We start from the raw sequence: 57,671 nt of genomic DNA, 5'->3' as shown, positions 1-57,671 counted from the left end.
TTCTTGAGATGGCGGTGGTGTGGCTTGGTGATATGCTGAAGGTATCACTTAAGGGGGGCATGGTATGCGGACGCGTTGCTTAGTGAAGTTAAGCGTTACGGGGCTATCGCTCTGGTTTGTCTCAGCGGCGGCGAATGCGTCGGTTCAGCAGCTAGAGGCAGACCTGCAAGCAAGGCTGGCAGGCGATGGCGCTAGTATGGCCATTGGGCAGCTAGTGGAAGAAGCCAACAGTTACGTGGCGGAAGATGTCGCGATTACCTATGCCAACGGCGATTTACTTTCCATCGCCCGTTACCGTGTGCAAGGCAATTACGCCGCTCCTAATTCGATTACGCTGGATGGCCTCAGTATCAGCGAAGTAGGCATGAACACCCCCGTGCTCAGCGTGGGCGAACTGGTGCTGATGGAACCAGAGGCCGCCGTGCCCGCACTGGAAACCTTCAAGGCAGAGGGCAGCGTACTCAAGGCGTTAAACGCGCGCGATATCACCTTCCGGTTAGAAGGCAGCATGGCCGAAGAACTGGCGGCAGAGCTGGATAGCAAAGCGCTCGCTGGCTACCTCTCTATTGACTCCCTCGATCTAGAAGCAGTGAGCAGCGCCGCCGTGGGCTTGATGGCAATGCAAGGCATCAGCGGTGAACTAAACGACCTAGAAACAGGCATCTCTGCCACCTTAGCCCTGGCGGATATGCGCCTTGAAGCGTTAGAAGGGCTCGACCACCCAGGGGAAGAGCGCCTGGAGCATGGCGAGCTAAACGGCTTCAGCCTGATAGGCGAGGAGTGGAGCGTACTGCTGGAAAACGCCTGGGTAAAAGGCAACAGCTATATAGGAGAGGCTGGTTTCAGTGGTGCCGAGTTTGATCTTGGCGAGTTAATCCACCTCGTTCCGCCCGCCGAGCGTGAAGAGCTGCAGGCCATCAACCGTGTGCTAACAGGTGGCACCGGGCGGCTAAGCGCTGAAGGCCAAAGCCAATCGCAATGGCGTGAAGAGGGTGGCTGCCACCGTCTCACGTCGGAAGGGTTTTTAAATCTAAGCGGGGCGGGTAGCCTTGAGTTTTCAATGGATCTCCCGGTTAGCCTGCCCAAAGGCGCTACGCTCGAACAGGCCACGCAAAACCCCGCACTGTTTGAAGCCGCCACCTTGCACGGTGGTAACGTCGTGGTGGCCTACGCTGATGAAGGCATGTTGCCGCGCATTGCAACGGAAATGGCCGCCCAAGAGGGGATCAGCGAAGAGCAGGCGATATCTGAAGCCTGGGCTCAGGCCCGGCAGCTGGGGCCGCTGCTTGGTCCACAAGTAACGAAGTTAATGGTAGGCATGGTAGATATTATGGCGGGCAAAGCCCAGTCATTGACCGTTAATGTGGCGCTGCCCGATCCGTTTATGCTTAACCAATTCATACTCAACCCCATGAGCAGCAGCGAGCGGCTCACCTTCACCTTTGAGCTGAAATAGCGTGGTTGTCCAGTCGGTCAGGTTTTTGATTCGGCTGGCAACATGAAACATGCTCATGCACCACCTGACGCGGATGCGATGAAAGTCGCGTCAGGCTGCGGTATGATAGCCGCCTCGCTTCTCCATGATGATCCTTTCTAACGAGGTTCCCGCCGATGTTCAGCCGCGATATGACAATTGCCGGATTCGATGATGCGCTCTTTGACGCGATGCAAAAAGAAGTGGCACGCCAAGAAGCCCACATCGAACTGATTGCTTCTGAAAACTACGCCAGCCCCCGCGTACTCGAAGCGCAAGGCAGCCAGCTGACCAACAAATACGCCGAAGGCTACCCAGGCAAGCGCTACTACGGCGGCTGTGAGTTTGTCGATATCGCTGAAAACCTGGCCATCGACTACGCCAAGCAGCTATTCGGCGCAACCTACGTCAACGTTCAGCCGCACTCTGGCTCCCAAGCCAACAGCGCTGTTTTCCAAGCGCTGGTCACACCGGGCGACACCATTCTCGGTATGAGCCTGGACGCGGGCGGCCACCTGACCCACGGTGCCAAGCCCAACTTCTCTGGCAAGCACTACAACGCCATTCAGTACGGCCTGAACGAGCAAGGCCTGATCGATTACGATCAAGTCGCTGAACTGGCCCGTGAGCACAAGCCGAAAATGATCATCGCCGGTTTCTCTGCCTACTCACAAATCGTGGACTGGGCAAAATTCCGCGAAATTGCCGACGAAGTAGGTGCTTACTTGTTGGTAGATATGGCCCACGTATCCGGCTTGGTCGCTGCTGGCGTTTACCCCAGCCCGCTGCCCCACGCCCATGTGGTAACCTCCACGACCCACAAAACCCTGCGCGGCCCGCGTAGCGGAGTGATTCTCTCAGCCGAGAACAACCCTGATATCGAGAAGAAGCTGCAGTCGGCAGTTTTCCCCGGTGGCCAGGGTGGCCCGCTGATGCACGTGATTGCCGCCAAAGCGATCTGCTTCAAAGAAGCGATGGAGCCAGAGTTTAAAACCTACCAGCAGCAGGTAGTGAAGAACGCCCAAGCCATGGCGAAAGTATTTATTGACCGTGGTTACGACATCGTCTCCGGTGGCACCGAAGACCACCTGTTCCTGCTGTCACTGATCAAGCAGGGCGTGACTGGTAAAGATGCGGATGCCGCCCTTGGCCGCGCCCACATCACCGTCAACAAAAACGCCGTACCCAACGACCCGCAAAGCCCGTTCGTGACCTCTGGCCTGCGTATCGGCACCCCGGCCGTGACCACGCGTGGCTTCGGTGAAGAAGAGTGCACCCAGCTGGCGGGCTGGATTTGTGACATCCTCGACGTACTGGCCAAAGGCGAAGACACCAGCAGCGTCGAAGCACAAGTGCTCGATAAAGTCGCTGAAGTTTGTGGCCGCTTCCCGGTTTACAAATAAGCTGATTGTCAGTAAGTTTGTGTTAAGGCTCTCTCACAGTCTCTCCTAGGCTACGGAAAGCCCAAGAAACGGGCACCCTCACAGGGTGCCCGTTTTTTGTATCACCAAGGCAACATGCAGGCTAGCGCTGTTGGAGAGCAGTGCAGGGCGAGCAACCCTACCCCCTGGAAGGGCATTTCTGTTATGCTGCCGCGATTAGTTTTACCTGCACTTGACGCCTTTTCGATTCAACGGTGAACCCTTCATGGCAAAGCAACAGGAAGCAACGGATCTGCAGCGCGCGCTAAAAGCCTGCAAAGGTTCGTTTGTATCGGTCGGTTTTTTCAGTATGTTTGTCAACTTACTGATGTTAGTACCGCCGATGTACATGCTCCAAGTGTACGACCGCGTACTCACTACCCAAAGTTTCGACACCCTGCTCATGCTCACTTTGGTAGTGGTGTTCCTGTTTATGATTATGGGCGGGCTGGAGCTGGTACGCTCGCGGATGCTGGTGCGGGTAGGCAACCGGCTAGATACCGCCATTAACGAGCGCCTTTACAGTGCCATGTTCCGCCGCAGTTTGGTCGCACAAGGCAGCCAAAGTGCCCAACCGTTGAACGACCTAACCAGCCTACGCCAATTCCTTACCGGCAACGGCCTGTTTGCCTTTTTTGATGCCCCCTGGGTGCCGGTTTACCTGGGCGTACTGTTTCTATTCCACCCCTGGCTGGGCGTGTTTGCCACCTGCGCGGGGGTCATCTTGCTAGCGCTGGCCATTGCCAACGAAAAGGCCACCAAAAAGCTACTCGCCGAGGCTAACAGCGAGCATATCCAAGCCCAAAACCTGGCGAACTCCAACCTGCGTAATGCCGAAGTGCTGCACGCCATGGGCATGTTGCCCGGCATTATGGGGCGCTGGTCGAAAAAGCATCACGAGTTTCTATCCAAGCAGTCCCAAGCCAGCGACCGTGCCGGTGCGTTAACCAATACCTCCAAAATACTCCGCCTGCTATTTCAATCGCTCATCCTAGGCTTAGGGGCGCTACTGGTATTAAGAGGTGAGATGACCCCCGGTATGATGATTGCAGGCTCGATCGTGATGGGACGGGCACTAGCACCTATCGACCAAATGATTGGCGGCTGGAAAGGCTTTGTTGGTGCCCGTGGCTCCTATGAGCGCCTAAACGAACTGCTCACCCAAATCCCCAGCGAACAGCGCAAAATGTCGCTACCCGCGCCTAAAGGTGAAGTAGCCCTGGAAGGCGTAGCCGCAGCCCCCCCCGGTGCCCGCATGGCGACCATTCGCGGTATTAACTTCTCTGTACCTAAAGGTGAACACGTCGGCATTATTGGCCCAAGTGCGGCTGGTAAATCGACCCTGGCGCGGGTGCTGTTAGGTATCTGGCCCTCGCAAGTGGGCGATGTACGCTTAGATGGCGGTGTTATTACCCAGTACAACCGCGATGAAATTGGCCCCTATATTGGCTACCTGCCCCAGGATATCGAGCTGTTTGACGGCACGATTAGCGAAAACATCGCCCGCTTTGGCGAGATAGACCCGCAAAAAGTAGTTGATGCCGCCAAGAAAGCAGGTGTGCATGAAATGATTCTCGAACTGCCGAACGGCTACGACACCATCATTTCCTCCACCAGCGGCGCACTATCCGGCGGCCAGCGCCAGCGGGTGGGGCTTGCCCGTGCGCTTTATGGCAACCCAGTGCTGATCGTACTGGACGAACCCAACGCCAACCTGGATGACGCAGGCGAGCGCGCTCTGGCACAAACCATTGCCCAGCTAAAAGCGGAAGGCACCACGCTATTTGTGATTAGCCACCGCACCAGCGTACTGAAAAGTATGGATAAACTATTGGTAATGAAAGAAGGCCAGGTCAGCATGTTTGGCCCCCGCGACCAAGTGCTAGCCCAGTTTGCCAAAAAGCCACGCTCCCAAGTGAGCCAGCAGAACTCGGCACGTTTATCAGCAATACCCGGCGGTCGCGGAGGCGAGGAGAAGTAACATGAGCAACGACCAACGCAACCTACCCGCAAACCGGGAAATAGACGTCACTCCCAGCGGCCCCACCACGATTGATGGCGAAGCCTCGGAAAAACTACCCACCAGCGACAAAGGCTATCGCAGGCTCGGGTTTGGCATCCTGCTGATTGCCCTGGGCGGTTTTATCCTATGGTCAATAACGGCCTCGCTAGCGATTGCCGTGGTAGCGCCAGGCAGTGTTTCTATTGAATCCTTCAAACGCACCGTACAGCACCTGGAAGGCGGCATTGTGCGCGAACTGCTGGTCGAGGATGGCGACAAAGTGGAGGCCGGCGAGCCGCTAATTGTGCTAAGTGACACCCAGGCGCGCTCTCAGCTGGAAATTGCCCGCTCGCAATACCTCATCAACCGCGCCATGGAAGCACGCCTGCTAGCCGAGCAGGAAGGTGCGGAAATGATGGTCATTCCTGAAGATATTCAAGATGCCGACAGCCCCCGCGTGCAGCAGATTATTGCCGTACAGCAAAGCCTGTTCACGGCGCGCCGCCAATCGCTGATCAGCACGCTGGAATCCCTGGATGAGCAGATCATCCAAATGCAGGAACAAATCGACGGGCTAGAGCAACGTATTTCGGTGAATACCCAGCGTATCTCCTCGCTACGCTCGGAAGCAGAAGACTTCCGCTCGCTCTACCGTGAAGGTCTGGGCGACAACCAGCGTCTGCGCGAGCTAGAGCGCCAAGTGTTGCAGTACGAAGGCGATAACGCCGAATTCCGCGCCAACATCGCCCAGCTGCGTTCGCAAATCAGCGAAAACCGCATGCAAAAAGAGATTCAGCAGCAAGAGTTCCAGAAAGAAGTGGGCGAACAGCTGCGGGAAGCTCAGGCGCAAATTGCCCAAGCCGAAGAGCAGATTGTCTCGCTGAGCGACCAAGTAGAGCGCACCGTGATTACCGCCCCGGTATCCGGCACCGTGGTAGGCCGCCAAGTGCACACGGTAGGCGCGGTGATTCGCGGTGGCGATACCATTATGGATGTGGTGCCCTCTAACGATGGCTTTGTGGTGGAAGCCCGCATTCCCACCCGCGATATCGACAACATCTACATCGGCCAGTTTGCCGAGATCCGCTTTAGCGCCTTCAACCAACGGCTGACCGATGTGATTGACGGCGAAGTGATCCACGTCAGCGCCGACAGTTTTGAAGATGAAGCCACCGGCGAGCGCTACTACCGTGCACGGGTTCGCGTGACCGAAGAGGGCTACACGCAGATGAACGAACACATGCAACTGCTCTCGGGTATGCCGGCTGAAGTGATGATCCGCACCGGCGAGCGCACCTTCGCCAGCTACATCGCCAAGCCCATCACCGATATGCTGGCACGCGCCCTACGGGAGGACTAATGACACGGACGCTAACACGCCTCACTCCGTTGGCGCTGGCGATCGGCATGCTCGCGGCACCTTATGCCCACGCCCAGCAAGACCCGCCCGCAGGTAGCGAGGCGATGGCAGAGCTAGCCGCCCTAGAGCAAAACAGCGAGCTGCCCGCAGCATTGCCATCGCTGCCCGAGCTATTTGCCCGTGCGTTAGAGCACGACGCCGACCTCTCTCGCCAGCGCTATGAGCTAGCCGCCACGCGGGAAGAAGTTCCGATGGCGCGCTCGCAGCTGCTGCCGCAAGTCAGCGCCACCGGCGGCTACCTATGGCAAGACTCCACCAATATTCAAACCTCACCGGACGACTTCGGCCTCGACCAGCCTGCCCAGCGCCCCGGTGAGATAGAAGAACAGTATTGGCAGCTGCAGTTACAACAACCGCTATTCAGCCTAGAGCGCTGGCGCGGTATGGATGTCGCCAGCGCCCAGGTGGATGCGGCAGAGCTGCAGCTTGCGGTGGTGGAACGGGACCTCGCCCTGCAAGTAAGCGAAGCCTACGTGCAAGCCTACCTCGCCTCCCAGCGTTTGGGGCTGCTGGAATCACAACAAGCGTCGCTAGAGCTGCAAGTGCGCCAAGCACAGCGCGCGTTTGATTTAGGCGTAGGCGACCGCATTAACCTGCTGGAAGCCCAGTCGCGCCTAGACCAAGCCATCTCCGATGCCGTACTGGCAGAGAACGAGCTGGATAACGCGCTCAGCACCCTGGAACGGCTGACCGGCACACAGCCCGAGTTCCGTGGCCTAGCAGTAGGGGAGCTATCAGAAGTGACCCTGCAAAGCGAGTGGGGCAGCCAAGATGACTGGATCGCCCGCACTGGCCAAAATTTAGACGTGCTACTGGCCCGCCAAGAGCAGCGCATTTCTGAAGCCGATGCCAGCACCCGCCGGGCAGGCTACTACCCCGAGCTAAACCTCAACCTCAGCTACTCCGACCGCCAAAGTGACGACGAGCTAAGGGAGAGTGAAGACTACCGCGCCAGCGTAGAAATGAGCGTGCCCATTTACCGGGGCGGTTACACCACCGCCAACGTGCGCCAAGGCGAACGGCGCATTGATGCCCGCCAAGCAGCGTTTGATAACCAGCGTAATTTAGCCGTGCAGGAAGTGCGCCAGCGGCTACGCTCATTAAACGGCCACGTACGCCGTATAGAAGCGCTGAAGCAAGCGATTGCCTCCGGCGAGCTGTTTCTGGAAGCTGCCGAACGTGGCGAACAGCTTGGCCTGCGCGATTTAGTAGACGTACTGGATGCCCGCGCAAGTCTTTATGACCAGCGCATACAGTACATTGATGTGATTGGTGAATACGCGTTAGATAATTTAGCACTTCAGTCGGCTATTGGTAATTTAGAAAGTGAAGACCTAGTCGATACGATGACGTTGTTATCAGCGATAAACTAATTGAGCAAGATTGATTTAGACGGTAGGTTTATGAAGATCACAATTTTTGGAAGTGGTTATGTTGGTTTAGTCACAGGAACGTGTTTTGCTGAAGCAGGTAATAACGTTGTTTGCGTGGATGTTGATTCGGAAAGAGTAGAAGCATTAACAAAAGGCGAAGTGCCTATTTACGAGCCAGGGCTTGATAGTTTAGTTGCCCGAAATGTTAAAGAAGGTCGTCTACATTTCACCACGGATGCAAAATGCGCTGTAGAACATGGTGATTTTCAGTTTATTGCTGTTGGTACACCTTCGGATGAAGATGGTTCAGCCGATCTAAAGTATGTGCTTAAAGTAGCTGAAACTATTGGCACATATATGACTCGTCCATGTATCGTTATTAATAAATCGACCGTGCCGGTGGGAACGGCCGATAAAGTGAAACAAACCGTACAAGCGGCACTTTCCTCTCGTGGTGAACAAATCTCCTTTTCTGTTGCGTCTAATCCTGAGTTCCTCAAGGAAGGTGCCGCGATTGAAGACTTTATGCGCCCAGATAGGATCGTCATTGGTACGGATAATGCAGTAGCTGCTGAAAAACTAAAACAGCTATACTCTGCATTTAACCGGAATCATGACAAGCTCATAAGTATGGATATACGCTCGGCGGAACTAACCAAGTACGCTGCTAATGCCATGCTGGCAACAAAAATAAGCTTTATCAATGAAATGGCTGTTTTGGCTGAAAAGCTAGGTGCTGATATCGAAAATGTTAGACAAGGTATCGGCGCTGACAAGCGAATTGGCTACCACTTTATTTATCCAGGATGTGGCTACGGTGGCTCTTGTTTTCCGAAAGATGTTAAGGCGCTAAGTGAAACTGCAAGGCGAGTGGGGTACCCAGCGAGTTTACTAACCGCCGTTGAAAATGTTAACCAAGTTCAAAAGAAATTACTATTTGAGCGCATTTATAATTATTTTAATGGTGACTTGAAAGGCAAGAAAATAGCATTGTGGGGGTTAGCATTTAAACCCAATACCGATGATATGCGTGAAGCTCCTAGCCGTGTACTTATGGAAAGTTTATGGGAGCACGGAGCATCCATTAGCGCCTACGATCCTGAAGCGATGGAAGAAACGGGTCGGATTTACCCCAACCATCAAGGGCTGGAGCTGGCAAGTGATGCCTATGTAGCGCTAAACGAAGCTGACGCATTAGTGATTTGTACGGAATGGCGTGTTTTTAAAAATCCAGATTTCGATGAAATGAAACAGCGCTTAAAAGCACGGTTAATTTTTGATGGTCGTAATCTATATGATCCGCAACTAATGCAAGAAGAAGGGTTTGTCTACTATGGAATAGGGCGTGGTGTAAGTATTTCCAGCCCAAAAATCTGAGGCCAAAAGAGTTTCTCAGTGAAAACATCGAAAACACCCTATCTTTTCAGCATTATAGTGCCAGTGTACGAACACTGGCACCTTATTCCCTATTTGCTCCATGCCATCAGTCAACAAGATGTGCTAGAAAATAGCTATGAAGTGATTTTAGTCGATAATGGTTCGCAAAATATTGTTGTGCCGAAGCAATTGCCGAATTATGTAAAAATTATTCACTGCCAACTACCAGGGTCTTATGCAGCCCGTAATCAAGGTGCAAAGCTAGCGCAAGGCGAATGGCTAGTGTTTACCGATGCCGATTGCGTGCCTGATAAGAAGTGGCTGGCCGCCTACAAAGAAGCTATTGAAAGCTATGAGGATATCAGTTGCTTGCTGGCAGGGCCTATCAGTATGGTGCTAGAAGGGAATGATCAAAATCCCTATGCAATTTATGACTTAATAAAGGGCATACCTCAAAAGCGCTATTTTCAAAAAGGGTATGCTGCAACGGCTAATTTAGTAGTAAGCCGCCAAGCGTTTAACAAAGTAGGTGGCTTTGACGCAAAGCGCTTCTCGGGGGGAGATGCTGCATTTTGCCGAGCGGTAGTCAATCAAAATACCCCTTTTTATTGGGTAGAGACAGCTGAAGTATGTCACCCCACAAGGACAACTTGGCTAGAAATAGAGACGAAAGCCAGAAGAGTAAAAGGCGGGCAATGGTACTCCAATGCTCGTCTCTATTGGTTATGTAAAACCATCTTGCCACCCATTTTGGAATGGTCCCGTTTTTTAAGAAAATCCAACCACTCGTTACGAAATAGGCTTTTAGCATGTTGTGTGCAAAGTCGCGTATGGTGGGTAGAGCTTAAAGAGATTGCTAAATTGTTCGCTGGGCATCGCGCCGAGCGCCAATAGATAACAGGTAAATGAAAAATGGAAAAGATGCCAGTAAGCCAGCAAGCTAGTCAAGAAGCGGTCAGCCTATTTGATGCAGAAGCGCTAAATGTGATGGCCTGGACGCCAAACTACTTAGTTAATTCTGCCTGGCTTGAACATTTGCCATTTGCCTTTTGGTTAACACTCGTACAACGCCCAACCTGTTTTGTCGAGTTGGGCACCCACCGAGGCGCCTCATTTTTTGCTTTTTGTCAAGCCGTATCAAAACTTCAGCTACCAACACGCTGCTACGCGATTGATAACTGGCAGGGGGATGAGCATGCTGGGCATTATGGTGAAGATATCTACAAAGCAGTAAAAGAGCACAATGAAGAACACTATTCTCGTTTTGCGCAGCTGCTAAGAAAAGACTTTAATGAAGCGGTCGAGTATTTCGAGGATCAAAGTATCGATCTGCTGCACATTGATGGCTTTCATACCTATGAAGCCGTCAAAAATGACTTTGAAACCTGGCTTCCAAAGCTCACTGAGAACGCAGTGGTCATATTTCATGATACCAACGTTCACGAAAGAGAATTTGGCGTATTTAAGTACTTTGCAGAGCTGAAAGAAAAATACCGCCATTTTGAATTTTCGCACGGTTATGGTTTAGGCGTGATTTTTCTAGGCACTCCTCCTGAACAAATGCATTTTTTGAATGATGAAGAGTTACCGCCTGCTCAGAAATATCGAGTAGAGAACTTGTTTGCTCGTTTAGGCGCGGCGGCTAAGTTTAACGTGAAATTAAACGAGGCTAAGCAAAAGCTTGAAGAGCGGCGCATAGAGTTAAAGAGAAAGGAAGATAAGATTAAAGTCGTTGAGCTTGAGTGCAAAGAAGCAATCGCTGAAGCAAAAAAAGAAGCAGAGGCAGCAATATCTCAAAGTAACGCGCAGTGGGAAGAGTTTGCCGCTATAAAAAATAAAGAGATAGCTGAGTTAACTAAACTGCTGCTGAAAAAAGATAAGCAGATGGAAAAAATCACATCCTCAACCTCTTGGAAGCTGACGGCTCCATTGCGCACAGTAGTCAATAAACTGCGCCAGTTAACATCAAAGTAACAGGGAAGTGGCATGAAAACGGATGCAAAGGTAAGCGTGATGGATGAAAATGCTAAGGTCGTGGTAGACGAAAACTGGTACCGTGAAGCCTATCCCGATGTAGAGCTAACCGGCTTAACACCTCAAGAGCACTACCACTACATTGGTCGCCAACTAGGTCGCAAGCCAAAAGGTGACATAGACAACTATTTTATCAGTGAGTCACAGCGCGCTGCTATTAAGCAAAAGATGCTGACGCTCAAAAAGCGCCCTGCGCGTTATAAGAAAAAAGCACATCATCGTCAGTCGACAGAGGCACTGCGCTATGCCTTAATAGAACAGCTTAGTGTTGCCAGAAACGAACATACTGCAACGCCATATTACAAAAAATTGATTAAGATTTTAAAAAATAATGCGGCTATAGAACCGCTAGTCGCCATTCAAGCGTCATTGCAACAGGTGGAACTGCAGCGCCAGGGGCAAGTGCCAAACCCCAGTGGCCCGCTCGTATCGATCGTGATGCCTACCTGGAACCGAGCAGATCTTATCAATGACGCCATCTCGTCTATTTTTTCGCAAACCTATCAAAGGTTTGAACTGCTAATTTGTGACGATGCCAGCAGTGATAAAACAGTAAATATTATCGAAAGCCTTAAAGACGAGCGTATCAAGCTCTTCAAACAGACCAAGCGGCAAGGAGCGGCTGCGGCACGCAACCGCTGCCTTGAAAATGCGTCTGGAGAGTACATTGCTTACCTGGATTCCGATAATATCTGGCACCCGCGGTATTTAGAGCTCATGCTTGAGCATATAGCTCAATGGCCTAACCACGGAGTGTATTATGCTGACTATTTAGATGTACAGCTTAATGATGGCACCGATGGCGTTTTGAAAGCAGTCAAGAGCCAAAACTTTCACCTTGAAGATCAAATAGAAGCCCCCTATATCGACCTGAACTCTATTGTTCATGGTAAATTTTTATACGATTTATTTGGCGGCTTTGACGAATCCTTGAAACGGCGTCAAGACTACGAACTGCTGACACGTTACTGCTGGGGAAGGGCAGCCAAGCACATTCCGCTAGCATTGAATCTATACCAGCGTATACCCAATGCTGGTCAAATCACTGAGGTTAATCGTAATGATGTTGGCTCACTAAACACTATCGAGCGTAAAATACAAAAGGCGTATGAAAAAGGGCAGCCCGTTCACTTTCCCGATTGGGTAAAGAAAGTGACCGTCATTTCCTGGGATATGAGCCGCAACCACTTTGCCAAAGCCTACTCAGTGGCAGAAGCGCTCTCCCAGCAAGTGGAGGTCGAACTAGTATCGTTTCGTTTTTTCGAAGTGCCTGTCTTCAAACCCCTTGAAGAAGCCAAACCCAGCTTTACCGTAAAATATTTTGAAGGTGCTGATTTTCCTGAATTTTTTGATACAATGGCAAAAGCAGTAAACGCCATTGAAGGGGATGTCATCTACTGTGTGAAACCCCGCTTAACATCCTTTGGGGTAGCTCTGCTAGCCAACTATCATAAAGGGACGCCTATTTTCCTGGAAGCGAATGACTTAGAAACAGTCGTCGCCTCCCCCAAGGCCAGCGACCAACATATCGAATACCCGCTAGAAGCGGTCTTTGAGCATATCCAGCAAGCCCAAACACCCTACGAGCTTATTTGGTCGCAGGTGCTTGAGCCCTGCGTAGCGGGTATCCCCACGCTGTTTACGCATAATGTTAACCTAGATATACACTATGGCCGCCGTGCCCACTACATGCGTAACATCAAAGACGCGAGTGTGTTTAACCCAGCTCGCTTTAACCGCGAAAACGTGCGTAAAGAACTAGGGTTTCAGCCCGAAGATAAAGTCATATTCTTTGGCGGGTTAGTGCGCAAACATAAAGGAATTTTTGAGCTAGTAAAGCTACTAGAGAAGCTCAAAGACCCAAGCTACAAACTGCTTGTAGTGGGTAGTCGCGAAACACCGGATTTACAAAAACTGGTCAAAACACACAAAAATGTTCAAGTGCTGCCGCCCCAGCCACCGGAAAAAATGGCCGAGCTTAACTACGCGGCTGATTTTGTTGTCCTTTGGCTAGACCCCGCAGTACGCGCATCTCACTACCAAAGCCCCTATAAGATGAGCGATGCGTTGGCAATGGGCCCTGCCATTATCGCCTCACCGATTAGCGATCAGGCGGGCTTTGCACATCACGACATCATGTGGCAAGTCCCCTTTGGTGATTTTGATGCGTTAGTGGAAACCATCAAACACATCAGCGCCAACCCCGAAGAGCGAAAGCGTCGCCAACAGCGTGCACGCCAGTTATTTCTGAGAGAGTTTAGCTATCAAGCTGTGCCCAGTGCTTTTGCCAGAGGAGCGGTGCAAGTTACCCAAACCAACGCCGTATACCCCATTGCGGAGCGTTTTGCCCACTTCTTTAGCGAGTTTGAAAAGCGCAGCGTTGAAATAGCCGAGGGAAATACGCCATGAAAATCGCCATTAAAAACCCCTCGCCGCTCGGCCCTCAGCTCACCAAGTGGGGCGACTATCACTTCGGCCTATCGCTTCAGCAAGCGCTAGAAGCGAAAGGGGTAGAAGTCGTACAGCATTACTGGCCCGAGTGGGACAAGCAAGAGGATGAAGACGCTGTTCTAGTCCTACGGGGAAAACGCCGCTATCAGCCAACGGGCAAGACGCCCGCCTACTTATGGGTAATGAGCCACCCGGCGTCCGTTTCCCCTGAGGAAATCGCGCTCTACACAACCGTGTTCGTGGCCTCTGATACACACCGTCAGCTATTAAAAGGGCAGATTACCACGCCCATAGAGCGGATGCGGCAATGCACCGACACCACACTATTCAAGCGTGACGAGCGAACGTTAGAAGAAAGCATTCGGCAACGCCGCGATATTATTTTTGTTGCCAATAGTCGAGGTGTAAATCGCGACATGATGCGCTGGGCAGGGGAGGTGAGCCTTTATCCCGCGTTGATAGGCCGTCATTGGAAACAGGCAGGGCTACAAAGTCGCGTTAAGCAAGAGTACGTTGACAACCACGAGCTCCCGCAGCTTTATCAACAATCGCGAATGACGCTGAACGACCACTGGGGCGACATGCACCACTACGGCATCATCAATAACCGTATTTTTGACAGCTTAGCGTGCGGATTGCCCATCATGACCGACACCTTCCCAGAGCTTGAAGCGCTCTGTGGGCCTAGTGTTTTGCATGTTCGTAATCCTGCAGACTACCTAGCAGCCATACGTTACTACACGTACCACTATCCAGAGCTTATTGAACGCACCTGGGCCCTCTGGGACAAAATTGGCCACGACTACTCATTCGATGCGCGGGCCGAGCAGATCATTGCCACTATAGAGCAACAGCCCGCTACCCAGTCGGCAACCGTCGTCGACACAACGCCTAAGCCCCTACACCAACCCAGCCCGCTCCCCCAGTGGGTAGACAAAGAGTGGAATAAAAAAGCCCCCTGTCAGCTACTCCACCTCGACCCAACGCTCGCAGGTATACAAGCGTTGTTTGCCCACCCTAGCATCAACTACCTCAGTGCTGGATTAGGCAACGGCCCCTGGCATGTGCCGCTGGAAACCCGCTGTACCCACCTAGCCGAAGACCGCTTCGACATGATTGTGCTAGAAAAACTAGACGCACTTGAAACCTTGGATGAAAGTGAGCGTCAGACATTTCTTAACGCACTCTCCAAGCGCTTAAAAGCAGGAGGGAAACTGCTAGCACCAACGCTACCGCAGTGGCTACAAGACACTGTTCAAAAGGCCGGGCTAACCACAACAGCCCACCAGGAATACAGCGTCAGTCGTAAATAAACACGGCAACAGCATGCAACATTTAGATACCAGAAAAGGAAGTCACCTTGGCGTCGATGGCGAACGTTAAGCACTATTGCACCGCTCTTTACCGCTTTTTGCGCCGGCAGCCGTTAGCGCGAGAAATGCACCGCCGTCTACAAGGAGCAAAAACCCGCGTGCCGGTCACATGGCCAAGCCCTGCATCTGCAGGGCAGCCGCAACCTGCCCCTCTTTTGTCAACACACCACCAAACCCCGCCACGGTTTGTCCTATATCGGATTATTGGTAACGACCTCGTGCCAAGGCACGCGCCTGGTCAATCCCGCAACAACCTAGCGTTTATACTCAATCACGAACCACCTTTACCAGGGTGTGAGAAACGTTACATCGTCAATCGCATTATCGATCCCGCAGAAGAGCAAGCTATTATTGCGCTGCTCCAAGCCGCGAATGCTCCGTATCTACATATTCCTTTTGATGCAACGGCCTACCAACAGTGTGGCTGGGACATAGAAAGCATCCCCCAAGGCTACCGGCCGCATCAGCGTGGCTACCACGGGCTGCTCCCCTCCGAGCAAGAGCGCATTCAACTGCAGCTTTATGCCCACAAAAACCGCTACGTCATGAACAACAACGGCGCACGTAATGCTGCGCTAGAAGATGGTCAAGGGCGAGGCGACTGGATTCTTCCCTGGGACGGTAACTGCTTTATTACCCCCCAAGCCTGGGAAGACATAACCCGCGCCGTACAGCAACAGCCAGAAACCGCCTACTTCATTACTCCCATGGCCAGGGTAACCAACAATGACTGCCTGCTGGAACAAGGGTACCGGCCTGCCGCAATGGAAGAACCACAAATTATTTTCCGGCATGATGCCCAAGAACGCTTCAACCCAGCCTATGTTTACGGCCGCCGCCCAAAGGTAGAGCTACTATGGCGGTTAGCAGTAGAAGGGCCGTGGCAACAATGGCCCATAGAGCCCTGGGACATACCGCCTAGGCCACTCTCCAGCCAAGCAGGGCAGTGGGCCTATGCAGGCTGGGTAGCGCGCCTGTTTTCAGGCCAAAAACAGCAAGAAGACCCACAGCACGGCTTAGGGCAGCGTGGTGTAGCCCGGCATAATGCGATTATTAGCCTTTTAGATACCCTCGACCAGCGAATAGCCCCCCCATACTGCTGCCCTCAGCCCACGGCCCCGGCTCAGGCAGCGCAATGGCATCGCCATCTAAGCGAAAAAACCGCAGAAGCCCAAGCGCGCGGGCCATTCAGCGTGACGCAAAAAACTACCTTACCGCCCAGTAAAAATAAGCACGATTACTGGCATCCAGCTCCCTATTACTGGCCCACGCTGCCCGGATTACCTTACCTGCCGCGCGATGGAAAGCGGGTGCCCGGCACCCGCATGTACGAGCCACAAAGCGAACGCTACGACCGCACCCGCCTGCAGCGGTTATTTGATGATGTCTACATACTCGCCCTGGCCAGCAGCCTACACAACAACAGCGCAGCAGCTCACCACGCAGCGACCCTAATAGACGCCTGGTTTGTCGACCCGCAAACAGCCATGACACCCCACATGCAGTACGCCCAGGTGAAGCCGGGCTGGCATCGCAACCAAGGCAGCAGTGCAGGCATCATAGAAGCCAAAGACATGTACTTTTTTCTAGATGCCGTGACTTGGCTAACCCACCAAGGTGTACTAAAAGAACACTCGCTTAACGTCTTCAAAATGTGGCTCAGCCGCTACCTTGATTGGCTAACCACTAGCCCACAAGGCCAAAAAGAGCGCCGTGCAAAAAACAATCACGGCACCTACTACGATTTACAGGTACTCGCCATTGCCAGCTACCTGGAAGATCAGCCGCGCATACAAAGTACGCTCAAAGACAGCCATGCCCGGCTACTAGAACAAATTACCCCCGAAGGCCAACAGCCCGAAGAGTTGAAGCGCACCACCAGTGCCCATTACTGCTGCTTCAATTTACAAGGCTGGGTACACCTGGCGGAGTTAGCCCAGCGGCATGGTCAAAACCTATGGCACCACACCGGAAGCCAAGGGCAGGGCATACAAAAAGCCCTTGAATGGCTGCTCGGCCACGACCCCGAAAAGTGGCCCTACCCACAAATCAACGCCTTCGACTCCCAGCGGTTTCAGCCACTCACGTGCGCCTACCAACGGCACTATTTGCGCGCTCCCGTATCAGAGTTAGCGAACACCTACGAAGCGACAAAACCCGTTTTCCACCCCCACGATGGGATACGGCCATTTTGGCAAATGGCGGCCTTACAGCCAGCGCAAGAGAGCCATACTGCATGCTAAACCTGCCGGAAGTGTCGGTGATCATGCCCAGCCACAACGATGCCCTCCACCTCAAAGAAGCCGTGGCATCGGTGGTGGCGCAAACACACACCGACTGGGAAATACGCCTAGTGGATGACGGCTCCAATGCCGCCATGGCCGCACAAATACGCACCCTGGTAGCACAGTACCAAGCACAAGGTTACGCCATTCACCTACACCGCCACGCCAAGGCACAAGGCGCTGCCAGCGCAAGAAACACCGCCATACACGCAGCAAAAGGGCGCTACATTGCATTTCTGGACGCCGACGACATCTGGCTACCCGAAAAGCTAGCTGAACAAACCCGCTTTATGCGCCAACACCAAACAGCCTTTAGCTACACCGCTTACGAACAGCGCCTGAACAACAGCGTGACCGGCGAAAGCCAGCCGCTAGCCACCGTAAGCGCCCCACAACGGCTCACCCACCAAGATCTTCTCAAAGGGTGTGTCGTGGGATGCCTTACGGTCATGTATGATAGCCACCAGATAGGTAAGCGCTACATGCCCCAGCTCCCCTGTTCCCAAGACTACGCCCTATGGCTAGCCATTTTGCGTGAACACCCAGAGGGTAGAGGACTCAACAAGGTACTGGCGCGCTACACCCGACGCCCAGGCTCCTTGTCGTCTAACAAATGGCGCAAAGTTAAATATCACTGGATGATCTGCCGTCAACAGGAACATCTCTCCTACTGGCAGAGTGTCTTGTCGCTAGTGCAATGCACAGGGCATTCATTAATCAAGCGCTACGGGCGCCGATAACACCATTCGGTTGGTTACACTATGTGGCTATCAAATCACCTAGCGCAACACTTGCGCTGGTCCATACGTTTATACCGCAAGCTTTTCTACCGCGAAGGTGGGTATACCCTTGCTGTCGTCATCAGCACCTTAACAAGCCAAATAGCAACGCTATTTGCCTTCTTCCTACCCTTAAAGGTCATCATTCTGATTGGCTCGCCTACCGTGCCGGACTACTTTCCAGGCTTTTTGGCACAATTTGAGCGCAGCCAACAAGTCATGTGGCTAGGGGGAGGCGCCATTGTCAGCTTCCTGATCCACCAGTTGGCCGACTACATAGGCAAATACTGCGCCGAGCAAGGCGCCGAGCGCGTGTTAAGCCGCACCCAAAAGTTACCGCTATTTTCCGGCCAAGACGCTCTAGCGCGTAAAGCCTACCAACGGCTAGCCAGCAACGTGGCCGCCTACGTTTTCCTGCTGCTTACCCTGCTGCTGTACCTACTGATCTACCCCCGCTTTTTTGCCGTGGTGGTCGGGTTCCTGATGGCTGCCTACGGCTTACTGCTATTCGCCACCCAGCTATCAAACGGTCTACGCAGCTACCTAACCACCCAAACGGCCACCCTCATTACCTTGTTGGGCGGGGTCGGGTTTTTCATTGCCTTCAGCTTCATGGCCTACGACTACCTCTCCACCGGCAGTATTGGCATGGTCGCTGCCGTGATCAGCCTCTTAATGTCGCGCCAGTTTTTTCAACGGCTTACCGCCCTGGTAAAAGAGAGTGTCGCCCTGGAACAGCAGCGCTCGCAGATCAATGCCCTATTTCTGCACAACCACCATTTTGAACAGCCCAGCCAGCAAAAAAGCTTTGTAAAAGCGCTGCTCAACCCAGCAACGCAGCATCAGGAAATCCAGCAAATAGTCACACTGCTGCTAAATGAACAACCCCTGGAAGGTCAAAAGCCAGCGCTCCCCAGCTTAAAAAGCATCCAATGGCAGCAAACCGGCCTGCCTGATGTACTCGCCTTTCACGTGGTGCTCACCCAGTCGCACCCTTATAAGCTCTGGTCACTTAGGCTGCATATTTTTCACTCGCGCCACCACACGCTAGCCGTTCACGAAAACGACCTGCTGCTCCAAAGCGAGCACTTACCCACACTGCGTTTACACAGCATTGCCCACTACGGCGATTACCACGTCCATGCCTTCCAAGTAGAGACCCTGCGCCGAGTCACCCCAGCGCAGCTCAAACACCATCACGCTTGGCTACATGCACGCAACTGGCACCAAACGCCCTCCGAAGAGCTAGTAGACCGCTACCAGCGTACCCACCCACAGCTGCCCGAACGGCTACAACGGTTGCTGCCCGGTGCGCTGGAAGGCGCTGCAAATAGCGCAGAGCAGCACGCCGAGCTAGGCCGCTTTATGCAGCAATGGCCAGCCATTCACAGAATGCTGACCCAACTGCCGCTGGTGATCATCAACAAAGACGCCACCAATGCCGATTTAGTCTTCAGCATTAGCGAAGACCCCCAGCCAGAAAGCTACCGCATTGCTCTATGGGGCCGCTGGGTGCTGGAACCTATCGGCAGCTACTACGCCGTCGATGAAGCCTCCCTAAGCCAGCTGCCTAGCCTCCTAAGCGCTGCAGCGCGCCAACACCACGCGTTACAAGGGCTAGAACCCCAAAAAATAGAAGCAGCAGCCTGGCTACACATCTTTGAAGCGCGGCTACAAAAACAAAAATTCAGAAGTGCGTTAGAATTGCTGCCAACGATTTTGGCCTGCATGGAAAGCATTAACACCAAAGCGAATAACGCAGCCTAAGGAACGCCGCCGCGAATATGGGAAAACAACGATACGAACGCCGCCACTCACGGTGGTACGAAATGCTAATACTCGGCTTGCCGTTCCAGCTGCTGGCAAGCCTGATATGGGCCGTCGCGTTACCCTCTCTTGAACGCTGGGGCTGGGAGTTCTGGCACACCCTGCCGGATTACCGGTTCAATACCCTAATTGCCACCACCCTAGCTACTCTCGGTAGCCTGCTTACTTTGCGGCACATTATTCGTTTTCCCAGCGTGCGTAAGTCCGCCTACATACTCCCCACCGTCTCTGTCGCGTTTTTGTTGGTGGTCGCACTGCTGCTATTCACCCGTGAAGCCTATACACGGCAAGTGCTGATGCACAGCTATGTGATGACGCTGCTATGGTGCTACGCCGGTTACTTCCTGGGGCGGCGCTACCGCCGCTTAAAATTTGCCATTGTGCCGTTTGGCAAAACCCACACCCTAACGCCCAGCCGTCAGGCCGATTTACGCTACCTCACCCAGCCCACGCTAAAAAACCTGCGGGTAGATGGCGTTGTGGCCGACCTACGCGCCAAAGAAACACCCCCCCAATGGGAAGCCTTTCTAGCCGAATGCACCCTCCACTGGATACCGGTGTACCACATACGGCAAATACAAGAGTCGCTCACCGGACGAGTACAAATCGACCACCTCTCAGAAAACGAGTTTGGCTCGCTGCTACCTTCAAAATTTTACGCAGCCACCAAGCGGCTGATTGATATTGTTGCTGCTCTCATACTTCTGCCGCTGCTCGCCCCCATTCTGCTGGCCATAGCGCTCTGGGTAAGGCTTGATTCCAAAGGCCCCGCGCTTTTTATTCAACCCCGAGTAGGTTACCGCGCACGTCAATTCCGCATGCTGAAATTTCGCACCATGTACCACCGTGCACAAGGTAGCGCATACACCCAAGAAGGTGACGACCCACGCATTACCAGGGCAGGGCGCATACTGCGCCGCTACCGGCTTGATGAGCTACCGCAGATTATCAACGTACTCAAAGGCGAAATGAGCTTTATCGGCCCCCGGCCAGAATCACTGGCCCTCTCATGCCGCTACACCCAAAGCGTCCCGTTTTTCAGCTACCGCCATGTGGTACGGCCCGGCATTACCGGCTGGGCACAAGTAGAGCAAGGCTACGCCGCCGACCGCGACGCCATGATGGTCAAGCTTGAATACGACTTCTACTACATCAAACACTTCACCCTATGGCTCGATATACTGATCGCCTTCAAAACGCTGCGTATTCTCGCCACCGGGTTCGGCGCAAGATGAGCCACACCGCCCCACGCAATAGCGGCCTGGATCTCGTTCGCGCCCTGGCCATTAGCTTAGTGCTCGCCTCCCACGCCACCATGCTGCTGGGGGGGCACATGAACGACACCGCCCGCCGCCTGCTGCTCTACTTAGGCGGCTTTTTCGGCGTCGAACTCTTCTTTGTGCTTAGCGGCTATTTAATTGGCACGCTGCTTATCAAACTGTTTGATACCCACCCAGGCCGCCCCCCCAATGCCGCCTTATGGCACTTCTGGCAACGGCGCTGGTGGCGCACCGTCCCCACCTACCTCCTGGTGGTGCTACTGAACATGACCCTGCTGGCAGGCTGGCTGCACCAACACCCCATCGAACTACGCCATCTCCTGTTTCTACAAAACCTGACCAGCGCCAACTTCGCCATGATGCCCGAATCCTGGAGCATCACCGTAGAAGAGTGGTTCTACCTAACCCTACCGCTTGCTCTCAGCCTAGGGGCTGCACTGCTAAGTGCCCGCACCACCAAACCCAAGGTGATTGTTTACGTGCTGGCCAGCTATATTTTCCTGTTTACCGCCTTACGCTGGGGCTGGGTAATCTACCAAGACCCCCACTGGGACCGCGGCATACGTAAAGCCGTGCTCTGGCGGCTAGATGCCATTGCCTGGGGCTGCCTGGTCGCCTGGGCCACCTACTACCACCCCCGCTGGCTAGCCCGCCACCAACACACGCTAGCAGGGCTAGGCGTCGCCTTAACGCTAATAGGGCTACTATGGCTTACCCACGCACTGCTTACCCACCATGTTAGTGTCTGGCTAAAAGGCGGGTTGTTCTCACTGGCCAGCATTGGCTTAGCGCTGACACTGCCCTGGTGGGCGAACCACGGCCAACGCCTCATGCCCTGGCAACGCGTGCGGGCCAGCATTACCCAGCTTAGTCTTATTTCCTACTCGCTTTACCTGTTTCACCTAAGCGTTGTCATTCCTCTTATGCGCCTGCCCAGTGTAGAGCGCCACCTGCAAGGCTGGCCCGCCGTGGGCGTTTACCTGCTGCTTAGTCTCGCCCTGGCAACGCTGGTGTACTACGCTTACGAACGCCCCATGACCCGCCAGCGCGAACGCTTTACCTCCTATAAACAAGCTTAGCTAGCTCGACCAAAGCCCAGGTAGCGGCTTAGCCAAACCATTTTTGGTCATTTGTAGGGGGAGGAGGCCTCTCAGTGGAAGCCGCTTAAGTTTGCGTACACAGCTATGTGCTGCCAGGTGGGGGCTGGCAAGCAAGCAAAGGCCGTTATGACCAACAAGGCATTCGTTTAGCAGGAATAAACCGTGTAGAACTTGCAAAAATCAATCATAACCACTAAGTATAAAGACCATAAGCCGTATGGGAGGGCTAAGGAGTAATGAGTAAATCATGCCGTTAATATGCTGCTTGATTTTTCCATGGACTTGATGCACCTTAGCGCAGGGAAACTAAATAGCGTTTGCCAGCATTGCTAACGTAGCCTCGGCAAGGGCCTACCGGATCAAGGTGGTTTAGCAATGCAAACAACGGCGCGAAAGCGCCAACATATGCATATGTAGTGCAAGGAGATGCCAAGATGGCGATTGAATTTAATAAAGACTTTTATCTGCAGAGCAAATTCAACCAGTTAGAAAAAGCAGGCCGACTGGAAGAATTTGGCTTAACAGACGTAGCCAGCCTGGCTGCTTTTTTTGAAGAAAACGGCGTAGACGCCCAAGAACACTACCTCAACTTTGGTATGGCCGAAGGCATCAATCCTTCTGCTGACTTCGACACCACTGCTTATCTCGAAGCCAAACTGGCCGAGCTGAAAGATACAGCCAAGTACGGCGACACCTACGCTGAGTACACTATCGCAGACGTTATTGCTGCGTTCAAAAAAGCGAACTTGACTCCGCTGCAGCACTTCAACACCTACGGTGAATCTGAAGGCCTGACCGCAGCACCGGCTGAAGAAGAAGGCGAAGTTTCAGAGCTGACTGAAGCGCTGGAAGGACTGCTGACCGCTCAGGCCAACAAGGTTTCTTTCCTGGAAGACGAAGCTGCTGACGTCGAAGCCGTAGCAGACAAGCTGGGCAATGATCCTACTCCTGAGCAAATTGAAACTGCTGTAGGTGCCGTTCTGGATGACACCATTCTTGCGGTTAACAATCTGACTGATGCGGCCATTGGCGACATTAGCAAAACTCGGTCTGATGCCTACAACCAGGCGATTATCGATGAGCAGCAGGCTGAGCTTGCTGACGACGTGACTGATGCACAGACTGCTGTCAATAAAGTTGAAGGCCTCGACGCCGCTGTTGACGCTGTACAGGCTGCTGAAGCGTCTATCAAAGCTGCCGTAGATGCTCAACTGGTAACCAAGGCTGCTGTTGCAGGCGCTGTTGCTGAATTTGATGCGATCGATGGTCAGACCGTGGATGCAACTTACGCCGCGGGTACTTCTGGCGTTCTCGTGACCGATGCTAATGCTGCTAGCGCAGCAGTTATTAGCGTTGTTAATGGCAAGCTAGAAGTCGCAGCTGGCTACAAAGAAGCCAAAGGCATCACTGCCCTGTTGACCGCGGTGCAGGCCGACTTCACTGCTCTTCAGGCTATCGATACTGCCAACGCTAACGAAGACGATGCATGGCTGGCCGCTGCTGAGCTTGAAGGCTACGACGAAGACGCAAATGTTGCAACTAGCGAAAAGACAGCAGTAACTACCTTCGACGGTTTGGTGAATACTTACAACGCCAAGTTGGCAGCTTACACTGCAGCTCCCAGCGATAGCACCGCTCAAACTGAACTGGTGAGTGCGTATGGCGCACTGAATACCAACGATTCAACAGCTTTCCCCAGCATCACCGATCAGAGCAACCCAACAAACAATGCTGCTGATGAAATCGCTGCTGCAGATAGCACAACTCAGTCTTCAATTGCGACAAAAGAAATCGCTCTGGATGCCGCAGTCGATGCAGCTGTCGTCACCGCTTTCGAAGTAGATGCTACTACTCTGACTGCTAAGCTGATTGCAGCTGAGAAAGCGGCTGCTGACTTTGACAAGGCTGTTAATGAGTACCTTGCGGCCAAGGCCACTGCTGATGAGCTGAAAGGCTACAACGACGCCATCGAGACCGCTATCGAAGATATTGAAGCTCTCGATTATGTTGTTGACGACAACAACTCTGGTTCTGCTGACAACGATGTGTTCGTCTTCGCTGGCGAAGATGCTACCATCAGCGGCTTCGGTGCTCAGGGCGACGACGTCCTGTACATTGGCGACGGCTTCACCAAGGTTGACCTAGAAGCTTCTGCCGATATCACTGCATCCAGCCAAGGCGATGCAGCTACTCTAGAAGTCTTCTTCCAGCAAGACGGCAACGATACCGTGATCTACCTGGAAGGCGAAGCGTTTGAAGGCAATGCTAAGACTGCTTTCGAAGGCAACACCATCACTCTGACGGGTGTTGATGCCGCTAGCCTGCAGTACGAAAACGGTGCAGTCTCCATCGTAGAAGTTGCCTAAGCTCCTCTGAGCTAGGTCGTAGGGGGAGGGCAACTTCCCCCTTGTTCCTTCGAAGTCATCGGGTGGTGCAGCACAGGCCGCCGGATGCAGTAAGCGCCCAGGCGCTTGCTTGCCCAGAAAAAGTAAGACCAAACCCCTGGCTTCGGCTGGGGGTTTTTATTGATATGTTGGTGATAAAACCAATAGGCATAACGGGCTTAATACGTTCCTAACGCTTTGCACGTTAATGGCCTACCTTTCCTTCCCCATTTCTCCCTAATCGCCGCATGTTAGTGTTTACCTATGGGTGGCCTTTACTATAAAAGGGCACTGAGTGTGTATGGTTCTGTAAGTGATATCGTACAATCATGTAAGCATTAACTTACAAAGGCAGTACACAGCCATCAACATGGGTGGCTATCGCTCACATTAGATTTTTTGCACCCTATAGGGAATACTACCAAGTAGATGCAATCGATTACGCTATAGCCATACTGCCAAACTCTTCGGCTCAAAGTGTTTAACAGCTTTTTAATTTAGTTGTTCAATCGATAAAAGCCATCATTACTAGAGCTTCCTACTAATTCACCTGATTTTACAGCGTCATTCACGGCCTGATAACTTTCTTCCCAAGAATACCCCCGCTGCTGTAACTGAGAGACCAAGGTTTCTGTTTGTAGCCAAACGTCGCCAAGGTCTGCATAAATAAGCTGTATCTTCTCATCCATTTTTATCCTCCCTTAAAGAAAAACCCCCAGCCAAGGCCAGGGGTTTGAGACTTACTTTTTCTGGGCAAGCAAGCGCCTGGGCGCTTACTGCATCTGGCGGCCTGTACTGCACCACCCGATGACTTCGAAGGAACAAGGGGGAGGTTGCCCTCCCCCTATAACCTAGCTCAGAGGAGCTTAGGCAGCAGCACTAGCAGTCAGGTAACCACCAGCGAAGCCGATATCATCAGCAGATACACCCGTCAGAGTGATCTCAGTGATTTCGTTGGTGTTGAGGTCGGTACCAGCGGCAGCTTCGGCTTCAACATAAAGTACTAGGTTTTCGCCGTCCTGCTCCCAGAAAATCTCTTTCTGGGTCGCGGAGCCAACGCGATCTGTGATCTCGTCATCACCGAGGGCAACCAGCTCAAAGCCTTCGCCGAAGAAGATACGATCTTGGCCTTGCTCACCGAATAGATCAATGCTGTAATCATCGCCTTCTTGATCAGCAAACAGGAAGACATCATCTGCTTCTGTGCCGGCCTGGTCATTACCATCTAATTCAACAACTTCGAAACCAGCTTCGTCGAGTGCTAAGCGTGCATCTTCGACAGACTGATCAAGATTAGTCAGTTCGGCAGACAACTCGCGACCAGCAGTCAGGTCAGCGGCGGCTGCATCTAAGCCAGCTTTAGCATCACGCAGGTCAATCAACTGTTGAGCAATGGGCGCATCAGGATTGACGTTAACGCTTACTTCGGCACCGTTATCTGCATCGCCACGAGAATCGATGGTGAAACCAGATGTTGTTACAACGTAGTCAGCATCTTCCTGCTCCGCTTGCGCTACGCGTGCAATTGCTGTAGTTAAATTTTCTTCTGCCTTAGTTTCTGCAGCGTCGGCATCAGTAGCAGCTTGAAGTGCTGAAAGAATACCGCTATTGAGAGTCTCGCCAGTCTCAAGCTCCCATTTTCCTGTTTCAGTATTTTTAGTAGCGACAGTAGTTCCACCAACTTCAATGGACTCAATGTCTTTAACGTCTGCTTCTGTTAGAGCCGCAGGCTCAGTACTTGCAGTGCCGCCTACAGTTAGAGTGATGTCATCACCAGAACGAGCTTCGTAAGCAGCTACGTCAGCGATAAAATCAACTCGAGTTTCTTCAGATGCATCAACCGCCGCCTCTAGCTGCACCTTGCGAGTCTGCAGAGTGTTGATGCGTCCGTTTAAACCAGTGAACTCATCAACTTCAGCTTGTACATCAGCAGTTGCTTCTGTCAGGGCACCTTCTGCATCTTCAAGGATTGCATTTTGCACACCTGTAGAAGCAGTAAAGTCACCATCAGTGAAACTAAATTCTGCATCAGTAGTGACAGTGACGTTGCCAACAGCAGTATCAACCTTCTCGAGTGCGTCATCTGTGCTGGTAACAGCAGCGTTCAGGACGTTATCGATAGAGTCACGAACTTCCTGTTCTACATCAGTGCCATCTGCTTCTAGATCAATGTTGCGGTCTTCAAGGTCAGCTGCAACCAGCTCATTTTCTGTAGCTTGTTTGATGAAGTCAGATACGCTCACTTGTGCGTCGATCAACACCTGCAGAGCTTCAGTCAGCTCTCAGATCGATGTCTTTTTAATCCATTAATTTATTATTAGTTATTAACCATTAAGCGGCTCCCTAACCTACCATCAACCTTATCGGCTAATTGAAACCGCTAAAAAAACGCCACATTCGCTCGATTTTTCGCAAAAACGACGGTATCTGGCAATACAGTAATGATTTGATAGCAGATTGCTAAAATAGTTGGGACCGAATGAACTTTGACGCCAAAAAACGTTGATATGCCAGCATATTCCCTCATGATAAAGTGCAAAGATGTGTGCTTCATTGATAAGGGCAAAAAGTTCTCCAACGTTTAACACGGAGCCTTTATCATCGGCTGCAGGCCAGAAGGATCTTGGCTATTGAGGAAGACGGTCATAAAAGGGCTTTGACATGGCGGACACAAGCCGTCTACACGGGTATGATACATTTATCAACAGCCACGCTATTCACGGTGGGAGGTAAAGATCATGATAACGGCTACCCACAATCTCCTTGTCCAGCACCTGCTGGATGTTGCCTTTGACCTGGCCAACAATGCCGGTCGGCTCATTCAGCGCATTGCGGATACCCGGGGGAATGCCAAACCTGGGGACGACACCTTCCAACGCCTTGTTCGTAACGCTCAGGTATCCTTCGATCAGCTAGTAGAAGATGCTGATCAATACATTCTGGCAGTCGAAGAGAGCGGTGATGCCCCGCTGGATTACCGCTCACTGGAAGGGCTTGCCGAACGTTTACGCAGCATCGAACGCGAAGTTAAGCGCTTGATGATTCACCCTGAGACGCCCAGCGATATCACAGTATTATTGGAACAGTGCGGTTTTCGCCGTTCTATTGCCAAGACCCGTAGTCGCATGACACTGGCAGCCCAGGTTTCCAAACAACGGCAAGTGATCGCCAAGACGTATGATACAACGGTTTCTCCGGCAGCCTATGCCGCCGCTGCTGCGCTCATGACAGATAAGCTGGGTGAAAAAGCGAGGAAGTCCGGTGATTGAGGTGGCGTTTCATCCAGAGACGGAACACTACTTCGACAGTATTGACTCCACTTTTCCTGGGTTCAAGCAGGAACTGCTGGAGAGTTTTACGGACTATATAGCGTCCGGTAGGGAAGTCGTACCTGACTGCTTCGGTAATGATGCGCCCTATACGCAACCTTATGGTGCGTTTCGCGCGGGGTTAATGCATATCCACATTGCTGTTCCGCCGACGACCTTTCCCAAAAAGCGTCCCCAGGCTGACCGGAAATGCCCGATGAACGCACCGGATCAAGACGCAGCCTTGGTGTACGTGCAAGGCGAACTGGAAGAAGACCATTACTGTTTGCTTGCCATTCTCTATCCAAACGCTCATCAGCAAGCAAGCGACAACCGCACGATCCCCTATCTCGCCCGTCTGGCTCAAGACTTCAAAGATCGACACTGAACTTTTGCATTCATCTACCCGACAATCTACAGCGGTTAAAAGTTGCGTTTATGAAGGCACTCAAAACGCCGCACGTAGTGGTATGGGGCGCTCCTAGCGCCAAATCACTGCGCCAACGTCACCTCATCGCCAAAGGCAAGCCCCAGATCAGCTATCATCAGCACTGCTTAAAATTTATCCATCAAAATCAAAGCGCCAATCTTCGGCGTTATCAAAGATGCAGGCGTGGCCATGCTGCCGAGGTTTAGCTGTGCCAAGTGGGTCAGCAGGCGAGCCTGGGCTATAGATCGGTTCATCGCAAAGGTAATATTTAAGCCTTTTTTAAGCGGTTTCCTTTAGAAAACGAGGTTTCCCGTTGGTTCGGAAATATCACAATGGGCAATAAATAAAGATAAAACAAATGGTTAAGCGTATTTTGTTGGGAGAGCTGACTGAAGCACTGGAAGGTCTGCTGTCCGCTCAAGCTGACAAAGCTGCTTTCCTGGAAGGCGCTCTGGACATCGAAGAAGTCACCGATTGGATTGAAGATCCGGCTAATGGTGTTGTTGACCCGGAAAACCCTGAGCTAGCTGAAATCGAAGAAGCCGTTGATGAGGTTTACGAGGCTGCTATCGTCGACCTAAACGGTGAGATGGCTGGTATTGGTACTATCCAAGCTGCGCGTTCAGATGCTTACAACAGCGCGCTGATTGCTGAGCGTCAGTCTGTCATCGATGACCGTGTCGAAGAAGCTGAAAAAGCCGTCAACGAAACCGAAGGTCTGGCCAAGGCTTCTGCGTCACTGGCTTCTGCTCAGAGCGCACTGACTACTGCCTACGAGACTCAGGTTTCTACCACTGCTGATGTGCAAGGTGAAGTAGCAAAATTCGACGCGCTGGGTGTCAAGCTTAACAACGACGATGTGGCCGCCATTAATCTGGCAGTGGACTCCGACTACACCACTTTCGAAAGCGCTGTCCTGGCTAAAAGCGAAGGCACTCTGGCCGATGAGGCAGTGCTGCTGACCGACTCTACCGCTAGCGAAACTGTTGTTTGGTTCAAGGACAACAAGGTTCAGGTGACTGACGCCTACAAAGATGTCGAAGGCATCGACGCTGTCGTTGCTGCGGTCCAGGCCGACATCACCGCTCTGAAGCGCGTCGATACTGCCCAGGCATCTGTGGTCACCGCCATTGAAGGCGTTCTCGATATCGAGAACGAAGGCTGGGATGCTGCTGAAGCAGCTACTATTGAAGCGTCAACTGTCAATATTGTTGATTCTGACAGTGGCAGCGTAGCATCTGAGACTATCTACAAAGACGCTAGCGACAATTACTTCGTCTATGATGGTTCTACTAACTACTACGAGGCCACAGTCACCGATGAAGGCACCGAGACTGTCACCGTTACCTATGCCTCTACTGAATCATCGCCGCGGACTGATGGCTCTGGCCTGACCGAAGTAACCACTGCTGACGAGTTCACCTACGAATCTTCGCCTGCGGTTCCTGCCAAGACTGGCGCAGACTACTTCAGTGCTGACGACTCTGCCCTGGATGACGGAACTTATTTAACTGGTCAGTTCGCCACTGAAGCTGAGAAGTCTGCTGAGCTATCAGCTGCCAAGGCCGAGCTAGAGTCCTTCAGCAAGGTACTGGCTGATTACCAGACTGCCAAGCAGGCGGCCGACCAGCTGGATGAGCTGAACACCACCATCGACGATCTGGTTGAAGCCATCGAAGAAGACTTCGAAGTTTCCATTGCTGATGGTACCGCCGGTACGGCCGAAGACGACGTATTCATCTTCGAAGGCGAAAGCGCAGAAATCACTTCCTTCGGTGCTCAGGGCGAAGACGTTCTGTATATCGGTGGCGACTACAATGAAGTTCGCCTGGAAGCTGGTGTGAACCTCGAAGCCACTCGTCAAGGCGATGCTTCTGTCCAGGACCTCTTCATCCAGCAGGTTGGCAGCGACACCGTCATTTCTCTGGAAGGCGAGACCTTTGAGGGTAACGCTACCAACGGCTTCGAAGGTAGCGTGGTCACTCTGGCTGGCGTCGATGCCTCCACCGTTCAGTACGAGAACGGCCAGATTTCCATCGTAGAAGTTGCCTAAGCTCCTCTGAGCTAGGTTGTAGGGGGAGGGTAACCTTCTCCCCCTTGTTCCTTTGAAGTCATCGGGTGGTGCAGCACAGGCCGCCGGATGCAGTAAGCGCCCAGGCGCTGCTTGCTCAGAAGAAGTAAGACTAAACCCCCGGCCTTGGCTGGGGGTTTTTATTGATACGTTGGTGATAAAACCAATAGGCATAATGGGCTTAATACGTTCCTAACGCTTTGCACGTTAATGGCCTACCTTTCCCTTCCCCCCTAATCGCCGCATGTTAGTGTTTACCTATGGGTGGTCTTTACTATAAAAGGGCGCTGAGCGGGCATGGTTATGTAAGTGATATCGTACAATGATGTAAGTATTAACTTACAAAGGCAGTACGCAGCCATCAACATGGGTGGCTATCGCTCACATTAGATTTTTTGCACCCTATCGGGAATACTCCCAAGTAGACGCAATCGACTACGCTATAGCCATGCTGACAAACTCTTCGGCTCAAAGTGTTTAACAGCTTTTAATTTAGTTGTTCAATCGATAAAAGCCATCATTACCAGAGCTTCCTACTAATTCACCTGATTTTACAGCGTCATTCACGGCCTGATAACTTTCTTCCCAAGAATACCCCTGCTGCTGTAACTGAGAGACCAAGGTTTCTGTGTGTAGCCAAACGTCGCCAAGGTCAGCATAAATAAGCTGTATCTTCTCATCCATTTTTATCCTCCCTTAAAGAAAAACCCCCAGCCGAGGCCGGGGGTTTGAGACTTACTTTTTCTGGGCAAGCAAGCGCCTGGGCGCTTACTGCATCCGGCGGCCTGTGCTGCACCACCCGATGACTTCGAAGGAACAAGGGGGAGGTTGCCCTCCCCCTACAACCTAGCTCAGATGAGCTTAGGCAGCTTCAACTACAGATACGAAGCCATTTTCAAACTGCAGGTCGTCGATGCTCACGCCGGTCAGAGTGATCTTGGTCAGGTCGGAAGCGTTCTCGGCGTTGCCGGCGAAGGCTTCGTTCTCGACGTAGATCGCGGCGTTGTTGCCTTCCTGCTGGAAGAAAACTTCCAGAGTGGCAGAGTCGCCCAGACGAGTGTCGGTGACGTCGTCAGCCAGACGCTGCTCGGAGAAGCCTTCGCCGATGTACAGCTGATCTTCGCCTTGCAGGCCGAAACCAGAGATGGTGATGGCCTCTTCAGCGTAAACGAACAGGTCGTTAGCTTCAGTGCCAGTACCGGTAACGTTAAGCTCAACATCGAACGCTTCAACAGCTTCCAGAGCGGTAGCAGTCGCTTCAGCCAGATCGCCAGAATCACTCTGTACTTGAGCAATCGCTTGGAAGTCTTGAACGGCTTGGTTGAAGTCGTTTAGATCAGTCTGGGCAGCGAAATATGCTTCAGAGTCTGCAGCGTTCAGGGTGCCAGTGTTGCTTGCATCCAGAACTTTAGCGTCGAAGTTGCCATCGGCATCGAGAGTGCTAGTTTGGTTCAGCTCGACGTAGTAATCGTTGGCGTCGAAGCTGGCGTCGGCCAGAGAAGACCCAGTGATCTCAGTCACATCACCCGTACCATAACCTTGGATGGTGATAGTGCCTGAATTGTAAGACGCAGTGATACCATCATCTTTCAGCGAGCTTACAATCGCCGCACCGACGGTACCTTGATCTTCAGGGGAAGAAGCAGTGGTGAAACTGTACTCTTTGCCACCAATGGTTACGCCGTACTTAGTTGCAGTGACAGGGGAACCCGGAATATCGACTGTCACAGCTTCACCCGTCACGGCATCAGGGTTTTCTGCAGCGAGTACACTTTGGATAGAAGTTTCAAGACGTGTTTGAGCGTTAGCTTCGGTCAGAAGCGCCTGGTACTCGGCCTGTGCAGTTGCCAGCAGGGCATCGATGCCTTCGAGATCTTCGCCAGCGTCGGTAACAACTAACTTAGCACCATCAACTTCGATGAGATTGCCAGTCACACCCGTGGCCGTAACTGCGTAAGTGCTGTAGTCAGTTGCGGAAGCAGCCGCACCATCCGTAGCTGGTACAAAGCTAGAGCCGTTAGAGGCAGTAGCAGAGACTCCGCCATTTAGCAGGTTGAACTTGGCCGCCTCAGCAGTAAAATCACCTTGTGCATCAACCACTGCGGCAGCAGCAGTCTCATAGGCAGCAGAGGCGCTAACCAATGTGTTGGCTTTGCTCAGCAGACCAGAGGTCTCTTCAACGTCAGACTTGGTGTCAGCAACGTCTTTCTCCAGCTGAGCACGGAACTCAGATACGATCTGGGCGCGAACAGCGTCAGAAGCGTTAGTAAAGTTGTAGCCTTTAAAACCAGCACCAGAATCGTAGCCAGTAAGCTCACCCTGGACAGTACCAGCAGCTGCAGTTACGGCGGTGTCGATCGCGTCGTTGATCTCATCGTTGGTGGATGTATCGTCAACGCCGGTTACCGCGTCATTTTCAGTAGCTTCTTCCAGGAAGGCGCGCTCATCAGCGACGGCAGTCTGGTAAGTGCTCAGCGCTTCAGTCAGCTCTCGGAAACATTCCCACTTAACTCACTGATAGCACTGTGTAGTTTCACTTTATTAAATGAGCGCAACGTATCGGCAACTCATCAGGGTGGCCTGAACCGCCGCGTAACCGCCCAGAAAAGTGGCAGTTTTGGGGTGACAGTACATAGTTTCCTAATGAGGCTACTCACTAAGGAGACTGACCATGACCGTCACGCGATTAACAGAAGAGGTCGTACAAGCATTAGTGTGCCCCGCAGACCGCCAACACTGGGTGGTGCTGGATACGCTGTTATGCGGGCTGTTTGTGGATATACAGCGTAGCGGGCGCATGGCTTACCGTTTGCGCTACCGCGCTGATGGGCGTACTCGCTATCTCACGTTAGGGAATGCGCGTGTGATCACGTTGGAGGAAGCCCGCCATGAAGCTCGCGAGGCACTGCGTAAAGTGCGTGTGGGTGCCAACCCCGAGGCCGTCTTGTTGCCAGGGGCAGGGCCAACGGTGGCTTGCTTTTTTACTGACCACTATCTGCCCTATGTAAAAACCTATAAGCGCAGTTGGTCAACGGATGATTCGATGATTCGCCTGCATATCCTTCCCCTGCTGGGCCCTAGGGAAATGGGGGAACTGACCGGGGCGGATATTGCCCGTGTGGTCGGCCGCATGCAGGCCCGCGACTATGCCCCCGCCACCATTAACCGAGTGCTGTTTGTGCTGGGGTATGGCTATCGCTTGGCGATGCGCTGGAAAATCACGGGCGTTACGGAAAACCCCGTGCGGGAAGTGCGCTGTCTAAAGGAGGATAACCGTATTGAGCGCTACCTCACCCCAGAACAAGTGGCGTGCTTATTGGTCAGCGTGCGCAATAGCCAAAACCCGTGCTTGGCGGATATCGTGTCGTTTTTGCTGTATACCGGAGCGCGCAAGCGGGAAGTGCTGAACGCCCGTTGGCAGGATGTGGATTGGGCGCATCAGTTGTGGCGTATTCCGCACACGAAATCGGGGCGTATTCGTTATATACCGCTGTCGGAAGGGGCGTTGGCACTACTGTCACAACGCAAGGCGGGTGCGCCAAGCCGGTGCGACTGGGTATTTGCTAACCCGGCTACCGGTAAGCCGTTTGTCACTGTCTATTACAGCTGGTACAAGGCGCGCAAGGAGGCAGGCATGCCAGAGTTACGGTTGCACGATTTACGCCATAGCTTTGCGAGTTTTTTGGTGAATGCGGGGCGTAGCCTGTATGAAGTGCAAATATTGCTAGGCCATGCCAATGCACGCACCACCAGCCGCTATGCCCATTTAAGCCCGGAGCGCTTGCGCGAGGCGGTGGCGGTGATTCCGTCGCTGTCGTAAGGTACTTATCCATTGCCGGTGCTAGCCGTTGCTGGCTGTCACGTACACCTGACGGTACTTCACGTTAGAGCTTTCTTTTGGAAGATATGCCAGGAGGCAACGTTGGTAGAAACCATTGAGGATTTTTCGGCAGCCACTGAGTATGAGCGGTTAGTGCTCAATCAGCTCTTTCCGCTTTTTCCGGATGATGCCATGGGCAACACGCTGGATCTTCGCGAGGCCATTCAGGGAACGGGGCCAGCCAAACATGGAATGACAGCCGTCATTAAAATGTTTGCTGATGATCGAAACCTGCAAGGTGTTTTAGCCCCATTGGCATTTTCTGCTGCCTGGAAGGTGATCGACCTGCTTATCGAGCTTGCTCTCGCACAGGGGGGCTTCCAGCCTGGTGGTCAAGCTGGTCGTTGGTCAATCAGTAGGAAAGTGCAGCTTGCAGGTCAGGCGCCTGGTGATCAATTGCTGGGAGTCGATATGGAAGTATGGCAAGCCATTTGCTTCGCCTATGCGCGTACAGAAGAGCATCGCCACTGCTTGATTCATCGCAGAGCCTCCTTCACCGAAAGGCCGCTGCGTCTGGCAGGGAAGAAACAAGACGGTGAGCCCTTGCTGCCGCTAGATGAAAAGGAACTCCGGGCCTTCGTGAATATTGCACAGTTGCTCGGTACTGTGGTGGGAGAAGCCCCTATGCCAGAGCGGACTGTCGGCCAGCTGCGTTTCTTGCTCCAGCAGATGAGTCGTCATATTGGCTGTGAGTTTGCTCAAAGCCTCCCGTTGGGGCCAGTGGTATCAGTCTTTATGTGCTTGCAGCCGGACGAAGGAAAGGGATGGCTAGCAGACTTTGCCTACGTGCATCAGAAAATGGACAGAAGTATGCCGCATTATTTAGCCGACGTATGGATTGATATACCTAACGAATCTGGATATCGGCTGTTTGGACATTTGGAGCAGCTTCCTAAGGACAAAATTGCTATTCGGCTTGATGCGTTGCCGGATTATTTATCGCTATGCTAGCAGCTATTCCTCGCTAACTATCTACGAATAGATCGATATCGACGTCCATCGGTTCAATGCCTTTAAGCCCATAGACAGCTGCTATGACCAAGGCCATCATTTTTTCGCGTTGCTCGCCAAGCAGTGTCCGGCGGGCAAGGATTTTCAGCATCTTTTTTGTTTCTCGGTTCAAGAAGCCGTTCCGCATCATGCTGTGCTTCACTCGATTGAGCTTTAGGCGATAAATCGAATCCACCATCAATACCTCAAGGTGCGCAATAAAACCCTTTATTTCATTATCCAAGCTAATGCCCTGGATCAGAATCAGCTTGTCAGAGAGTTTATTGTTTTCCTCTGCCGTGAGAGGCGAGTCCTGAGGTAACGGTACGCGCTGCGTCATCAGTAGGTTGGCGTTCATCCAGGAAAAGTAGGCCTGCATCAGCTCAAGATGAAAGCGTACTTCTTTACTGAGCCATAGCTTGTGACGGCTAACCTGCTGCTCAAACTCACGAAAAAATACTTGGAACGATTCATTACTAGAGAAGACTTGGGCGTGCTGCAGATGTTTCCCATGCGGCAGTTCTAGCTCGTACTCGGTCATGAGCCTATACAGGTCTTGGCTTTCCCCTGCGGGAAGCTCTAACGAGTAAGAGGCCTTTTCAAGAAAATCCAGAATGACTTGTTCGCTATTGATGCGCTTTTCGAGTATTACACCGGCTACTCGGGTGACTTCGTCTTTCTTTTTCAAGTAAAAGGTGGTGACAAAAGCGATAGTAATACCGGCGATCAAGGTAGAGAGAAGGCTGAGCAAGCTCTGCCATACCAGCTCGGGGTGATCCTGTAGTAGCTGGTTGAAATCCAAATCTAACATAGCAAATATGTACGCTGAGCGTTCCCCACTGGTTATCCGACGTCTGATCGGACTACACCGCCCGTGCGGCGTTCTATGCCGCTACCTGATGCATTTCCCTGCCTTTACGGCATAAAGCGGCCCTGGGGCCGCTTTGAGCGTCCTGCCGGTTAATCCGTACTACGTTCCACCTTCAACCCTTTCTGGGAGTCAGCGATGGCCAGGGCCAGCGAGACCGCTTGCCCGATGGAGTCACTGTCGGTGGCGGCTTTGTCCAGATTGGTGCTCAGGGCTTTGTCGTTGACGAGGTAGCAGGCTATTTTCTGGCCTAGGTGGTGAACGTGGGTGGGTTCCAGTACCTCGGCTCGACGCAGCAGTTCAAGCAAAGCAAGCGTGCGTTGCTCATGCTCAGCATCGACTTGCATCCGGGCAATACGATCCTGCAGAAAAGGCGTCGCCTCATCGTTCTCAAATAGCCTAAATCCCTTATCGAGCTGAAAATGTGGTGCGTCCGTATCAATAGCCACGGCAGGGGTAATTTCCCGCACGCCGGGTGTCGAGGTTTTCAAGGGGTGGTCGGCTCTCAAGAGCGACGTGAGCAACAGCGGGTAGTGACGCCATGCCAAGGGCATATGCTCGGCAAAAAGGTTGTCGGTGTCTGAGGGCGTAATCAACGCCTTTAACCCGAGGCCACCATCATCGGTAATTACAATTGGGAACCGAGTGGCCAGCGGCTGAATATCCGGAATCAAAAGATCAATGACCTCTGCCTGAGCGGCCAGGGCCGAATTGTCGATAGGCGTCATACGCAGGTGAGCGTGTAAATCGGGCGATAGCAGCATGGGCAATCCTTGTGTCTACGCCCGCGATCACCGGGATCAGGGCTGGCGAAAATTCCCGCTAATGTAGCATATTTCCGTGTTATTTCAGAGGGTTTGCAAGGGCTTGCGGGGTTTTGGCGGCGTGTCGCGTGGGGATTAGTCGGGGTATATGAGAGAATCCTGGTGGTTGATCACGATGACTGACTAACCCGCGATAACGAGGACGTTGATGTGAAGATTCATGAAAGCCCGGTCAGCTACAACACTCCACTACGAGATGCCCAAGTCAAGCTTATGGCCCAGTGGTGCCGCAAGCTCCAGGCACTATGGGACGATGCGCATACCGCGTTTGGGTTAGAAGCCAATTGGATTGAGCGGGAGTGTGTACAAGACTTCTTTCTCACTGCTGAGGCGTGTGGCTTCGTCTGCAAGGAATGGGGCGTGATGGAAGGGCTCTCCAATGCCGTGGTGCAGTGGAACGGGGTGCCCGGCGGCGCGGATGTGAAGTGGCTGCGTTACTTTATCCACTCGCTGATTCTCCACGATAAGAAGGCGGTGGAGAACAACATGGCTTACATGGAATCCATGACCTTTGAGATGGGCAAGAAGCAAGGTTATGCCGACCTGGCAGCGGCGCTGGAAGCGCAGCTGCTGGCGAGTGAGCGTGATTAAAAACCCTTGGACTTAGCTAGCGGCATAAAGCGGCCTGGAGGCCGCTTTGAGCTGCTAGACTCTTTCCATGACTGATTTTCCCGAACCCCAAGGCCTTGATGAGGCTCCATTCCTTCTGCCACCCGCACGGCGCTTTAGGCCGAGCTGGAAGGCTACGAACACCTGCTCTTCGAGCCCATAACCCAGGCTCGACCTCAACGGCCTTTATGCGCTTTATGACCAGTGGCGAGCTACCCTGGGCGGCTCTCCCGAAGCGATTGCCTTGTGCGACGACCTGGATGAATAGCAGGTTTTTCGGGGGGATTACCCCCTAGCCCAAAGCATTTTCTCGATCCCAGCGCTACCGGTGACGCCCAGACTGTGGCCGGGCATTGGGCGGCTCAGCTCGTCCGTTAAATGATGCGATAGTAGCCTCCTCCTGCTCCGCGCTGAACCTCTTGGTCACTGAACTTGGGAAGTTCTTCGACATAATACTCCTCGCCATTTTTTAGTTCCGGTTCTTCTATGCCTCTGAGAACGATGGCTTCCCCAAGTTCATGATGGTATCCACCACTACCTGGGCTTTCCCTTATATGCCCGAGTCGGGTCAGCAAAGTTAGGGCGTTTTCAAAGTTCTCATGTACACGTAGGTCTTGGTGGGCTTTTTGTTTTATGTCTGACATTGTGAACCCAGTTCTACCAGGCAAATGAGTATTCTTTTGCGAACCATACTTTCGAATGGCAATTACTAGCTTGTTAGCTAGATGCACGACTTTCGGTGTGCCCGCAATGTAGCTAAGAAAGTGTCTTGAATAGTGGCGACATAACTTATAGGCATAGAGCAAGTCATTGGCGGATATTTCGGTGTTATAGTCTTTATTTTCGAAAGTATGAACGATAGCCGCAACCCGCGAAATGTTATCCATCAGCTTGCGGGCATGGCCGTGAGCATGAGAGTAAAGACGGTCTTGCCGAGTCTCGAGTTCAATGTGTCGATAGATTTGCTTCCATAAAGAAGTTGCAGGTGCCGTGAACTTAAGAGTGGTCTTTTCTCTGCCCTCCTCAATGGCTTTAATTGACATCTCTAACCGCTCATGGGCCCGTGCTTGGAATTCTTTTAGTTTATTTCCGGTGATTGGGTTGCTGAGATCTTTATTTTTACCGATTTGCGACTCAGGATAGGATACGAGAAATCGCGCGAAGAATCCGCTATCGTGGGCTTCATCGCCACGCTTGTCTATAAAACGCTTTAAAATAGGTGGCTGCACCATAATGGAGGCGGATAGGCGTGCATTACTAAGCGTAAAACTATCACTCGTTCTACGGTCTACCGTTATATCAGAGCCGCTCCATAGTGAATTAAACAGGTACAAGTCTTTCAAGGCCTGACCTTGCAATAAGTTGCCTGCTTCATCTGAGAGTAAAAATGCTAATGGAATGTTTTCATGCATTCCAAAAGTTAAAGCACTGGGCGTCGTGTTTTCATAGATCAGCTTGTAGGTAGTAGGCGGATTCGGATGCGCGTTATCCAGCTGGTGAAGCTCATTTTCAATACTGCTCGTTTCTTCTCCATTTAGAAATTGTTTGGCCAATGTCTTATTAAGCGTTTTTTCCTTTTGCTTCCAAATATTAAGTTCACGTTGATACTTGGTGCGTGCTTTCCGGTTATCCCTCTCCTTATTCTTTTGAAACTCCCGGAGTGGCTTGCAAAAGGCTTCGTCTACTGACGTCTTTCTCTCCCCCGTTACCGCAATCGTCAGCAGCATCAGAGAGGTTGGCACAGTGTGGCCGTTGGGGTAGGCGACATTGACCAAGCCTTGGCAGACCGCCGACATGACACCGAGCGCGGACGACAATGCCATCTCGTAGGCGACCTGAATGTGCTCGCTGGCTTCGAGGGTTGCCCCCTCTAGCAAAGACCTTTCGTAGTAGTGTGGCCAATCCTCTCCGATGCTGGGAAGTGTGTGCTGATCAAAAGACCTGGTAGCAAACGCGCCATCTTCATCAGTCTGTGGGAGCACCTCATCGAACGTAGATGGCGGTATTTCTAAATCCATGAGAACCTCAAAACCATGCTAAAAATGCTAGACTAGCATGCTTAGCACGATATCTAAGGTATCAAGTTAGTATTTTTCACTGTTTTTTCATCACTTCGCCTCGATGTGTGTCCACCCAACGCCGAATCAACGTCGTGCCCGGCGCTTTCGGGACCCTGCGAAATTGTAGCCATTCTTCGGCAGTGCGGCGTGGTACCCCGATCTCCTCAGCCATTTGTGCCTGGGTAATCTTACGTAGTTTGCACAGCGCCCTGGCATCCCGAATCAACCGACGCTTGGGCTCGTCCTGCTCCATGGCTGCCAGACGCTTGTCGGCGTCGTCGTCAGCCATTGCATTGCTTTCCCAAGGCAAGGGGGCGGGTGATGTATGGCGCGGCTCAGAGAACGTTTCTGGCGCTTGATTCGGTGTATCGTGTGAGAAAGGGAAGTTAAACATCCTAGTGCTCCTGGTCGATCAATAAAAAAGGCCTGCTTCCTGAAGGGCAGGCCATGTTGTCGCGTGATGATTTGCTCCCGGCGATTGTCGTCGGCGGGCTTATTTTCCCATCTTTTTACGTTTAAGACGGACGGTTCTATAACATAGGCAATTAAACGTCAGGTTTTATAAGCGACTTGCCTTGCGAGGTATTAAACACTTGGATACCTTGGCCGATTTGTTTTGTGTAGGCTTTGCAAAGATAACTACAGACATACACCGCCTCATTAATCGCACACCAGTCATGCCGAGCCAGGACGCCCGTCCAGGGAAGTCCGTTCATCGGATGCTCGCCTATCGTGATTAACTGGCCCAGCGGCTCTTCATGGTGAAAATCCATGGCTTTTAACCAACTGCGCATCATCCGGTGGTAAATGTTCTGGCGGGTATAACTGCCGAACTCATCGGGTAAAGGACTACCGATACTATCGAAGACGCCTTTGTTGAGCATGATGACCAAGTGGTAATGCGGTTTGTCACTGGTGTCTTGCTCTCTGGCCCAGATATAACGAAGTGACATTCGGTAAGGGGCACTGGCTTTCGTGAGTTCGTATTTAAAGAACCTAAAGAACCGGGACAATACGTGATTGTTATCGTGCATCGAGGAACGTTCCATGAACGCTGGAAACTTCAAGTCCGCACGAAAGATAAACGTGCGCGGCTGACATTTCGTGGCGCTGATGATTTCGTTGACGGTCGACTCAAGGTAATTTTCGATCAAGGGATAATACTTCCCCTTTACTACCTTTTGTTGAACTTCATACCTTTGGTAAAGCTCCTCGAAGTACAGGCGTAGTTTGTCATTGTCGGGGTGGCGTAAACGTGTCGGTTGAAACATGGGATTTACCTCGCTGATTGATGAAAGAGCATCAGCAGCGGTCGGCGTAATGTATCGTTTAAACAGGCATGGGGATTTAGGAGATTCGTGTAAAGCATTCCAGAAAGGGGAGTGTTCTCTCTTTGGGGAGAGACCTACTCATTAATCTGAGTAGTGACGGCTAATGTGGGCGACTGTCTGAGTGACGACGTTTGGGCGTCGTCTCCACTCACTGGCTAGCGGTCTTATGACGACGTCTAAAGCGTCGTTAAACACGCGTGCTATCGTCCATTGATGAGGGTGTTATATCCCTTAGTAATAGAGGGCTATGGTTCCCATATTACTTCCCCATTAGTCATGCACTCTTTCCTGCGCGATAAGGCTCTACCCTTTACGCTTAAATGCCTGGTCAAAACCCGTCAAATGGATAAGAAGTTTTTATCGAGTTATTCCGGATTCATTACGAAACAAAACAGCGTGCCAAGAGGCTGGCACTGACCGCTGCATTTCATATCCCGATGACCTAAACAATTACGTCATGCCCTGACTTGCCTATTCGATTCCAAATAATCTCAGCCCTTAATTACCTCCATGAAGCTGGCAATCGCTGGCGTCATTCATCGAATCAAAATGAATCGGAGGTAACCCCATGTCTGTTTATTGTCCGAGCTGTGGCTCGCATCAGGTGATTACACGAAATATCGGTCGAAAGGTCGCTGGCGGTACCGGCTTAGCGGCGGGGAGCGCCTCGGCAGCAGCGTCGTCACTGGCCGGGGCCAAGGCGGGGGCAGCTATTGGTGCCGCCTTTGCAGGCCCCGTCGGCCTTGGCGTTGGGAGCCTTGTCGGTGCCGTATTCGCCGGTCTTGCGGGCGGCGCTGCCGGGGGAGTGGCCGGGGCCAAGCTCGGTGAAGAGCTGGATACCAAAGTCCTCGATAATTACGAGTGTCGTGGCTGTGGCCACACCTTTCGCCCACACGTCGAATAATCCGCTTCCTTTCCCCTTTATTGATCATCACAACGACGGCTTAGCCCGCGCCTTCTGGGCAGCGGGCCGTTATGCCGTGTTGGTAAGAAAATACCTCATGCAGGAGAAACACCATGAGCCACAACGCCCAATTCCACGCGACGCCATTAACAACTTCCCCGGAACCTGCGTACCAGGAGAAAGGATCGGTGGTGATTCCGTTTGAACCGGCTGCCCCCAGCAACACGTCTTCCGTGCTCGACGCTATCGAGCAAAGCGGTATGCCCCTTCCTACGCAAGAAGCCCGCAGCAAGCGTCCTACACCGCCACCCCGGCGTTACCGGGAGCAAGCGCGGCGCTTGGTGGATACCCGCGCCTTGGATCGCAAGGCATGGCTGTCGATTCGTCAGAGTGGCATTGGCAGCAGTGATGCGGCGGCGGCTGTAGGGCTACACCCCTACAAGTCTCAGCTAGAACTGTGGATGGACAAGACCGGACGCCAATTCGGTGACAAGGAACCCAGCCGAGGTGAACTCCTTACCAGCCCTCTACACTGGGGGCAGGTGCTGGAACCGTTGGTCGCCGATCACTACGCCCAGCACACCGGCTACCGGGTGCGGCGCGTTAACGCCATTTTGCAGCACGTTGAGCACCCCTGGATGTTGGCCAACCTGGATCGCGAGGTGGTGGGCAATGACGAGGTGCAAATCCTGGAGTGCAAGACCGCCGGGATCTACGGGGCCAAGCTGTGGAAAGACGGCGTGCCCGAGTACGTGCAGCTGCAAGTAATGCACCAGTTAGCCGTGACCGGGCAACAGGCCGCTGATGTCGCAGTATTACTCGGTGGCCATGAGCTACAGATTCACCGTATCGAACGCGACGAGGCGATGATTGAGCAGTTAATAGCCCTGGAGCGGCAATTCTGGGACTACGTCGAGAAGGACATCCCACCGCCTGCGGATGGCAGTGACTCAGCCGATCAAGCCCTCCGGGCGCTGTTTCCCCAGGATGATGGCACCACCCTCGATTTCAGTAATGACGTCATGCTGAGCCAGGCCTTTGCCAACCTGCAACGGGTTCGGAAAACCCTTGACGAGGCCAAAAAGGAGGAAGCCAAACTCAAACACACCCTGCAGCAAGCGATGGGCACCGCGACGCTGGCCACGTTCTCTAGCGGCAGCTTGAGCTGGAAGCAGACCAAGCCGGTCAACCGGCTGGATACCAAGGCCCTGCAAAAGGAACACCCGGCCTTGTGCGCCGCTTACCTTCATTCGCACCCCGGCACCCGGCGGTTGGTGGTGCGCTAGTCGCGCCCATTGCCCATCGTAAATTGCGCAACACAGCGCTGCTGTGTGCTGTTGCCGTATCAATCCACCCCTAAGGTTACCTCAATCAAGCACACGCCTCAGCGCGGCTTTCTGGCCGCCTGGGGCGTTGTGCGTTATGGGGCACCAACTCGGGTTCACCATTGATGTAGTAAGGAGGTTCCCATGCTCAAAGGCTTAGCGATTACCCCGCCCATTCTGGGGCGGATCACCATCGGCAAACTGGTCGAGAACAACGGCAAGCGTCTGCCGCAAAAAGACGATCAATTCACTATCACCTCCCAACTCCAGACCAAAGAGGGCTGGATACGCCACCCGCTCGATGAGCAGCTGCGCACCGCTCAGGAAGGCAAGCTCAGGACGATTCCCATTCGGCTGCTGTTCAGTGATCCCGACCTCAACCTACGCGCCGAGTACGCGCTGTTTGATCGGCAAACGGCCAGACCGCTGTGCGTCGGCGATGGCGAGCAGTGCAAACGGCGTACCCAGGATGGCATGGCCACGCTCGACTGTCCTTCCCCCGATGGCTGCCCTTTAGCCCAGGGCGGCGCCTGCAAGCCCTACGGGCGGCTGAACGTGTTGATTGGCGATGATGACCCGCTGGGCAGTTTCATCTTCCGCACCACCGGCTTCAACTCGATACGCACGCTGGCCGCACGGCTTGCCTACTTCAAGGCGATCTCGGGTAATCGGTTGGCCTGTATGCCGCTGGAGTTACGTCTTAGAGGCAAGTCCACTCGCCAGAGCCGGGGCACAGCGATCTTCTACGTGGACATCACCCTGCGGGAAGGCTGGACGCTGGAAGAAACGCTAGCAGAAGCCCAGCGCCTGGATGACTGGCACCAACAAACCGGCTTTGACCAAAAAGCCCTCGACCGTGCGGCCAAGGCCGGGTTTGCCAACGGGGCGTTTGAAGACAGTGCCGAGGAATCCATCGACGTGGTGGAAGAGTTTTACCCCGATGCCCCCGAGCATCCACCGGGCAGGCAGGAGCCCAATGCCCCGGTCACGCTGGCCGACAAGCTGCAGGCCAAAAGCCAGCAGCAACCTCAAGCGAACGCCGACGCCGAGGCACCCACCGGAGAGGCGGACACCCCGCCAGGCAGTGACGCTCAACAGCCCTCCCCACGCCAAGCCAAACGGGCCTGAATCCTACCGCCTGTGAAACGCAGGCTGCTATTTACCGATACCGCCACCTTAACGATGCCCGCTGCCTGTTTGGCGCGGGCCGTTATGCCGTGGTTAACCGATAAGGAAACTCACCATGCGCATTCTCACTCACGACCAACTCCACCGAGCTGCCCCGGCTATCTTTGCCCACCAACCCGATGAAGCCGTCTCCGACCGTTATGGCTTCGTGCCCACCATCAACGTGGTCGATGCCCTTCAAGCCGAAGGCTGGTACCCGGTACGGGCGCAACAAACCAACGTCCGCCAAGCCGAACGCCGCGACGTAGCTCGGCACATGATCCGCTTCCGGCAAGACCCCGACCGGCAAATCGCGGTAGGGGATAGCGTCACCGAACTGGTGCTCACTAACAGCCACGACCGCAGCGCGGCCTTTCAGTTGGATCTTGGGCTGTTCCGGCTGATCTGCCTCAACGGCATGGTCACGCCAGTGGGCGATGTGGGCGGTATCCGCGTGCGTCACGGTAAACAGATTGTCGATGAAATCCTCGAAGGCTCCATCCAGTTAAGCCACCAAGTGCCCCGCATTGCCGAGGGCGTGGAGGCGTTCCAATCCACGTTAATCAGCCGGGGTGAAGCCCAGCTGTTCGCCGAAGCGGCCTTGTCGCTGCGCTATGGCGACGACTGGCAGCAGGCTAGCCCTATCCAACCGAGCAATGTACTCGAAGCTCGACGCAGTGAGGACGCCAACGGCTCGCTGTGGAGCGTGTTCAACCGTACCCAGGAAAACCTCTTTAAAGGCGGCTTACGTGGCCGTTCCCCCTCCGGTCGGGCGACCCGCACCCGACCGATTAATAGCGTGACCGAAGACGTGCGCTTAAACCGCGCGTTATGGAAGCTCACCGAGCGCTTCGCCGAGCTGAAAGGTGCTGATTTAGCAGCATAAATCGGCGGACGTTTTTCTACGGATTTTTCTACAGAATCGCCTCCAGGAGACACCATGAACGCACGACTCAACGCCTCGCTACTCACGAACCCCCAACTGATCGCCGGGGAAACCCCCGGCACCTACCGCGTCGATGGCGACGTGACCGACGCCCAGTTGTTACACCTGGCCAAGATGATCGCGCAGAAACGGCTTAGTAAGGGCAATAAACTCGGCAGCCCCGATGAAGTTCATCGCTGTCTGCAAACCCTGCTGCTCGACTACCCCTACGAAGTATTTGGTACGTTGCTATTAGATACACAGCACCGACTCATCGCCTTTGATGAGCTGTTCCGGGGCACGATTGATTCCGCGAGCGTCTACCCCCGTGAAGTGATCAAGCACGCCATTGAGCATAACGCGGCGGCTGTCATTCTGGTGCATAACCACCCCAGTGGTGATCCTGAACCCAGCGATGCCGACCGGCGCATTACCCAACGGCTTCAGGAAGCGCTGGGCTTGGTGGATATTCGCGTCTTGGATCATGTCGTGGTGGGCCACGAAGGCTACACGTCGTTTGCTGAACGGGGGTGGCTGTAAGGTCACTCTCGTTATTAACCCAACCCCTCAATGTTCCGTCTCACCTGCCTCACGCCTGCCCTGACCGGCAGCGTGGGGTGGGGCTTTTCTGGCAGGCTTATTTTTTCTTTACTCAGCAAGCAGATAGCGTGAGGGATAGCAGCAAGCGATAGCGCTTGACAAGCACTGCTGTGGTAGCATAGGGCCATTACGACAGGAGTTTCCATGAGCGAGTTACTCGACCCTACCAACGATTACGTTTTCAAGCGGCTGTTCGCCGAAGCACCCGATTTGCTAGTGGATCTGATCAACGATCTTCGCCCGGATTTGCCCAACATTGCCTCGGTGGAGATACTGAATCCGAATATCGAGGCGACAGAGCTTACCGGCAAGTACATCATTCTCGATGTGCTGGCACGCGATGGGGATGGCAACTGCTACAATATCGAGGTGCAGGTGCGCCGTTACGGGGCCTGGCACAAACGGGGGGTGTTCTATCTGGCCCGCACGCTGGGAAGCCAGCTGAGCGCCGGTGAAGATTACCAAGAGCTGCGTGCCTCAGTGGGCCTGCACCTGCTGGATTTCGATCTGTTTACAGAAACAACCGCCGAGCGCGAGCAAGCGATCTGGCGATTTGAGATGCGCGATGAACACCAGCCCAAGATTTCGCTTGGGAACGTTTTGCAGATGAACCTGATCGAATTGAACAAGGCGGATCGCCTGGGTTTGCCAGAAGGCCCGTTGCGCGCCTGGATCACCTTCTTCAAGCACTGGCAGGAGGAACTCACCATGGCTAATGTTGCCCATGAACCGGTCAAAAAGGCGATGAGCCGCATCCGCGAGCTCAGCGCCGACGAAGAGACTCGCCGCCTGGCCTTTGTGCGTGAACGGGCACTGCGGGATGAGGTGTCGTTGCTGAACGATGCGCGGCGGGAAGAAGCGCAACGTATACTTCAACGCCTACTTACTAAGCGGTTTGGCGATTTGCCCGAGTGGGTTATTCAGAAACTGGAGACTGCTAATGCCCAGCAGCTAGAAGGCTGGACAGATGAAATCTTAGTAGCGAACAGTCTTGATGAGCTGTTCAAGCATTAAAATGACCAAGAGTGCCATGAACCGCATCTGCGAGCTTAGCGTCAATGAAGAGACCCGCCGCCTGGCTTTTGTGCGTGAACGGGCATTACGGGATGAAGTGTCATTTTTGAATGATGCAAAGCGTGAAGGGCATCATGAGGGTGTAGAAGGTACCCTGCGAAAGCTAATTAACTTAAAGTTCGGTGAACTACCTGATTGGGCTGATGAGCGTCTAGCCTCATCTACAGACGATCAACTAGATAATTGGGTCGCACAGATCCTATCGGCAGAGAGCTTAGAAGCCCTGCTCGGTAAGCACTAACTCCCACCTTCTCCAGTACCCCTCCTCACGCACAAAAAAGGGCAGCCCCGGTTGGAGGCTGCCCTTATCGTCTCTGCCTATTTTTTTGTTGCCTTTCTAATCGGCGCTATTCCCTGATGCGCTGCTATCCCCGGTAAGCCCCTCCGATGGTGCCAGGGGCGGCGGACTGTGGCTGATTAACGCCGGTCGGGGCGGTCGTGTTGGGCGCGCCTCACTCGCGTTTATTGGCAACGAGGCCAATGCGGGCACGCTGTTCATCGCCGTACTGGCCGCTTCTAATAACGTTTCCTGACTCAAGTGTGCATAACGCTGCGTGGTGCGGATTTGGGTATGGCCCAGGATCTTTTGCACCTCATAGATCGACCGTCCCCCGTTCACCAAGAAGCTGGCAAAGCTGTGACGCAAATCGTGGATGCGCAGGTCAGCTAGCCCCGCCCGTTTTCTTACCGTATCCCAAGCGTAGTGAATACTCGTATATGGCTGTTGCGTTTGCGGATTGGCAAACGAATACGGGCAACCCTCAATGCGCGGCATGTTCTCGATTAGTTGGATCGCTGAATCGGACAATGGCACGTAGCGGGTTTTCCCGCTCTTATTGAACTCAATCGTCCACACCCGCGCTACCGTATCAAAGTCCTTCCACTGGGCGTTCAGCACTTCGCTCAAGCGGGCGCCGGTCAGTAGCAGCATGGTTACGATCGCCCTCAACTGTGGCGCTTTCGTGGTTTCCAGCGCCTCAAACAGCTGTTTAGCTTCCTCCTCGGTCAAATAACGCTCCCGCTTATTGTTTTCCTTATAACGTCGCACGTTCTTGAGCGGATTCGCGGTCAATCCTGTCTCCCAACGGATCGCCAGATGAAACACCGTATTCAGCATGTCGTATACGCGGTTGGTGCTCGCGGGTTTGTGGGTTAAACGGTGATCGGCGAACAGCTTGATCGCCCGCTGTTGCGTTATCTCATCCAGGTGCAGATGACCCCAGTTAGGTAGCACATGGGCGCGCAGCAGTATCTGATCGGTCTCCCAGGAGCGCTTATGGCTGCGTATGTAGGGCATGTAGGTCTCATTAATGAACACTGATAGCGTCGGGATCGCTTTCATCGCCGCCTTGCGGTCAAAGGGATCGTTTCCTTTCGCAATGTCACTTAAGTGACGTCGGGCAAGCTCTCTGGCCTCCGCTAGCGACAGCACTGAGGCCAAGGCCAGCTTTTTCTCCCTCATACGCCCATGATCGGTGGCATAACGTAGATACCAGGTCTTTTGACCTGAATAGAGCACCTTTAGCAGCAGTCCTGTGACTTTTAGATCGAAATAGTCGACCTTTTTCTTGCCCTTTGGGCACAGGTTGCTACGATCCACAAAGACTTGGGTTAGGTTCTGCGACGGCATAAGCGGTTCCTCTCCATTTGGCTAAATATTGTATTAATGATGCGAATACGCTATCAATGATAGCGAATACGTGCTTTATAGCTTCAGAACCGTGAGGTGTAAACCCTAATGGAAGAAAAAAACCGTTTTGCGCTCGCCATGCGCATGGGCCGGGCTGCCCTCGGCATGAGTCAGCAGGAATTCGCAGATGCGTTAGGTGTGGCTAAATCCACGGTCGCCCGTAACGAAACCCTGGAAATGGCCATGCGAGCCGACACGCTGACCGCTATGATGCGGCTTTTCCGGGAGCGGGGGATCGATGTTGACCTATTGGGGGCCACTGACAGCCTGACCATTACAGTGACCGCAAAAGGCCTTGAAGCGTTGGAAGAGCGTCGAATGGAGAAAGGGAAGGACAAGTAGATAGGGAGAAGAAACGAAGAAACGGCCCGAAGCCGCACCAATGCTTGTTCTGAAGGTGATCCAAAATATACGTATTTGCTATCAAAAATAGATAGAGCGAAGAAAAAGATCTTTTGGAAGCGAGGCGAGAGGAGAAAAGCCTTGTAAATCAATCGGTGGGGAGAATAGGAGAGTCGCAGAGCTGACTGAAGCGCTGGGTAACCTGTCCGACGCGCAGACTGCTCGCGTTGACTTCCTGGAAGAAGCCTACGCTTCCAGCGAAGATCTGGAGAACGCCACCACTGTGGCGGGTAGCGAGCCGACCCCTGATGAAATCGAAGATGGCGTGGACACGCTCTACACCAACACCATCAGCACTCTGAACGGTCAGACCACCACTGGCACCGTTGCAGCTGCTAACTCCGATAACCTCAACAATGCCATCATTGATGAGCAACTCGGTAAGTATCAGAAAGCGGTGACTGACGCTCAGGCTGACGTCGACGAGATCGCAGGTCTGAACGATGCCGTTGAATCTCTGGCTACTGCTCAGGCTGGCTTTGAAACTTCCTTGGAAGCTCAGGCTGATACCGCCGCGACACTCGCGGGTGCAGTTACTAGCTTCAACACTGCCAATTCCAGTGTTACGGCTACTGCATACAGTTTCTCAGCTCCGACTGGAAACAGCGGCACATATACTGCAGGCGGTATTGATCTGACCGATCTGCAGGAAGATGACAAGCTGGTTCAAGACGGTAGCAGCAACGCCATCATCACAGTGAATGCAAGCGGTGACATCATCGTTGCTGATGCCTATGCGGATTCCAGCCGTGCTCAGCAGCTTCTCGACGCTGTTAAGGCTGATGTGGCCGCTATTCAGGCTGTTGCTCAGGCTGAGAGCACTCTTGAAGGCGCCGTTGCAGATATCATGGTGCTTGAGGGTGATGCAGAGATTGACGGAAGTGGTATCACAGCTGGTGATATTCTCGACCAGACTGGCGGTTCAAAACTTACCTCAGACGGTAAATTATACGTCAAAGATGGTGTCGTATATGCGCGTGACAACGCGGCAGCTTCAAATGAAGTCGATGACATGTACGCTATTACTGACTTGACGGTCAGTAACGCTGCAGGTACTGATGTTGCTGTTAAGTGGGATAGCACCGATGGTGCTGATGGAAGCTTCAAATCAGCAGCCACTACCACTCTTGATGTTTCTGGTCTCGATTTCAGCACAAATCTGATTGTTGCAAACGGTATTTCGATTTCCTCTGCCTCCTATGCAAATGCTGACGCCTTGGCTACAGCTCTTGAAGGGACAAGTGCCATTGAATCTGCATCCGCAGATGGTACTTCTATTAGCATTACTTATGCTGACGCAACAGGTACTGCTTTTGATGTTACCGATGGTGCAACAACACCGAATGTTGCTGCAGTTGTATCTGGCGATATCACTGTAGGTACTGAGAACGGCTTTGAAGAAGTTACCGCCAACAACCTGTTGGCATTCGATGCTGATGATTTCGATGCTTCCGGTTACCTGGCTCTGGGTGACGAAGCGAATAACTACCTAGATGGTAGCTTCGCTACCGACGCCACTGAGTCTGCAGCGCTGAACACCGCTGAGAACAATCTAGAAGATTACGAAGAAGCCATCACTGAATATCGCGATGCTAAGGCGCTGGCTGATCAGCTGGAAGGTCTTAACACGGACATCACCGAAGCTCGCGAAGCGATCGAAAACTCTGAAGAAGATGGTGGCTTGGGCGTTAACCTGCGTGAAGGCGATGATAACTTCACCACTCAGGATGACGTTTACCTCTACAATGAGGAAGGTGGCAACCAGTCGCTGTCTGGCTTTGAACCGTACCGGGATTCCCGGAGGCTCCAAACCTTGAGAGGATGGAGCCATGAGTAAATCAAATCGATATTCCCCTGAAGTTCGCCAGCGGGCGGTACGTATGGTCTTCGACCACGAGGCCGATTATTCCTCCCAGTGGGCAGCCCTCGGTGCCATCGCCCCAAAAATCGGCTGTACGCCTGAAACACTGCGCAGTTGGGTCCGACAGGCCGAGCGTGACACAGGGCGTCGGGAAGGCGCTACGACCTCCGAGCGTGAACGGATCAAAGCGCTAGAGCGTGAAAACCGAGAGTTGAAGCAAGCCAACGAGATCCTACGAAAGGCCTCTGCGTATTTTGCCCAGGCGGAGCTCGACCGCCGCGGGAAGTGATGATCAACTTTATCGAAGATTACCGAGCGTTATACGGGGTCGAGCCGATCTGCCGTGTCCTGCCGATCGCCCCGTCGACGTACTATGAGCATCGTGCCCGCGCACGCGAGCCCAACCGAGCGCCTCCCCGCAATAAACGTGAGCGCTGGCTGAGGGCCGAAATTCAGCGCGTCTGGGAAGAGAACTTCGGTGTCTACGGCATCCGCAAAGTCTGGCGTCAACTACACCGAGAAGGCACTCCGGTGGCTCGCTGCACCGTCGCTCGCCTGATGCGCCAAATGGGGCTGCGCGGTGTGATACGTGGTAAGCCGGTGCGTACGACTGTATCTGACCCTAACAAGGCCTGTCCGGCGGATTTGGTCAAGCGGCAGTTTCAGCCAGCTCAGCCGAACGCACTGTGGGTATCAGATTTTACCTACGTTGCCACATGGAAGGGCTTTGTTTATGTCGCCTTCGTCATTGATGCGTTTGCTCGCCGAATCATCGGCTGGCGAGTTTCCAGTACACCTCGAACCGATATGGTGTTGGATGCGCTTGAACAGGCGCTTCATGAGCGCCCTCAGCGACCTAAAGGTGATCTTATTCACCACAGCGACCGAGGCGTTCAATACGTCTCAATTCGCTACACGGAACGTTTAGCAGATGCCGGCATTGAGCCCTCTGTCGGAAGCGTGGGCGATTCGTACGACAACGCAATGGCTGAAACCGTGATAGGGCTTTTCAAGACCGAAGTGATTCGCCGACGCGGACCATGGCGGCAACTAGAAGCGGTTGAGTTTGCAACGTTGGAGTGGGTCGACTGGTTCAATCACCGGCGGTTACTGGAGCCGATTGGCCACATCCCACCAGCAGAGCGAGAAGCCATGTATTATGAGCAACAGAGTCAGGCAAATAAGGCTGCTTGACTCAAACTAACGGGTCTCCGAGAAAACCGGTACGGTTCAAAGTTCAACAAAAGGTAGTAAAGGGGAAGTATTATCCCTTGATCGAAAATTACCTTGAGTCGACCGTCAACGAAATCATCAGCGCCACGAAATGTCAGCCGCGCACGTTTATCTTTCGTGCGGACTTGAAGTTTCCAGCGTTCATGGAACGTTCCTCGATGCACGATAACAATCACGTATTGTCCCGGTTCTTTAGGTTCTTTAAATACGAACTCACGAAAGCCAGTGCCCCTTACCGAATGTCACTTCGTTATATCTGGGCCAGAGAGCAAGATACTAGTGACAAACCGCATTACCACTTGGTCATCATGCTCAACAAAGGCGTCTTCGATAGTATCGGTAGTCCTTTACCCGATGAGTTCGGTAGTTATACTCGCCAGAACATTTACCACCGGATGATGCGCAGTTGGTTAAAAGCCATGGGATTTCACCACGAAGAGCCGCTGGGCCAGTTAATCACGATAGGCGAGCATCCGATGAACGGACTTCCCTGGACGGGCGTCCTGGCTCGGCATGACTGGTGTGCGATTAATGAGGCGGTGTATGTCTGTAGTTATCTTTGCAAAGCCTACACAAAACAAATCGGCCAAGGTATCCAAGTGTTTAATACCTCGCAAGGCAAGTCGCTTATAAAACCTGACGTTTAATTGCCTATGTTATAGAACCGTCCGTCTTAAACGTAAAAAGATGGGAAAATAAGCCCGCCGACGACAATTGCCGGGAACAAATCATCACGCGACAACATGGCCTGCTCTCAAGAAGCAGGCCTTTTTTATTGATCGACCAGGAGCACTAGGATGTTTAACTTCCCTTTCTCACAAAACACACCGCAGCAAGCATCAGAAGCGTCCACAGAGACGCGTCATACGTCCCCCGCCCCTTTTTGGGAAACCGCTGCATCGCCTTATGACGAAGCAGAGAAGCGTCTAGCCGACATGGAAGCGAACGAACCCAAGCGGCGTCTGATACGTGACGCTAAAGCGCTAGGTAAGATGCGAAAAATCACCCAGCAACAGATGGCCGACGAGATTGGGGTGCCGAGGCGCACGCTTGAAGAGTGGACGCAGTACAGACGGCTTCCCCGGAGCCCTGGCACGACCCTGCTGCGCCGGTGGGTGGAGGCCCATAGTCCAGGAACACCCGCGTCTAATACCTGAACACGGCTCTCCCCCTAGCAGTAGCGGCTCAGACCCCATTATGGCAAAGCTTGAAAATTAACTTTTTGCTTTCAGAAACTTTCTTAGCAGATTTTTTATAGGTAGTCTAAGCAACTAACTTTTTTAAGTTTTAAAAGGTGTTTATGCCTCACTCTAATCCACCATGTTTGCTTTATGTGAACGATGTCCGTGTTCTGGCCTCGCTCAAGCAGGGCAGTGACCTGGAAAGCTCTTACCGATACGAACGAGTGACATTGGAAAAGCTCCAACTCACCGAACATCTGATGCACGACATTGCCGAAGGACCCGCATTAGATCTGAGTCGTCAGGATGAATTTGTTCTGCATCGACCTGGTAATCACCACATTGAAGCTCAGTACGCTGTTAACAATCGGGGGCGACTGTCACTTCTCCATAAGGCGTGGGATGACCTACACGAAGTTCTCAAATACATCCCAGTGGCGCATTTATCCCCTCGTGTTCAAGCATTCGATCAGGTGTTTAGACAACCCGATCATTTACTCGAATCAACGAAGGCTCACCATAGCGCCATTCAACAGGCAGTTGCCGATTCTCGACTCGCCGGTATCGGTCGCCCAAAAGAGGCTTTTCACTCACCACTATGGCCTCCCACACAAAAGCTCACCTTTACTGAAAAGGAAGCCCAGGAGTTTCTCTCTACCACCAACCAGTATCTACGACACTTGGCCGCCGTGCTGAAACATGCAGACGTTAAGAAGGCCCAAAGGAGTCGCCAGAAACAAGCTGAAAAACATCAAAGTACCTTGCAGCTTCTTTTTAAGAAAACACTAGAATTCGCATCCCCTGTTCTACTGATCTACCTGGATCTAGAAGCTCCAAACATAAGCGGAATGAATGGCGTAGAAGCGAGCTATGACGAAGGACTTGAAAACGAAAGTAAGCAAGCTTACCAGCAACTGAACGAAGCCCGAAAAGCTTTCCTGAAACCCCGCAACCATGCTGCTTTGTTCAATGGGCTAATCAGCTATGCCTGGAAATACCGATACTCCAAAGGTCGTGGCCTGACCTGCATGATGGTGTTGTTCTACGATGCAAACAGAGAAACACAACGGTACAGCCTGACGCATGCGCTTGGAAACCACTGGAAAAGCGTTGCTGGTATAGGAAGCAATTATTCTTCTCCAACCTCTTCCACCAATAACGTCGCCAAGGAACAATACTTTGGACTCTTAGAAGCCAACGACCCTGATACCAAAGCAGGCCTGGAAGTCTTGGCGCGCTTTATGGGCCTTTACCAGCTTTATGTCAAACCGACAGCACCGAAGTACATGAACACCTTCGATACATCACGTGTTCCTGGCACTTCCATCTCGAAACAAAAACGCCGACACAGGAAATCAAAACAAGCGAATCAAACGAAAAACGAACCACCTGAAGATGCTCCACAAACACAGGGGAAGGAACAGTAACAAGAAACCTAATGACAGCATTATGCTCAAAATCTGTCTCCTAGAACCGTTCCAGTGCACCAAAAAATAAGAAACTAAGCATTGTGGAACCGCATGCACATCAGGTAATTGAGGCGGTGTCACGGATAACGTTTGATTCGAGTTGCTGTCGAAAGATGTGATTGAACTTGATGAGTGATAATCTTCGTACACGAACAGAACACTACCAAGATACAAGGGCTGCCCAATGACCAACCCCATCGCTCAGCATGAAAAGTTGAAACAGGAACAGGCGCGAATTGCTGAAGAACTCGAAAAGCTAGAGCAGGAAAAAGCATACCAACAAGCCGTGCAGTTTAAAGCCGATATCGACGAGGTGTTAAGGAAGCACGGCAAAACGGAAGCCGACCTTCTGGTATTTTTTAATCAGCCTTCAGCTAAGAAAGCCAACAAGTCATCACCTAGCCAGCCGAAAAAAACGCTTCCTTGGAAACGTTACACCAATAAACATACCGATGAAGAGGTGATTGCCAAGAGCCTCAAGAAACCCGAACTTCAAGCATGGAAGAAGGAGTACGGAGAAGAGGTGCAAAGCTGGGGTGTCGAGATAAGCGATGAAGAAGCTGCGAAAGCCTTGTCTGAAGAGCCTCAGAAGGGATAAGAGCCGACAACGTAGCCATCGAAAAGACGAAAGCGGCCATAGGGCCGCCTCAGACTGCTGACAAAGCCCTGGCCCTTCGGCCAGGGTTTTGCTTTTATAAGCGTATCGTTTTTAGTGGTGGCCGATATGCTCAAAGACCCTTCCCCCCAACAGCACGAACTGGAGATGGTCACGCTCGAAGAACTCGTACCCTCCAACCATTTGTTGCGTCAGATTGAGGCCGCCCTCGACTTCAGCTTTATCCGCGAGCGCGTCCGTCATCTTTACTGCGCTGATAATGGTCGACCTGCGCTGGATCCCGTGCTGCTCTTCAAGGCCTTGTTTATCGGCTATCTGTTTGGCATTCGTAGCGAGCGCCAGTTGATGCGCGAGATCCAGGTGAACGTCGCCTACCGCTGGTTCCTCGGCTTGCGCTTGACCGACAAGGTGCCCGATGCCTCAACCATCAGCCAGAACCGACGCCGCCGCTTCTCCGATAGTACGATCCACCAAGAGATCTTCGATACCATTGTCGAGCAAGCCATTGCACAAGGCTTGGTGGGCGGCGAAGTGCTCTACACCGACAGCACGCATCTCAAGGCCAATGCCAACAAGCATCGTTTTGAGCGCCAAGAGGTCGAGACGACGGCACGGGACTATCTGGACGCCCTGGACGTGGCGGTTGAGGAGGACCGCGCTCAACACGGAAAAAAGCCCTGACGCCGCGTGCTGAGGCACCGGCCACTGTCGAAAAGAAAATCAGTCTCACCGACCCGGATAGCGGCTATATGGTGCGCGATGGCAAACCGACCGGCTTCTTCTATCTGGATCACCGCACGGTGGACGGCAAGCACGCCATTATTACCGATACCCATGTTACCCCGGCCAGTGTGCACGATAGCGTGCCTTACTTGGCGCGACTGGACCATCAGTGCCAGCGCTTCGGGCTGGCCCCGGTCGGTGTCGGCCTCGACGCGGGTTACTTTACGGCGGCTATCTGTCATGGACTGGAGGAGCGCGGGCTTTATGGTGTCATCGGCTACCGCCGTCCCAGTAAGCCAAAAGGGTATCTCCCCAAACGTGCCTTTACCTATGACGCGGCGACCAACACCTATCAGTGCCCAGAGGGCCAATCGCTGATCTATGCCACCACGGATCGACATGGCTACCGCCACTATCGCAGTGATCCTAAGATCTGCCGCGGCTGTCCTCGGCTGGCGACCTGTACCCGCAACGCCAAGCAGATAAAAACGGTCACGCGGCACGTCTGGCAGGACGACAAGGATCGGGTGGATGCCCGACGACTGACGGAGCCGGGCAAGAAGCTCTATCAACGACGTAAGGAGACGGTGGAGCGCAGCTTCGCCGACGCCAAGCAGTTGCACGGGCACCGCTATGCGCGAATGCGAGGCCTAGCACGCGTCAAAGAGCAGTGTCTGCTGGCCGCGGCCTGTCAGAACCTCAAGAAAATTGCGCAGGCGCGTTGGCGCCGGCTTTTTGGCACGTTTTTACGTCACCTGAGGGCTGATAGGGCTCTTCAGAGGGCGTTATACCCGACGATGGGCAGAAGCCGTGCGATGAGGGTGGTGAGTCAGGCCGCGAGTGTACGCCTGCTCTAAACGCAACGAACCCACCAAAATAGGTGGGTTCGTCAGCAGTCTGAAGCGGCCATAGGGCCGCCTTTATGCCGTTAGTTAAACCCTATACTTTCATGTCGGTAGCTGCGCTTCCAGCGCCGCTGCCAGGTCGGCATAACCTTGCTTCTTGCCCATCTCAAAGGTCATGGATTCCATGTAAGCCATGTTGTTCTCCACCGCCTTCTTATCGTGGAGAATCAGCGAGTGGATAAAGTAACGCAGCCACTTCACATCCGCGCCGCCGGGCACCCCGTTCCACTGCACCACGGCATTGGAGAGCCCTTCCATCACGCCCCATTCCTTGCAGACGAAGCCACACGCCTCAGCAGTGAGAAAGAAGTCTTGTACACACTCCCGCTCAATCCAATTGGCTTCTAACCCAAACGCGGTATGCGCATCGTCCCATAGTGCCTGGAGCTTGCGGCACCACTGGGCCATAAGCTTGACTTGGGCATCTCGTAGTGGAGTGTTGTAGCTGACCGGGCTTTCATGAATCTTCACATCAACGTCCTCGTTATCGCGGGTTAGTCAGTCATCGTGATCAACCACCAGGATTCTCTCATATACCCCGACTAATCCCCACGCGACACGCCGCCAAAACCCCGCAAGCCCTTGCAAACCCTCTGAAATAACACGGAAATATGCTACATTAGCGGGAATTTTCGCCAGCCCTGA

General features: G+C 53.0%; 48 protein-coding genes and 1 other annotated feature. Of the genes, 37 read left to right on the top strand and 11 right to left on the bottom strand.

Annotation, left to right across the window (positions count from 1 at the left end):
* Nucleotides 1-64 precede the first annotated feature (64 nt).
* The 16 genes from LG300_RS10720 to LG300_RS10645 all read left to right on the top strand — a co-directional run bounded on the left by LG300_RS10720 (nucleotide 65) and on the right by LG300_RS10645 (nucleotide 24,562).
* Nucleotides 65-1,456 carry a hypothetical protein gene (locus LG300_RS10720; RefSeq protein WP_404375308.1) on the top strand — a complete coding sequence of 464 codons (1,392 nt, stop codon included), beginning with the start codon at nucleotides 65-67 and terminating at the stop codon, nucleotides 1,454-1,456.
* Between the two features lie 155 nt (nucleotides 1,457-1,611).
* Nucleotides 1,612-2,877 carry a serine hydroxymethyltransferase gene (glyA, locus tag LG300_RS10715; protein ID WP_404375306.1) on the top strand — a complete coding sequence of 422 codons (1,266 nt, stop codon included), beginning with the start codon at nucleotides 1,612-1,614 and terminating at the stop codon, nucleotides 2,875-2,877.
* A 244-nt stretch (nucleotides 2,878-3,121) separates the two neighbouring features.
* Nucleotides 3,122-4,876 carry a type I secretion system permease/ATPase gene (locus LG300_RS10710; RefSeq protein WP_404375304.1) on the top strand — a complete coding sequence of 585 codons (1,755 nt, stop codon included), beginning with the start codon at nucleotides 3,122-3,124 and terminating at the stop codon, nucleotides 4,874-4,876.
* A 1-nt stretch (nucleotide 4,877) separates the two neighbouring features.
* On the top strand, nucleotides 4,878-6,257 hold the full coding sequence (locus LG300_RS10705) for an HlyD family type I secretion periplasmic adaptor subunit (RefSeq protein WP_404375302.1): 1,380 nt from the start codon (nucleotides 4,878-4,880) through the stop codon (nucleotides 6,255-6,257).
* Nucleotides 6,257-7,690: a TolC family outer membrane protein gene (locus tag LG300_RS10700; protein WP_404375300.1), complete on the top strand. Its 1,434-nt coding sequence runs from the start codon at nucleotides 6,257-6,259 to the stop codon at nucleotides 7,688-7,690. Before LG300_RS10705 ends, LG300_RS10700 begins: the two co-directional genes overlap by 1 nt.
* A 30-nt stretch (nucleotides 7,691-7,720) precedes the next feature.
* The gene (locus tag LG300_RS10695; protein WP_404375298.1) at nucleotides 7,721-9,067 is read left to right on the top strand and encodes a UDP-glucose dehydrogenase family protein; all 1,347 of its coding nucleotides are present in this window, start codon (nucleotides 7,721-7,723) and stop codon (nucleotides 9,065-9,067) included.
* Between the two features lie 18 nt (nucleotides 9,068-9,085).
* Nucleotides 9,086-9,961 (top strand): glycosyltransferase family 2 protein, encoded by an 876-nt coding sequence (locus LG300_RS10690; RefSeq protein ID WP_404375296.1) that lies wholly within the window; start codon nucleotides 9,086-9,088, stop codon nucleotides 9,959-9,961.
* A gap of 18 nt (nucleotides 9,962-9,979) precedes the next feature.
* The gene (locus tag LG300_RS10685) at nucleotides 9,980-11,041 is read left to right on the top strand and encodes a class I SAM-dependent methyltransferase (protein WP_404375294.1); all 1,062 of its coding nucleotides are present in this window, start codon (nucleotides 9,980-9,982) and stop codon (nucleotides 11,039-11,041) included.
* Nucleotides 11,042-11,053: 12 nt separating this feature from the next.
* On the top strand, nucleotides 11,054-13,510 hold the full coding sequence (locus LG300_RS10680; protein ID WP_404375292.1) for a glycosyltransferase: 2,457 nt from the start codon (nucleotides 11,054-11,056) through the stop codon (nucleotides 13,508-13,510).
* A complete protein-coding gene (locus tag LG300_RS10675; RefSeq protein ID WP_404375290.1) occupies nucleotides 13,507-14,865 on the top strand; it encodes a glycosyltransferase in 1,359 nt (452 codons plus the stop codon). The genes LG300_RS10680 and LG300_RS10675 overlap by 4 nt, the downstream gene beginning before the upstream one ends.
* Before the next feature lie 278 nt (nucleotides 14,866-15,143).
* Nucleotides 15,144-17,168, top strand: a complete 2,025-nt coding sequence (locus tag LG300_RS10670; protein WP_404375288.1) for an alginate lyase family protein — start codon at nucleotides 15,144-15,146, stop codon at nucleotides 17,166-17,168.
* Nucleotides 17,162-17,950 carry a glycosyltransferase family 2 protein gene (locus LG300_RS10665; RefSeq protein ID WP_404375286.1) on the top strand — a complete coding sequence of 263 codons (789 nt, stop codon included), beginning with the start codon at nucleotides 17,162-17,164 and terminating at the stop codon, nucleotides 17,948-17,950. The genes LG300_RS10670 and LG300_RS10665 overlap by 7 nt, the downstream gene beginning before the upstream one ends.
* 21 nt (nucleotides 17,951-17,971) lie before the next feature.
* Nucleotides 17,972-19,756 carry a hypothetical protein gene (locus tag LG300_RS10660; RefSeq protein ID WP_404375284.1) on the top strand — a complete coding sequence of 595 codons (1,785 nt, stop codon included), beginning with the start codon at nucleotides 17,972-17,974 and terminating at the stop codon, nucleotides 19,754-19,756.
* Between the two features lie 17 nt (nucleotides 19,757-19,773).
* A complete protein-coding gene (locus tag LG300_RS10655) occupies nucleotides 19,774-21,051 on the top strand; it encodes an exopolysaccharide biosynthesis polyprenyl glycosylphosphotransferase (RefSeq protein ID WP_404375282.1) in 1,278 nt (425 codons plus the stop codon).
* Nucleotides 21,048-22,175, top strand: a complete 1,128-nt coding sequence (locus LG300_RS10650; RefSeq protein ID WP_404375280.1) for an acyltransferase family protein — start codon at nucleotides 21,048-21,050, stop codon at nucleotides 22,173-22,175. Before LG300_RS10655 ends, LG300_RS10650 begins: the two co-directional genes overlap by 4 nt.
* Nucleotides 22,176-22,630: 455 nt before the next feature.
* A complete protein-coding gene (locus LG300_RS10645) occupies nucleotides 22,631-24,562 on the top strand; it encodes a hypothetical protein (RefSeq protein ID WP_404375278.1) in 1,932 nt (643 codons plus the stop codon).
* Nucleotides 24,563-25,077: 515 nt separating this feature from the next.
* Here LG300_RS10645 and LG300_RS10640 read toward each other — a convergent pair.
* Together LG300_RS10640 and LG300_RS10635 are read right to left on the bottom strand one after the other, a co-directional pair.
* Nucleotides 25,078-25,269, bottom strand: a complete 192-nt coding sequence (locus tag LG300_RS10640; protein ID WP_404375276.1) for a hypothetical protein — start codon at nucleotides 25,267-25,269, stop codon at nucleotides 25,078-25,080.
* Between the two features lie 177 nt (nucleotides 25,270-25,446).
* A complete protein-coding gene (locus LG300_RS10635) occupies nucleotides 25,447-26,841 on the bottom strand; it encodes a hypothetical protein (protein ID WP_404375274.1) in 1,395 nt (464 codons plus the stop codon).
* Between the two features lie 477 nt (nucleotides 26,842-27,318).
* Between LG300_RS10635 and LG300_RS10630 the strand changes: the two genes are divergently transcribed.
* From LG300_RS10630 to LG300_RS10620, 3 genes are all read left to right on the top strand, one after another.
* Complete coding sequence (locus LG300_RS10630; protein ID WP_404375272.1) at nucleotides 27,319-27,849, top strand: hypothetical protein; 531 nt, start codon at nucleotides 27,319-27,321, stop codon at nucleotides 27,847-27,849.
* Entirely contained in the window at nucleotides 27,842-28,276 is a 435-nt protein-coding gene (locus LG300_RS10625; RefSeq protein WP_404375270.1) for a type II toxin-antitoxin system YafO family toxin, read from the top strand. The genes LG300_RS10630 and LG300_RS10625 overlap by 8 nt, the downstream gene beginning before the upstream one ends.
* A gap of 400 nt (nucleotides 28,277-28,676) precedes the next feature.
* Nucleotides 28,677-30,371 carry a hypothetical protein gene (locus LG300_RS10620; RefSeq protein ID WP_404375268.1) on the top strand — a complete coding sequence of 565 codons (1,695 nt, stop codon included), beginning with the start codon at nucleotides 28,677-28,679 and terminating at the stop codon, nucleotides 30,369-30,371.
* A gap of 510 nt (nucleotides 30,372-30,881) precedes the next feature.
* On the opposite strand, the gene LG300_RS10615 is transcribed toward LG300_RS10620, so the two are convergent.
* Both LG300_RS10615 and LG300_RS10610 read right to left on the bottom strand, forming a co-directional pair.
* Nucleotides 30,882-31,073, bottom strand: a complete 192-nt coding sequence (locus tag LG300_RS10615; protein ID WP_404375266.1) for a hypothetical protein — start codon at nucleotides 31,071-31,073, stop codon at nucleotides 30,882-30,884.
* A 177-nt stretch (nucleotides 31,074-31,250) separates the two neighbouring features.
* Nucleotides 31,251-32,531, bottom strand: coding sequence for a hypothetical protein (locus LG300_RS10610; RefSeq protein WP_404375264.1), 1,281 nt, complete (start codon nucleotides 32,529-32,531; stop codon nucleotides 31,251-31,253).
* A 529-nt stretch (nucleotides 32,532-33,060) separates the two neighbouring features.
* Between LG300_RS10610 and LG300_RS10605 the strand changes: the two genes are divergently transcribed.
* The gene (locus tag LG300_RS10605; RefSeq protein WP_404375262.1) at nucleotides 33,061-34,209 is read left to right on the top strand and encodes a tyrosine-type recombinase/integrase; all 1,149 of its coding nucleotides are present in this window, start codon (nucleotides 33,061-33,063) and stop codon (nucleotides 34,207-34,209) included.
* 102 nt (nucleotides 34,210-34,311) lie between these two features.
* Complete coding sequence (locus tag LG300_RS10600; RefSeq protein ID WP_404375260.1) at nucleotides 34,312-35,220, top strand: hypothetical protein; 909 nt, start codon at nucleotides 34,312-34,314, stop codon at nucleotides 35,218-35,220.
* A 13-nt stretch (nucleotides 35,221-35,233) separates the two neighbouring features.
* Here LG300_RS10600 and LG300_RS10595 read toward each other — a convergent pair whose 3' ends face one another.
* The gene (locus LG300_RS10595; RefSeq protein WP_404375258.1) at nucleotides 35,234-36,070 is read right to left on the bottom strand and encodes a hypothetical protein; all 837 of its coding nucleotides are present in this window, start codon (nucleotides 36,068-36,070) and stop codon (nucleotides 35,234-35,236) included.
* Between the two features lie 149 nt (nucleotides 36,071-36,219).
* On the bottom strand, nucleotides 36,220-36,891 hold the full coding sequence (locus tag LG300_RS10590; protein WP_404375219.1) for a SapC family protein: 672 nt from the start codon (nucleotides 36,889-36,891) through the stop codon (nucleotides 36,220-36,222).
* Between the two features lie 210 nt (nucleotides 36,892-37,101).
* Between LG300_RS10590 and LG300_RS10585 the strand changes: the two genes are divergently transcribed.
* A complete protein-coding gene (locus LG300_RS10585; protein ID WP_404375256.1) occupies nucleotides 37,102-37,542 on the top strand; it encodes a hypothetical protein in 441 nt (146 codons plus the stop codon).
* Between the two features lie 392 nt (nucleotides 37,543-37,934).
* Here the strand turns inward: LG300_RS10585 and LG300_RS10580 are convergent, their stop codons facing one another.
* The 3 genes from LG300_RS10580 to LG300_RS10570 all read right to left on the bottom strand — a co-directional run bounded on the left by LG300_RS10580 (nucleotide 37,935) and on the right by LG300_RS10570 (nucleotide 40,891).
* Complete coding sequence (locus LG300_RS10580) at nucleotides 37,935-39,578, bottom strand: YfjI family protein (protein WP_404375254.1); 1,644 nt, start codon at nucleotides 39,576-39,578, stop codon at nucleotides 37,935-37,937.
* Nucleotides 39,579-39,654: 76 nt separating this feature from the next.
* Nucleotides 39,655-40,014, bottom strand: coding sequence for a hypothetical protein (locus LG300_RS10575; protein WP_404375252.1), 360 nt, complete (start codon nucleotides 40,012-40,014; stop codon nucleotides 39,655-39,657).
* A gap of 151 nt (nucleotides 40,015-40,165) precedes the next feature.
* The gene (locus LG300_RS10570; RefSeq protein ID WP_404375250.1) at nucleotides 40,166-40,891 is read right to left on the bottom strand and encodes an inovirus-type Gp2 protein; all 726 of its coding nucleotides are present in this window, start codon (nucleotides 40,889-40,891) and stop codon (nucleotides 40,166-40,168) included.
* A 628-nt stretch (nucleotides 40,892-41,519) separates the two neighbouring features.
* On the opposite strand from LG300_RS10570, the gene LG300_RS10565 reads away from it, so the two are divergent.
* The 7 genes from LG300_RS10565 to LG300_RS10535 all read left to right on the top strand — a co-directional run bounded on the left by LG300_RS10565 (nucleotide 41,520) and on the right by LG300_RS10535 (nucleotide 47,187).
* Nucleotides 41,520-41,855 carry a hypothetical protein gene (locus LG300_RS10565; protein WP_404375248.1) on the top strand — a complete coding sequence of 112 codons (336 nt, stop codon included), beginning with the start codon at nucleotides 41,520-41,522 and terminating at the stop codon, nucleotides 41,853-41,855.
* 113 nt (nucleotides 41,856-41,968) lie between these two features.
* Nucleotides 41,969-43,141, top strand: a complete 1,173-nt coding sequence (locus LG300_RS10560; protein WP_404375246.1) for a YqaJ viral recombinase family protein — start codon at nucleotides 41,969-41,971, stop codon at nucleotides 43,139-43,141.
* A 183-nt stretch (nucleotides 43,142-43,324) separates the two neighbouring features.
* Nucleotides 43,325-44,308, top strand: a complete 984-nt coding sequence (locus tag LG300_RS10555; RefSeq protein WP_404375244.1) for a hydrolase or metal-binding protein — start codon at nucleotides 43,325-43,327, stop codon at nucleotides 44,306-44,308.
* A gap of 115 nt (nucleotides 44,309-44,423) precedes the next feature.
* Nucleotides 44,424-45,233 carry a DUF932 domain-containing protein gene (locus tag LG300_RS10550; protein ID WP_404375242.1) on the top strand — a complete coding sequence of 270 codons (810 nt, stop codon included), beginning with the start codon at nucleotides 44,424-44,426 and terminating at the stop codon, nucleotides 45,231-45,233.
* 54 nt (nucleotides 45,234-45,287) lie between these two features.
* The gene (gene radC, locus LG300_RS10545; protein WP_404375240.1) at nucleotides 45,288-45,812 is read left to right on the top strand and encodes a DNA repair protein RadC; all 525 of its coding nucleotides are present in this window, start codon (nucleotides 45,288-45,290) and stop codon (nucleotides 45,810-45,812) included.
* Between the two features lie 204 nt (nucleotides 45,813-46,016).
* Nucleotides 46,017-46,886 carry an Rpn family recombination-promoting nuclease/putative transposase gene (locus LG300_RS10540; protein WP_404375238.1) on the top strand — a complete coding sequence of 290 codons (870 nt, stop codon included), beginning with the start codon at nucleotides 46,017-46,019 and terminating at the stop codon, nucleotides 46,884-46,886.
* A gap of 16 nt (nucleotides 46,887-46,902) precedes the next feature.
* Nucleotides 46,903-47,187, top strand: coding sequence for a hypothetical protein (locus tag LG300_RS10535; protein WP_404375236.1), 285 nt, complete (start codon nucleotides 46,903-46,905; stop codon nucleotides 47,185-47,187).
* Between the two features lie 96 nt (nucleotides 47,188-47,283).
* Here the strand turns inward: LG300_RS10535 and LG300_RS10530 are convergent, their stop codons facing one another.
* Nucleotides 47,284-48,576, bottom strand: a complete 1,293-nt coding sequence (locus LG300_RS10530) for a tyrosine-type recombinase/integrase (protein WP_404375234.1) — start codon at nucleotides 48,574-48,576, stop codon at nucleotides 47,284-47,286.
* Between the two features lie 108 nt (nucleotides 48,577-48,684).
* Between LG300_RS10530 and LG300_RS10525 the strand changes: the two genes are divergently transcribed.
* The 8 genes from LG300_RS10525 to LG300_RS10490 all read left to right on the top strand — a co-directional run bounded on the left by LG300_RS10525 (nucleotide 48,685) and on the right by LG300_RS10490 (nucleotide 56,978).
* Nucleotides 48,685-48,978 (top strand): helix-turn-helix transcriptional regulator, encoded by a 294-nt coding sequence (locus LG300_RS10525; RefSeq protein WP_305657113.1) that lies wholly within the window; start codon nucleotides 48,685-48,687, stop codon nucleotides 48,976-48,978.
* A gap of 283 nt (nucleotides 48,979-49,261) precedes the next feature.
* The gene (locus LG300_RS10520; RefSeq protein ID WP_404375232.1) at nucleotides 49,262-50,875 is read left to right on the top strand and encodes a hypothetical protein; all 1,614 of its coding nucleotides are present in this window, start codon (nucleotides 49,262-49,264) and stop codon (nucleotides 50,873-50,875) included.
* A protein-coding gene (locus tag LG300_RS10515) for an IS3 family transposase (RefSeq protein ID WP_336275339.1) occupies nucleotides 50,868-52,093 on the top strand; the annotation gives its coding sequence in 2 pieces (ribosomal slippage) (nucleotides 50,868-51,153 and nucleotides 51,153-52,093; 1,227 coding nt in all). The genes LG300_RS10520 and LG300_RS10515 overlap by 8 nt, the downstream gene beginning before the upstream one ends.
* Nucleotides 51,146-51,262, top strand: a sequence feature (AL1L pseudoknot). Its footprint overlaps the gene before it by 117 nt.
* Before the next feature lie 77 nt (nucleotides 52,094-52,170).
* Nucleotides 52,171-52,779 carry an inovirus-type Gp2 protein gene (locus LG300_RS10510; RefSeq protein ID WP_404375229.1) on the top strand — a complete coding sequence of 203 codons (609 nt, stop codon included), beginning with the start codon at nucleotides 52,171-52,173 and terminating at the stop codon, nucleotides 52,777-52,779.
* A gap of 150 nt (nucleotides 52,780-52,929) precedes the next feature.
* Nucleotides 52,930-53,289: a hypothetical protein gene (locus LG300_RS10505; protein ID WP_404375227.1), complete on the top strand. Its 360-nt coding sequence runs from the start codon at nucleotides 52,930-52,932 to the stop codon at nucleotides 53,287-53,289.
* A 143-nt stretch (nucleotides 53,290-53,432) separates the two neighbouring features.
* On the top strand, nucleotides 53,433-54,740 hold the full coding sequence (locus tag LG300_RS10500) for a hypothetical protein (RefSeq protein ID WP_404375225.1): 1,308 nt from the start codon (nucleotides 53,433-53,435) through the stop codon (nucleotides 54,738-54,740).
* Between the two features lie 226 nt (nucleotides 54,741-54,966).
* Entirely contained in the window at nucleotides 54,967-55,380 is a 414-nt protein-coding gene (locus LG300_RS10495) for a hypothetical protein (protein WP_404375223.1), read from the top strand.
* 126 nt (nucleotides 55,381-55,506) lie between these two features.
* A protein-coding gene (locus LG300_RS10490) for an IS1182 family transposase (protein WP_404375016.1) occupies nucleotides 55,507-56,978 on the top strand; the annotation gives its coding sequence in 2 pieces (ribosomal slippage) (nucleotides 55,507-56,077 and nucleotides 56,077-56,978; 1,473 coding nt in all).
* A 90-nt stretch (nucleotides 56,979-57,068) separates the two neighbouring features.
* Here LG300_RS10490 and LG300_RS10485 read toward each other — a convergent pair.
* On the bottom strand, nucleotides 57,069-57,497 hold the full coding sequence (locus tag LG300_RS10485; protein WP_404375221.1) for a hypothetical protein: 429 nt from the start codon (nucleotides 57,495-57,497) through the stop codon (nucleotides 57,069-57,071).
* Nucleotides 57,498-57,671 lie beyond the last annotated feature (174 nt).

The sequence above is a fragment of the Vreelandella aquamarina genome (assembly GCF_044805175.1).
Classification (GTDB): domain Bacteria; phylum Pseudomonadota; class Gammaproteobacteria; order Pseudomonadales; family Halomonadaceae; genus Vreelandella; species Vreelandella aquamarina_B.
This window is presented reverse-complemented; position numbering and strand designations above follow the sequence as displayed.

Coding starts and splice junctions, on each gene's coding strand:
- LG300_RS10500 (WP_404375225.1), top strand. CDS start 53,433: ATGCCTCACTCTAATCCACCATGTTTGCTTTATGTGAACGATGTCCGT.
- LG300_RS10675 (WP_404375290.1), top strand. CDS start 13,507: ATGAAAATCGCCATTAAAAACCCCTCGCCGCTCGGCCCTCAGCTCACC.
- LG300_RS10525 (WP_305657113.1), top strand. CDS start 48,685: ATGGAAGAAAAAAACCGTTTTGCGCTCGCCATGCGCATGGGCCGGGCT.
- LG300_RS10660 (WP_404375284.1), top strand. CDS start 17,972: ATGTGGCTATCAAATCACCTAGCGCAACACTTGCGCTGGTCCATACGT.
- LG300_RS10530 (WP_404375234.1), bottom strand. CDS start 48,576: ATGCCGTCGCAGAACCTAACCCAAGTCTTTGTGGATCGTAGCAACCTG.
- LG300_RS10575 (WP_404375252.1), bottom strand. CDS start 40,014: ATGTTTAACTTCCCTTTCTCACACGATACACCGAATCAAGCGCCAGAA.
- LG300_RS10560 (WP_404375246.1), top strand. CDS start 41,969: ATGAGCCACAACGCCCAATTCCACGCGACGCCATTAACAACTTCCCCG.
- LG300_RS10570 (WP_404375250.1), bottom strand. CDS start 40,891: ATGTTTCAACCGACACGTTTACGCCACCCCGACAATGACAAACTACGC.
- glyA (WP_404375306.1), top strand. CDS start 1,612: ATGTTCAGCCGCGATATGACAATTGCCGGATTCGATGATGCGCTCTTT.
- LG300_RS10550 (WP_404375242.1), top strand. CDS start 44,424: ATGCGCATTCTCACTCACGACCAACTCCACCGAGCTGCCCCGGCTATC.
- LG300_RS10645 (WP_404375278.1), top strand. CDS start 22,631: ATGGCGATTGAATTTAATAAAGACTTTTATCTGCAGAGCAAATTCAAC.
- LG300_RS10695 (WP_404375298.1), top strand. CDS start 7,721: ATGAAGATCACAATTTTTGGAAGTGGTTATGTTGGTTTAGTCACAGGA.
- LG300_RS10535 (WP_404375236.1), top strand. CDS start 46,903: ATGAACCGCATCTGCGAGCTTAGCGTCAATGAAGAGACCCGCCGCCTG.
- LG300_RS10565 (WP_404375248.1), top strand. CDS start 41,520: ATGTCTGTTTATTGTCCGAGCTGTGGCTCGCATCAGGTGATTACACGA.
- LG300_RS10700 (WP_404375300.1), top strand. CDS start 6,257: ATGACACGGACGCTAACACGCCTCACTCCGTTGGCGCTGGCGATCGGC.
- LG300_RS10720 (WP_404375308.1), top strand. CDS start 65: ATGCGGACGCGTTGCTTAGTGAAGTTAAGCGTTACGGGGCTATCGCTC.
- LG300_RS10640 (WP_404375276.1), bottom strand. CDS start 25,269: ATGGATGAGAAGATACAGCTTATTTATGCAGACCTTGGCGACGTTTGG.
- LG300_RS10495 (WP_404375223.1), top strand. CDS start 54,967: ATGACCAACCCCATCGCTCAGCATGAAAAGTTGAAACAGGAACAGGCG.
- radC (WP_404375240.1), top strand. CDS start 45,288: ATGAACGCACGACTCAACGCCTCGCTACTCACGAACCCCCAACTGATC.
- LG300_RS10555 (WP_404375244.1), top strand. CDS start 43,325: ATGCTCAAAGGCTTAGCGATTACCCCGCCCATTCTGGGGCGGATCACC.
- LG300_RS10595 (WP_404375258.1), bottom strand. CDS start 36,070: ATGTTAGATTTGGATTTCAACCAGCTACTACAGGATCACCCCGAGCTG.
- LG300_RS10705 (WP_404375302.1), top strand. CDS start 4,878: ATGAGCAACGACCAACGCAACCTACCCGCAAACCGGGAAATAGACGTC.
- LG300_RS10615 (WP_404375266.1), bottom strand. CDS start 31,073: ATGGATGAGAAGATACAGCTTATTTATGCTGACCTTGGCGACGTTTGG.
- LG300_RS10620 (WP_404375268.1), top strand. CDS start 28,677: ATGGTTAAGCGTATTTTGTTGGGAGAGCTGACTGAAGCACTGGAAGGT.
- LG300_RS10710 (WP_404375304.1), top strand. CDS start 3,122: ATGGCAAAGCAACAGGAAGCAACGGATCTGCAGCGCGCGCTAAAAGCC.
- LG300_RS10580 (WP_404375254.1), bottom strand. CDS start 39,578: ATGGATTTAGAAATACCGCCATCTACGTTCGATGAGGTGCTCCCACAG.
- LG300_RS10630 (WP_404375272.1), top strand. CDS start 27,319: ATGATAACGGCTACCCACAATCTCCTTGTCCAGCACCTGCTGGATGTT.
- LG300_RS10505 (WP_404375227.1), top strand. CDS start 52,930: ATGTTTAACTTCCCTTTCTCACAAAACACACCGCAGCAAGCATCAGAA.
- LG300_RS10680 (WP_404375292.1), top strand. CDS start 11,054: ATGAAAACGGATGCAAAGGTAAGCGTGATGGATGAAAATGCTAAGGTC.
- LG300_RS10665 (WP_404375286.1), top strand. CDS start 17,162: ATGCTAAACCTGCCGGAAGTGTCGGTGATCATGCCCAGCCACAACGAT.
- LG300_RS10685 (WP_404375294.1), top strand. CDS start 9,980: ATGGAAAAGATGCCAGTAAGCCAGCAAGCTAGTCAAGAAGCGGTCAGC.
- LG300_RS10655 (WP_404375282.1), top strand. CDS start 19,774: ATGGGAAAACAACGATACGAACGCCGCCACTCACGGTGGTACGAAATG.
- LG300_RS10590 (WP_404375219.1), bottom strand. CDS start 36,891: ATGCTGCTATCGCCCGATTTACACGCTCACCTGCGTATGACGCCTATC.
- LG300_RS10605 (WP_404375262.1), top strand. CDS start 33,061: ATGACCGTCACGCGATTAACAGAAGAGGTCGTACAAGCATTAGTGTGC.
- LG300_RS10650 (WP_404375280.1), top strand. CDS start 21,048: ATGAGCCACACCGCCCCACGCAATAGCGGCCTGGATCTCGTTCGCGCC.
- LG300_RS10540 (WP_404375238.1), top strand. CDS start 46,017: ATGAGCGAGTTACTCGACCCTACCAACGATTACGTTTTCAAGCGGCTG.